The 57,042-nt window shown below is 66.1% G+C and carries 48 protein-coding genes, 3 tRNA genes, 3 rRNA genes and 3 pseudogenes (1 of these 57 running past the window's edge); 30 read left to right on the top strand and 27 right to left on the bottom strand.

Annotated elements, in window-relative coordinates:
- Window positions 1–134: 134 nt before the first annotated feature.
- Window positions 135–569, bottom strand: a complete 435-nt coding sequence (locus tag LT970_RS00570; protein WP_232687024.1) for a hypothetical protein — start codon at window positions 567–569, stop codon at window positions 135–137.
- Between the two features lie 118 nt (window positions 570–687).
- On the opposite strand from LT970_RS00570, the gene LT970_RS00565 reads away from it, so the two are divergent.
- Window positions 688–1,056: a universal stress protein gene (locus tag LT970_RS00565; protein ID WP_232687023.1), complete on the top strand. Its 369-nt coding sequence runs from the start codon at window positions 688–690 to the stop codon at window positions 1,054–1,056.
- Window position 1,057: 1 nt separating this feature from the next.
- Window positions 1,058–1,606 (top strand): GNAT family N-acetyltransferase, encoded by a 549-nt coding sequence (locus LT970_RS00560; RefSeq protein ID WP_232687022.1) that lies wholly within the window; start codon window positions 1,058–1,060, stop codon window positions 1,604–1,606.
- On the opposite strand, the gene LT970_RS00555 is transcribed toward LT970_RS00560, so the two are convergent.
- Complete coding sequence (locus LT970_RS00555) at window positions 1,603–2,046, bottom strand: universal stress protein (RefSeq protein WP_232687021.1); 444 nt, start codon at window positions 2,044–2,046, stop codon at window positions 1,603–1,605. The two genes, LT970_RS00560 and LT970_RS00555, sit on opposite strands and share 4 nt — an antisense overlap.
- A gap of 119 nt (window positions 2,047–2,165) precedes the next feature.
- Between LT970_RS00555 and LT970_RS00550 the strand changes: the two genes are divergently transcribed.
- Genes LT970_RS00550 through LT970_RS00540 form a run of 3 tightly spaced genes read left to right on the top strand, consistent with a single transcriptional unit; the run spans window position 2,166 to window position 4,788 of the window.
- The gene (locus LT970_RS00550; RefSeq protein WP_232687020.1) at window positions 2,166–2,597 is read left to right on the top strand and encodes a universal stress protein; all 432 of its coding nucleotides are present in this window, start codon (window positions 2,166–2,168) and stop codon (window positions 2,595–2,597) included.
- Between the two features lie 39 nt (window positions 2,598–2,636).
- Window positions 2,637–3,671: a hypothetical protein gene (locus LT970_RS00545; RefSeq protein ID WP_232687019.1), complete on the top strand. Its 1,035-nt coding sequence runs from the start codon at window positions 2,637–2,639 to the stop codon at window positions 3,669–3,671.
- A gap of 37 nt (window positions 3,672–3,708) precedes the next feature.
- Window positions 3,709–4,788: a DHH family phosphoesterase gene (locus tag LT970_RS00540; protein ID WP_232687018.1), complete on the top strand. Its 1,080-nt coding sequence runs from the start codon at window positions 3,709–3,711 to the stop codon at window positions 4,786–4,788.
- Between the two features lie 31 nt (window positions 4,789–4,819).
- On the opposite strand, the gene LT970_RS00535 is transcribed toward LT970_RS00540, so the two are convergent.
- The 3 genes and pseudogenes from LT970_RS00535 to LT970_RS00525 form a co-directional block, all read right to left on the bottom strand.
- The gene (locus LT970_RS00535) at window positions 4,820–5,260 is read right to left on the bottom strand and encodes a DUF5807 family protein (protein ID WP_232687017.1); all 441 of its coding nucleotides are present in this window, start codon (window positions 5,258–5,260) and stop codon (window positions 4,820–4,822) included.
- A 165-nt stretch (window positions 5,261–5,425) separates the two neighbouring features.
- Window positions 5,426–5,818, bottom strand: a pseudogene (locus LT970_RS00530) (30S ribosomal protein S6e); the annotation flags it as partial.
- 572 nt (window positions 5,819–6,390) lie between these two features.
- Window positions 6,391–7,860 (bottom strand): aldehyde dehydrogenase family protein, encoded by a 1,470-nt coding sequence (locus LT970_RS00525; protein ID WP_232687015.1) that lies wholly within the window; start codon window positions 7,858–7,860, stop codon window positions 6,391–6,393.
- 89 nt (window positions 7,861–7,949) lie between these two features.
- On the opposite strand from LT970_RS00525, the gene LT970_RS00520 reads away from it, so the two are divergent.
- Window positions 7,950–8,255 carry a WNWW family protein gene (locus LT970_RS00520; protein WP_489886101.1) on the top strand — a complete coding sequence of 102 codons (306 nt, stop codon included), beginning with the start codon at window positions 7,950–7,952 and terminating at the stop codon, window positions 8,253–8,255.
- A gap of 157 nt (window positions 8,256–8,412) precedes the next feature.
- Window positions 8,413–9,648 (top strand): MBL fold metallo-hydrolase, encoded by a 1,236-nt coding sequence (locus LT970_RS00515; RefSeq protein WP_232687013.1) that lies wholly within the window; start codon window positions 8,413–8,415, stop codon window positions 9,646–9,648.
- Window positions 9,649–9,713: 65 nt separating this feature from the next.
- Here LT970_RS00515 and LT970_RS00510 read toward each other — a convergent pair whose 3' ends face one another.
- From LT970_RS00510 to LT970_RS00500, 3 genes are read right to left on the bottom strand one after another with little or no spacing between them, the layout of a single operon-like run.
- The gene (locus LT970_RS00510) at window positions 9,714–9,968 is read right to left on the bottom strand and encodes a DUF6360 family protein (protein WP_232687012.1); all 255 of its coding nucleotides are present in this window, start codon (window positions 9,966–9,968) and stop codon (window positions 9,714–9,716) included.
- Window positions 9,968–11,698 carry a nitrite/sulfite reductase gene (locus LT970_RS00505; RefSeq protein WP_232687011.1) on the bottom strand — a complete coding sequence of 577 codons (1,731 nt, stop codon included), beginning with the start codon at window positions 11,696–11,698 and terminating at the stop codon, window positions 9,968–9,970. The genes LT970_RS00510 and LT970_RS00505 overlap by 1 nt, the downstream gene beginning before the upstream one ends.
- Before the next feature lie 43 nt (window positions 11,699–11,741).
- Window positions 11,742–12,071 (bottom strand): DUF8134 family protein, encoded by a 330-nt coding sequence (locus LT970_RS00500; RefSeq protein WP_232687010.1) that lies wholly within the window; start codon window positions 12,069–12,071, stop codon window positions 11,742–11,744.
- 241 nt (window positions 12,072–12,312) lie between these two features.
- Here LT970_RS00500 and LT970_RS00495 point away from each other — a divergent pair, with 241 nt between their 5' ends.
- Window positions 12,313–12,468, top strand: a complete 156-nt coding sequence (locus LT970_RS00495) for a DUF8595 family protein (protein ID WP_232688711.1) — start codon at window positions 12,313–12,315, stop codon at window positions 12,466–12,468.
- 31 nt (window positions 12,469–12,499) lie between these two features.
- On the top strand, window positions 12,500–13,162 hold the full coding sequence (locus LT970_RS00490) for a DUF7119 family protein (protein WP_232687009.1): 663 nt from the start codon (window positions 12,500–12,502) through the stop codon (window positions 13,160–13,162).
- Here LT970_RS00490 and LT970_RS00485 read toward each other — a convergent pair whose 3' ends face one another.
- Window positions 13,163–14,422, bottom strand: coding sequence for a M20/M25/M40 family metallo-hydrolase (locus LT970_RS00485; protein ID WP_232687008.1), 1,260 nt, complete (start codon window positions 14,420–14,422; stop codon window positions 13,163–13,165).
- A gap of 81 nt (window positions 14,423–14,503) precedes the next feature.
- Here LT970_RS00485 and LT970_RS00480 point away from each other — a divergent pair.
- Window positions 14,504–14,577: transfer RNA gene (locus tag LT970_RS00480), tRNA-Lys, on the top strand.
- Between the two features lie 208 nt (window positions 14,578–14,785).
- Here LT970_RS00480 and LT970_RS00475 read toward each other — a convergent pair.
- The gene (locus LT970_RS00475) at window positions 14,786–14,986 is read right to left on the bottom strand and encodes a DUF8123 family protein (protein WP_232687007.1); all 201 of its coding nucleotides are present in this window, start codon (window positions 14,984–14,986) and stop codon (window positions 14,786–14,788) included.
- 104 nt (window positions 14,987–15,090) lie between these two features.
- Window positions 15,091–15,897 (bottom strand): hypothetical protein, encoded by an 807-nt coding sequence (locus tag LT970_RS00470; protein WP_232687006.1) that lies wholly within the window; start codon window positions 15,895–15,897, stop codon window positions 15,091–15,093.
- A 288-nt stretch (window positions 15,898–16,185) separates the two neighbouring features.
- Here LT970_RS00470 and LT970_RS00465 point away from each other — a divergent pair.
- The 9 genes and pseudogenes from LT970_RS00465 to ilvD all read left to right on the top strand — a co-directional run.
- Window positions 16,186–17,364, top strand: a pseudogene (locus LT970_RS00465) (LeuA family protein); the annotation flags it as partial.
- Between the two features lie 268 nt (window positions 17,365–17,632).
- The gene (gene ilvB, locus LT970_RS00460; RefSeq protein ID WP_232687005.1) at window positions 17,633–19,582 is read left to right on the top strand and encodes a biosynthetic-type acetolactate synthase large subunit; all 1,950 of its coding nucleotides are present in this window, start codon (window positions 17,633–17,635) and stop codon (window positions 19,580–19,582) included.
- Window positions 19,579–20,226, top strand: coding sequence for an acetolactate synthase small subunit (gene ilvN / locus LT970_RS00455; protein ID WP_232687004.1), 648 nt, complete (start codon window positions 19,579–19,581; stop codon window positions 20,224–20,226). The genes ilvB and ilvN overlap by 4 nt, the downstream gene beginning before the upstream one ends.
- Complete coding sequence (gene ilvC, locus LT970_RS00450) at window positions 20,223–21,284, top strand: ketol-acid reductoisomerase (protein ID WP_232687003.1); 1,062 nt, start codon at window positions 20,223–20,225, stop codon at window positions 21,282–21,284. Before ilvN ends, ilvC begins: the two co-directional genes overlap by 4 nt.
- Complete coding sequence (locus LT970_RS00445; protein WP_232687002.1) at window positions 21,277–21,612, top strand: DUF7989 family protein; 336 nt, start codon at window positions 21,277–21,279, stop codon at window positions 21,610–21,612. Before ilvC ends, LT970_RS00445 begins: the two co-directional genes overlap by 8 nt.
- On the top strand, window positions 21,605–23,029 hold the full coding sequence (gene leuC, locus LT970_RS00440) for a 3-isopropylmalate dehydratase large subunit (protein ID WP_232687001.1): 1,425 nt from the start codon (window positions 21,605–21,607) through the stop codon (window positions 23,027–23,029). Before LT970_RS00445 ends, leuC begins: the two co-directional genes overlap by 8 nt.
- Window positions 23,026–23,655, top strand: coding sequence for a 3-isopropylmalate dehydratase small subunit (leuD, locus tag LT970_RS00435; protein ID WP_232687000.1), 630 nt, complete (start codon window positions 23,026–23,028; stop codon window positions 23,653–23,655). Before leuC ends, leuD begins: the two co-directional genes overlap by 4 nt.
- A complete protein-coding gene (locus LT970_RS00430) occupies window positions 23,648–24,613 on the top strand; it encodes an isocitrate/isopropylmalate dehydrogenase family protein (protein ID WP_232686999.1) in 966 nt (321 codons plus the stop codon). Before leuD ends, LT970_RS00430 begins: the two co-directional genes overlap by 8 nt.
- A gap of 71 nt (window positions 24,614–24,684) precedes the next feature.
- Window positions 24,685–26,397 carry a dihydroxy-acid dehydratase gene (ilvD, locus tag LT970_RS00425; RefSeq protein ID WP_232686998.1) on the top strand — a complete coding sequence of 571 codons (1,713 nt, stop codon included), beginning with the start codon at window positions 24,685–24,687 and terminating at the stop codon, window positions 26,395–26,397.
- Window positions 26,398–26,792: 395 nt separating this feature from the next.
- Here ilvD and LT970_RS00420 read toward each other — a convergent pair.
- The 6 genes from LT970_RS00420 to LT970_RS00395 form a co-directional block, all read right to left on the bottom strand.
- A tRNA-Cys gene (locus LT970_RS00420) sits at window positions 26,793–26,868 on the bottom strand.
- A 285-nt stretch (window positions 26,869–27,153) separates the two neighbouring features.
- Window positions 27,154–27,275, bottom strand: a 5S ribosomal RNA gene (gene rrf, locus LT970_RS00415).
- A gap of 125 nt (window positions 27,276–27,400) precedes the next feature.
- A 23S ribosomal RNA gene (locus tag LT970_RS00410) occupies window positions 27,401–30,316 on the bottom strand.
- 371 nt (window positions 30,317–30,687) lie between these two features.
- Window positions 30,688–30,759: transfer RNA gene (locus tag LT970_RS00405), tRNA-Ala, on the bottom strand.
- Window positions 30,760–30,865: 106 nt separating this feature from the next.
- Window positions 30,866–32,338: ribosomal RNA gene (locus tag LT970_RS00400) — 16S ribosomal RNA — on the bottom strand.
- The 16S, 23S and 5S rRNA genes sit together here with 2 tRNA genes alongside, the layout of an rRNA operon.
- Before the next feature lie 969 nt (window positions 32,339–33,307).
- Window positions 33,308–33,622, bottom strand: a complete 315-nt coding sequence (locus LT970_RS00395) for a non-histone chromosomal MC1 family protein (protein WP_232686997.1) — start codon at window positions 33,620–33,622, stop codon at window positions 33,308–33,310.
- Between the two features lie 216 nt (window positions 33,623–33,838).
- Here LT970_RS00395 and LT970_RS00390 point away from each other — a divergent pair, with 216 nt between their 5' ends.
- The 3 genes from LT970_RS00390 (at window position 33,839) to LT970_RS00380 (ending at window position 36,547) form a co-directional block, all read left to right on the top strand.
- Window positions 33,839–34,036, top strand: a complete 198-nt coding sequence (locus tag LT970_RS00390) for a hypothetical protein (protein WP_232686996.1) — start codon at window positions 33,839–33,841, stop codon at window positions 34,034–34,036.
- A 4-nt stretch (window positions 34,037–34,040) separates the two neighbouring features.
- Window positions 34,041–35,090, top strand: a complete 1,050-nt coding sequence (locus LT970_RS00385) for a quinone-dependent dihydroorotate dehydrogenase (protein ID WP_232686995.1) — start codon at window positions 34,041–34,043, stop codon at window positions 35,088–35,090.
- A gap of 212 nt (window positions 35,091–35,302) precedes the next feature.
- Window positions 35,303–36,547 (top strand): cation:proton antiporter, encoded by a 1,245-nt coding sequence (locus tag LT970_RS00380; protein ID WP_232686994.1) that lies wholly within the window; start codon window positions 35,303–35,305, stop codon window positions 36,545–36,547.
- 106 nt (window positions 36,548–36,653) lie between these two features.
- Here the strand turns inward: LT970_RS00380 and LT970_RS00375 are convergent.
- The 10 genes and pseudogenes from LT970_RS00375 to LT970_RS00330 all read right to left on the bottom strand — a co-directional run.
- Window positions 36,654–36,829 (bottom strand): annotated as a pseudogene (locus LT970_RS00375) (IS5/IS1182 family transposase); the annotation flags it as partial.
- A 55-nt stretch (window positions 36,830–36,884) separates the two neighbouring features.
- A complete protein-coding gene (pheT, locus tag LT970_RS00370) occupies window positions 36,885–38,681 on the bottom strand; it encodes a phenylalanine--tRNA ligase subunit beta (protein ID WP_232686993.1) in 1,797 nt (598 codons plus the stop codon).
- Complete coding sequence (pheS, locus tag LT970_RS00365) at window positions 38,681–40,195, bottom strand: phenylalanine--tRNA ligase subunit alpha (RefSeq protein WP_232686992.1); 1,515 nt, start codon at window positions 40,193–40,195, stop codon at window positions 38,681–38,683. Before pheS ends, pheT begins: the two co-directional genes overlap by 1 nt.
- Before the next feature lie 240 nt (window positions 40,196–40,435).
- Entirely contained in the window at window positions 40,436–41,983 is a 1,548-nt protein-coding gene (locus tag LT970_RS00360; RefSeq protein ID WP_232686991.1) for a tryptophan--tRNA ligase, read from the bottom strand.
- Window positions 41,984–41,985: 2 nt separating this feature from the next.
- Complete coding sequence (gene endA / locus LT970_RS00355; RefSeq protein ID WP_232686990.1) at window positions 41,986–43,020, bottom strand: tRNA-intron lyase; 1,035 nt, start codon at window positions 43,018–43,020, stop codon at window positions 41,986–41,988.
- Window positions 43,021–43,161: 141 nt separating this feature from the next.
- On the bottom strand, window positions 43,162–43,902 hold the full coding sequence (locus LT970_RS00350) for a PDDEXK family nuclease (protein WP_232686989.1): 741 nt from the start codon (window positions 43,900–43,902) through the stop codon (window positions 43,162–43,164).
- Window positions 43,903–43,948: 46 nt separating this feature from the next.
- The gene (locus LT970_RS00345; protein ID WP_232686988.1) at window positions 43,949–44,320 is read right to left on the bottom strand and encodes a DUF7344 domain-containing protein; all 372 of its coding nucleotides are present in this window, start codon (window positions 44,318–44,320) and stop codon (window positions 43,949–43,951) included.
- 76 nt (window positions 44,321–44,396) lie between these two features.
- Window positions 44,397–45,047 carry a helix-turn-helix domain-containing protein gene (locus LT970_RS00340; protein ID WP_232686987.1) on the bottom strand — a complete coding sequence of 217 codons (651 nt, stop codon included), beginning with the start codon at window positions 45,045–45,047 and terminating at the stop codon, window positions 44,397–44,399.
- 101 nt (window positions 45,048–45,148) lie between these two features.
- Window positions 45,149–47,557 (bottom strand): DEAD/DEAH box helicase, encoded by a 2,409-nt coding sequence (locus tag LT970_RS00335; protein WP_232686986.1) that lies wholly within the window; start codon window positions 47,555–47,557, stop codon window positions 45,149–45,151.
- Window positions 47,558–47,782: 225 nt separating this feature from the next.
- Window positions 47,783–49,183, bottom strand: coding sequence for an MATE family efflux transporter (locus LT970_RS00330; protein ID WP_232686985.1), 1,401 nt, complete (start codon window positions 49,181–49,183; stop codon window positions 47,783–47,785).
- Window positions 49,184–49,540: 357 nt separating this feature from the next.
- On the opposite strand from LT970_RS00330, the gene lipA reads away from it, so the two are divergent.
- The 8 genes from lipA to pheA form a co-directional block, all read left to right on the top strand.
- Window positions 49,541–50,476, top strand: a complete 936-nt coding sequence (lipA, locus tag LT970_RS00325; protein WP_232686984.1) for a lipoyl synthase — start codon at window positions 49,541–49,543, stop codon at window positions 50,474–50,476.
- 273 nt (window positions 50,477–50,749) lie between these two features.
- Window positions 50,750–51,832, top strand: a complete 1,083-nt coding sequence (pdhA, locus tag LT970_RS00320) for a pyruvate dehydrogenase (acetyl-transferring) E1 component subunit alpha (protein WP_232688709.1) — start codon at window positions 50,750–50,752, stop codon at window positions 51,830–51,832.
- A 1-nt stretch (window position 51,833) separates the two neighbouring features.
- Window positions 51,834–52,811, top strand: a complete 978-nt coding sequence (locus LT970_RS00315; RefSeq protein WP_232686983.1) for an alpha-ketoacid dehydrogenase subunit beta — start codon at window positions 51,834–51,836, stop codon at window positions 52,809–52,811.
- A gap of 1 nt (window position 52,812) precedes the next feature.
- Window positions 52,813–54,333, top strand: a complete 1,521-nt coding sequence (locus LT970_RS00310; protein WP_232686982.1) for a dihydrolipoamide acetyltransferase family protein — start codon at window positions 52,813–52,815, stop codon at window positions 54,331–54,333.
- The gene (lpdA, locus tag LT970_RS00305) at window positions 54,333–55,757 is read left to right on the top strand and encodes a dihydrolipoyl dehydrogenase (RefSeq protein WP_232686981.1); all 1,425 of its coding nucleotides are present in this window, start codon (window positions 54,333–54,335) and stop codon (window positions 55,755–55,757) included. The genes LT970_RS00310 and lpdA overlap by 1 nt, the downstream gene beginning before the upstream one ends.
- A gap of 72 nt (window positions 55,758–55,829) precedes the next feature.
- Window positions 55,830–55,982 (top strand): hypothetical protein, encoded by a 153-nt coding sequence (locus LT970_RS00300; RefSeq protein WP_232686980.1) that lies wholly within the window; start codon window positions 55,830–55,832, stop codon window positions 55,980–55,982.
- A 91-nt stretch (window positions 55,983–56,073) separates the two neighbouring features.
- Window positions 56,074–56,706: a DUF2391 family protein gene (locus tag LT970_RS00295; RefSeq protein WP_232686979.1), complete on the top strand. Its 633-nt coding sequence runs from the start codon at window positions 56,074–56,076 to the stop codon at window positions 56,704–56,706.
- Window positions 56,707–56,752: 46 nt separating this feature from the next.
- Window positions 56,753–57,042 carry the 5' end (the start) of a prephenate dehydratase gene (gene pheA / locus LT970_RS00290; protein ID WP_232686978.1) on the top strand. Its footprint extends 517 nt past the window's final position, so only the first 290 of its 807 coding nucleotides appear in the window; its start codon is at window positions 56,753–56,755; the stop codon falls past the right edge of the window.

Genomic DNA, 57,042 nt, shown 5'->3' with positions numbered 1-57,042 from the left:
CGAACAAGCGAGCGGGGAGGAACGACCCGCGAGCACCGCGAGGGTTCGAACGTAGTGAGAACCCTCGTTATGGCGAACGGCGACCGAAGGGAGCCCGTGAGCTGCGTGGTTCGGAGCGACCGCAGAGGAACCACTCAGTTGGCCAGCCACGACCCGAAGAGGAGCGGCGCGAACAGGAGCGTGAGCGGGACGGCTATCCAGACCTGTCCCGCCAGGACGTCGTACTGGCCGAGGGTCACCGAGACGGGCGTCCCCTCGGCGTAGCCGACGAGAAACTCGAATCTCACCGTCAGCACCGTCCAGAGGACGCCGACGAGCAGCAGTTCTATCCGCGTGTACTCGGTGGCGGTGGTGGCGAAGTAGAGGGCCGAGATGACCAGAATCGCGGTGACGAGGAGCGCGGTGCTGATGACGTGGCCGGCGTACTCGCCGAGGTTCGGAACGAGGAACGTCTCCCGGAACGCGCCGTTCAGAACCGCAACGACCGCCATCAGCACCCAGACGCCGAGCGGGTACAGGAAGACGTGAGCGCGGATCAACGGGGCGTCTGTCGTCGGTGGCGTCGCCATCGTGACACTGTATCGTGTAACGCGAGTGACGACAAAAAGCGTTGCTGGGCCGTTCCGCCGGCCGGCGTTCAGAACCAACAGCCGAACGCTTTTGCCGGGAGCAAGCCACAGTCCGCGCATGAAGGTACTGCTGGGCATCGGGGGCACCGAGGACTCCATCTCCGCCCTCGAGAAGACCGTCTCGCGGGCGGTCGAGGCTGGCGACGAGTTGACGGTGGCGGTCGTGGAGAACCCGGAGAGCGACCGCGACCCCGAGGACGTCGTCGCGGCGGCCCGCGAGGAACTCGAGAACGCCGGACTCCCGGTCGACGTCAGACGACTCTCGGGCGACCCCGGGAGTAGCATCGTCGAACTCGCGGAGAGCGAGGGGTTCGAGCAGATCGTGCTCGGCGGTGGCGAGCGCAGTCCGATGGGGAAGATCCGCCTGGGCCACATCGCCGAGTTCGTCATCGTGAACTCCCAGGTGACGGTGACACTGGCCCGTTGACATGAACGAGCGCATCTATCCGGACGAGCCGACGAGGCCCTTCGACCCGCCGCCGCGGTCGTTCGAGGACGGGGATGGCCGCGCCATCGAGATCCGGGACCTCGCAGACAGCGACTTCGACCCGGTCGTGGCGATGTACGACGACTTCGACCCGGCTGACCGCGCGCAGGGCGTGCCGCCGGTTGGCGAGGAGCGCGTGCGCGAGTGGCTGGAGAAACTCCTCGAAGGTGACGGATACAACGTGGTGGCGTGGCACGGCGACCGGACGGTCGGGCACGCGACGCTCGTACCGGACGGCGGAGCGGCGTACGAACTCGCCATCTTCGTCCACCAGGACTACCAGGGCGCGGGCATCGGCACGGAACTCATCGAGGCGCTGCTGGGCGCGGGGCAGACCGACGGCGTCGAACTGGTGTGGCTTACGGTCGAGCGGTGGAACCGGGCGGCGGTCGCGCTGTACGAGAAGATGGGGTTCGAGACGGTGGCCGCCGAGAGCTTCGAACTGGAGATGGCGGTGCGGCTGAACGAGTCCGCGAACGACGCCGATTAGACCGAGAGAACCGGCTGGCTGGCGTACAGGAGGACGTACTCGGCGGATTTCTCGAGGACGTCGGCGGCGTCCCCGCGCATTCCCTCGCGCGGGACGACGAGGAAGTCGGCGTCGACGTCCTCTGCGGCGTCCAGGATGACGCTGCCCGGGTGATGGAGTTTCCGGGAGGTCGAGAAGCCGTACGCGATAGAGGAGTCGATGGGGACGCTCGGGGGCGCGAGCGCCTCGATGTCCGCGACGAACGCGCTCGTCTCGTCGGCGACGTCGTCCTCTGCCACGTCGCCCGCGTCGATGCCTCGCGCGACCGTCTCTCCGAGAACGTACAGCGCGTGGACGGCGGCGTCGTAGCGCTCTGCGACGGCGACGGCGTACTCGGTGGCCGAGACGGACGCCTCCGTGCCGTCCACGGGCACGAGGACGGTGTCCACTTCGAGGGGCATACTCAGGGCTGCGCGTCCGGGCTACTAAAGCGCTCCGCGTAGCCGAGCGAAGCGAGGCCACGCACCCGTTCCGAACCACGCAGGCGGGGTTTAAGGTCGCGGCCGCGGAACCATCGACTATGATAGAGACGGTTGTCATCGCGACCGACGGCTCGGAGAGCGTCGGTCGAGCGGTGGACGTGGCCCTCGACCTCGCGGGTCGCTTCGACGCGAGCGTGCACGCGCTGTACGTTCTCGAGGAGAGCGAAGTGGAAGGGGCGCCAGACGAAGTCCGTGACGACATGCGGACGGCCCTGGAGGAGCGCGGCGAGGAAGCGGTCGCGGCAGTTCGGGACACCAGCAGTGGCGACGTAGAGACGGCGGTTCGAGAGGGGCGACCGGCGGCCGAAATCGCGCAGTACGCCCGCGACGTCGACGCGAATGTGGTCGCCACGGGCACGCGAGGCCGCCACGGCGAGAATCGCTTTCTCATCGGGAGTGTCGCCGAACGCGTCGTCCGGACGTGTCCGGTGCCGGTGCTGACGGTTCGGCAACTCGACGAGGCGGCGTAACACGAGATTTTTACCGAGTCGCAGCGTCGATTGGCGACGATGCCCTCCACGAATCGACGACGCTTCCTCGCGACTGTCGGCGCGGCAGGCACAACGGCGCTCGCCGGGTGTTCCGCGTTCGGTGGCGGTCGGCCGGACGTCAATCCTGCAAGCGGATTGAGCGAGGACACGAGCCACGCACTCGAAGACGAGGCGGTGTACCTCGCAGGGGAGACAGCGGACCTGCCGGACCCACCAACGACGACGGACACCGTCGAGGACGCGGACGCCGTGCTTGCGACCGCGAGCGCCGACCGCGTAGAACTCGTGCGAGCGTTCCGCGCCGGGAAGCCGGTGGCCTTCGCCCGTGAAGGCGCCCAGAACGCCCTCCGGGGACTGCTCGAGCGCGTTCGGCAGGAGTACACGTTCGGTGTCGAGACCGTTGTCGGACGACCCGTCGAGACAGTCGTGGCAGTTCCCGGTGGCAACGGAACCGTCGAAACGTACACGTTCGTCGCCGAAGGCGGGTGGCCCGACCCCGTGCTCGACCCGTTCGGATGGGCGCTCGTCGGGCGTGTTCCCGAGTGCGACACGTTCGTCCCGGAGTCGTCGGCGGACAGCGAGTACGACTACGCGGGGTCGGCGCACGTCGCCGGACGCCTCGACACCGGAGAGACGTACGTGTCGCGGACGACCGGGAGCGTCCGCCGGTACGAGAACGACCAGCGTCACGTCCGCCTCCGGACGGCGATGCACGTTGCCGCGAACGATGGGTACGCCGTCGAGCGAGCGCAACGCGTCGCCGACTTCGCTAACGACGAGGAGACCACGAACTGGTTCCCGAACCCCCACACGCAGAACGGCGTGGAGGTGTCGAACCACTCTGACCCGGTAGACGAGACGGTCGACGTGACGTTTACGCCCGTAAGCGGCCGGACGCGGAGCGCGCTCACCGGGTGCTGTGGAGTCTCTATCGAGGAATCCGTCGCCTACGACCACGAGACCGACTTCGAGTGGAAACACGACAGACTGCTCGGGTCGGATGTGCACCACGGCGGTGGCACGGGCCGCGGCGAGTGGCACCTCGACGGCTAACCGCGGGGTTCTTGGCGCCCGCTTCCTTCCATTCGGTATGAAAGACTGGGTCATCGACGACGAGGACCTCCCCCTGGAGCGGAAATCGCTGCTCCCCGGGAAGGGCTTCTTCATCCCCGACGACATCGCTGAGGAGCGAAAGGACCGCGAAGTCGAGGCACGCGCCGAGGGCGCGAGCGTGCTCGTCGTCGCGGACCCCGACGCGGACGGACTGGCGTGCGCGGCCATCGTCCGCGAGGTGTACGGCGAAGCGGCGCTCGTTCCTGCCGGCCCGCACGAACTCGAGGATGGCCTTCGTCGCGCCGCCGAGTACGGCGAGGACGGCGCGCGCGTGTTCGTCTGTGACCTCTGCCCGGACGAGTTTCGGTACGTCGAGGACGAACTCGCGTACCTCGTCGAAGCGGCGGGCGAGGTGCGGTGGTTCGACCACCACCAGTGGACCGAGGAGACCGCCGAGGCCGTCCGCGAGGCGGGCGTCGACCTCGTCGTCGGCGACTCCGAGGAAGAGTGCACGGCGGACGTGGCGGTTCGCTCCATCGAGGAGGACGTGCCGCGACATCTGGAGGAACTCGCGGCCGTCACGCGCGACCACGACCTCTGGCTGAAGGAAGACCCGCGCAGCGACGACCTCGCGGACTACTCCTACTGGTCGGACGCCGACGAGTACATGGACGTCGTCCAGGAGCACGGCGCTGACCTCCCGGAGGACGTGATGGAGTATCTCGCAGAGCGCCGCGTCGAGAAAGAGGAACTCATCGAGCGCGCAGTCGACCGCGCGGCGTTGAAGGAAGTAGACGAGTGGACCGTCGGCGTGACGTACGGGCGCTGCTCACAGAACGAGGTCGCCGAAGCGCTCCGCGAGCAGGGCGCGGACGCGGCAGTCATCGTGAAGCCCTCGGGGAGCGCGAGCATCCGCGGCACGGAGACGTTCGAGCGCGCGCACGAGGTCGCACGCCAGGTCAGCGGCGGCGGCCACCCGAAGGCCGCTGGCTGCAAGCCCCACATCTACGAGGACATGATGGACTACGCGAACCACTGGACGACCCAGGGCGCAGTAACGAAACAGGTCATTCTCGACGCGTTCCGGAATCTGCCTGACGAACCCGCCGAAGAGTAGTCGTCACCAGCGCGTCGATTCTAGCGTTTTCTCAGCGCTCGCCCGCGATCCACTTGTCCGAGTACGTCTCCCCGCACGCGCAGTACGCGTACGCGTGGATGACGTCGCCCTCCGCGTAGAGCCCGCCGACGTCCTGATTCTCGGCTTCCGCGAACGAGAAGACGAACTCGACGTGGTGGTTTTCGTTTGCGTCGTCGGTCGCTGCCGGGCAGTCACCGCCGTCCAGCGCGGCGTTCACGTGTCCAGGGTTGTCCATTGCAGCAGAACTGAAATCCATCGCGGCCATGCCCGTGATGGACTGGAAGACGTTGCGGCCGCGCTCGCCGTCGACGACGAGCACGACACCATCGTCTACGCGCTCGGCGTCCTCGCGGTTCGCGAGGTCCGACACGTCCGAGACGTACGACTCGGAGAGGTAGAGTGCGACGTGGTCGGGCCGGTCGCCAGCGAGGTAGGCGTCGTAGTCGCTCACAGTGGGTCGTTGGCGGTCACCGCGAAAAAGCGTGGCGTTCGATTACTCCTCGTCGTCGTCCGCGTCCTGGGCTTCGTCCGCGTTCTCAGATTCGGCTTCGGCTTCCTGCTCGTCCGCGTCCTCGGTGTCCGCGTCGGCTTCTTCGTCGGTGTCCTCCTCCGCTTCCTCCTCGGGCTCCTCGAGCCCGTAGAGAACCGGGATGGAGGTGTCGCCACGGTCCGCGACGGCGACGTTGAGCTGCTCGGTGGCGTCCGAGACTTCGCGCCCGCGAACGCTGACGCGCTTGCGCTCGCCGTCGCGCTGGGGGTTGAAGCCGGCGCCGCCGTCGAGGAGCACGTCCGTCAGCCCGGAGCCGGAGACGTCGCCTCGCATCGGTCGGCCGGCGGCGTCGCTGCCACCGGTGATCTCGACGGTGTAGCCGTCGAGGCCGACGGCGGAGCCGTCGACTTCCTCGCCGATGTCGAGGCCGAGGAAGCGATTCGCGTCCTGTCCGTCTATCTCTCGCTGGTAGGTCTGCCCCGACTCGGGGTCGGCGACGACGACCTGAAACGTAGCCATGCGTGCAACGAGTCGGGCGCTGTTCAAAAACCCGTCGAAGCCACCGCCATAGCCACGTTGACGGCGCTCCCGGTGTCTGCAGGCAGCACCGACTCTGCCTGTATCCGTCGCTCGGGACGGTCTTACCACTCGACGCAGATTGCTCACGGGCGACGACTGCGTTCCGCGAGGCGGTGTCGCACTCACGCTACGGACAGCTGTCCGTGCGTACCGAGGCGCGCTGCCTCGAACCGCATTCGCCTCGCGGCCCTATTCAGGTCACGGACAGGGTTGGTCCCGTTCTGGTACTTGAACCTACGCAGCCGGCAGGTATCGGCAGTCGCAACAGTTGGTCGCCACTAGCATTCGCGGGCCGAGCGGTTCGTAAGAACCCGAGACGTGCGATTCACCGTTGAGCTTCGCTCAACGAGCCTTCACTCACTACGTTCGTGAAGACACCGAGCGCGAGCAACGCGAACGCTCGGGCCGACGACTGAACGGAGCAAGCGAAGCGCGTGAAGTGAAGGAGGAGTGCTTTTGGCCGAGCTTTTGCCGAGGGCGCGCGAAGCGCGCCCGCAGAGCAAAAGGTCGCTTTAGAAGGGATAGTCCCGATCTTCTCTCTGAATACTGATCCACTTCTGTTCGGTGAACTCCTCCATGACGGATTCACCGTTGTAGCGGCCCATGCCGGAGTCGCCGACGCCGCCGAAGGGGACGTGGGGTTCGTCGTTGATGGGCTGGTCGTTGATGTGAATCATCCCGGTGTCGATGCGGTCGGCGATGTCGCGTGCGCGGCCGAGGTCGCCGGCGTGGACGCTGCCGGAGAGTCCGTACTCCGTCGAGTTCGCCATCTCGATGGCTTCCTCGTCGTCGCTGAACGGGATGACGGGGGCGATGGGGCCGAAGTGTTCGTTGCACGCCGCGGACATGTCGTTGGTGGCGTTCGAGAGCACCGTGGGTTCGACGACGAGGCCGTCGTGGCCGCCGCCCGTCTCCAGCGTCGCGCCGGCGTCGACGGTCTCCTCGACGAACTCGAGCATCTGGTCGCGCTGTGATTCGTCGATGATGGGGCCGACGATGGTGTTGCCGTCGTGTGCGCTGCCGGTGGGGAGTTCCGCGGCGCGGTCGGCGAGGCGCTCGACGTACTCGTCGTAGACGTCCTCGTGGACGAGGTGGCGGTTGATGGAGATACAAACCTGTCCCGAGTGGAGGAACGAACCGAACACGCCGGCGTCGACCGCTTGGTCGAGGTCGGCGTCGTCGGTGACGACGTGGACGTTGTTCCCGCCGAGTTCCATTGCGGGCGTGGCGAGGTGCTCGGCTGCGGTGGACGCGACCTGGCGGCCGACCGCGGTCGAACCGGTGAACGCGACGACGTCGCTCTCGGGGTGGCCGGCGATGCGGTCGCCGACCTCGGAGCCCTTCCCGGTGACGACGTTGAGCACGCCCTCGGGGAGGCCCGCGGCTTCGAACAGTTTGGCGAGGAGCAGGCCGCCCGTGACGGGTGTGTTCGAGGCGGGCTTGAGGACGACGCTGTTCCCGGTGGCGAGCGCGGGCGCGACGGCGCGAATCGAGAGGTTCAGCGGGAAGTTCCACGGCGAGATGACGCCGACGACGCCCTTCGGCTCGCGGACGACGAGGTTCTCCTTGCCCTCGACGGTGGAGTCGCGGTGGTCACCGGAGATGCGCGTGGGGAACGAGGCGGCTTCGCCGGTGATGCCGACGGACGTGTAGAACTCCGCGAACCCCTTCGTGCGCGTGGTTCCGGATTCGGCGGCGAGCAGGTCCAAAATGTCGTCTCGGTGCTCCTTCAGAAGGTCGCGGGCACCTCGAACGACGGACGCTCGCTGCTGTGGTGGCTTCGCTGCCCACTCCGACTGGGCGTCGGCGGCGGCCTCGTAGGCGGCATCGACGTCGTCCTCGGTGCCGGCGGGGACGGTGGCGAACGTGTCCCGGGTCGAAGGGTCCTCGACGTCGATGGTGTCGCGGTCACCCAGTGGCACCCACTCGCCGTCGATGTACTGTACGTTCCAGTCGGCGTCCGTCAATTCGAGGTCGGACATCGCGTGTGAGTTGGGCCGCCCCCGTGGTAACGGTTCCCCCCGCACGCGACCACTCACTTCGTCCCAGACTCGGACCTTCACCCCCAGACTTGAAGCAACACCCGTGCGTACGAGCGCCACGGATGGACCGGGAAGTGCTGATGCTTCACCTGCGGCAGGCGTTCGAGGGGACGCCAGCGGAGCGCCGTACCGTCGCGCGTGCGGCGGGCGACCTCGCGGACTCTGGAGCGTTCGAGCGCGATTTCGATGCCGAACTCACGGCCGACGTGCTCCTCGAACACCTCGCGGACGCGCCCGGCGGCGGTCCGGCCGAGCGCTGGAACTGGTGGATGGGCGCCCTCGAAGCGTCACACGGCGGCTACCGGGAGTTCCGGATCACCGCGTGGGCGGAGTGAGGGCGTGGTTCGGAACGAGCGAACGAAGTGAGCGAGTGAGAACCACGGAACCGCGAGCGGCGAACAAAGTGAGCCGTGAGCCGCGTGGGCGGAGTAAATCGTCTCCCCCGCCAGCACAACGACGCACACAAGCCCCTCGCTCCACTACGACGACGCCATGGACCTGCGGTTCCTCGGCGGCGCGCGCGAAATCGGCCGGAGCGCCCTCCTCGTCGACGACTCCCTCCTCATCGACTACGGAATGGAGGGCGGCAACCCGCCGCGGTACCCCGCCGACGTCGACCCGGACGCCGTGGTCGTGAGCCACGGCCACCTCGACCACGCGGGACTGCTTCCCGCGCTCCTCGCGGGCGACAGCCGGCCGCCGATACACTGGACGCCGCCAACACGGGACCTCGCGCGCCTGCTCGCGAAGGACACACTCAAACTGCAGGGCGGGCGCTACGACTGCCCGTTCACGCACGCGGAACTCGCACGCCTCGGGGAGGTGTCCGAGACCCACGGCTACCGTGAGTCCTTCGAGGCAGCCGGCTACGAGGTGACGTTCTACGATGCCGGGCACATCCCCGGCAGCGCGCACGTCCTGATCGACGATGGCGACACCCGACTCCTCTACACGGGCGATTTCAACACCGCCGACCAGCGACTGCTCTCCGGCACCACTGCCCGCCCCGACGCCGACGTGGTCGTCTGCGAAGCCACGTACTCGGACGTCACGCGACCAGAGCGCGCGACGATAGAAGAGCAGTTCGCGCGCTCCGTCGAGCAGACGCTCCACGAGGGCGGCACTGTCGTCGTCCCCGCGTTCGCGGTCGGCCGCACCCAGGAAGCGATGATGGTGTGTGAAGCCTACGGCATCGACTGCTACGTCGACGGCATGGGCGTCGCCGTCACCGACCGGTTCAAACACACACCTGGATTCCTGCGCGACCCCGAGGCGTTTCGCCGAGCCTGCGGCCACGCGCGCTTCCTCGACAAGTCGACGCGGGACGAACAGCGGAAGCGGATCGCCGACCAGCACGCCGCCATCGTGACGACGGCGGGGATGCTCGCGGGCGGCCCTGCGATGACCTACATCCCCGCTATCGCGGGCAACCCCCAGCACAAGGTCGCATTCACGGGCCACCAGGTCGAGGGGACCCCCGGACACGACCTGCTGAAGACCGGGAGTGCCGAAATCGACGGGCGACACATGCGCGTCGCGGCGCGGGTCGAAGGCCACGACTTCTCCGCGCACGCTGACCGAGACGGCCTGCTCGACTTCCTCGACTCGTACCGGGACGCCGACGTGCTCGTGAACCACGGTGACCGCTGTCCGGCGTTCGCGGCGGAGTTACGCGACGCGGGGTTCGACGCGAGCGCGCCAGAGAACGGCACCGGCATCGAACTCTGAGAACGAGAGACGGCAGGCGCGACAGTTCTCCAACGGTCGTTCCGCGTTCAGAACGCGTCCACCGGTCAGAGCTGCTCGGCCGCATCGTCGAGCGCAGCAGCGAGCGTGCGGGCGTCGTCCGCATCGAGGCGGAGACGATCCGCGTGCGCGTCGAGGGAGGTGTCAGCCCCGTCTGCCTCGAGTTCGAGGATGACCTGGCCGTCCTCGGTTGCGACGTCGACGACGGCGTGGGACTCGTCGAGCCAGCCGTGACCCTCCGCCTCGTACGCCGCCAGGTCGAGGGTCGTGTACGCATTGACGGGGAGAACGCGCTCGGGCATCAGTCGTCACTCGTGACGGGGCTCGCGTCCATGTCGTCCTCTTCCGCGTACGGGTACCACGTCAACTTCGTGTTGTGCATGTAGGGGTCGTCGTAGTCGGTCTCCTCGGGTTCCGCGAGCGCCGCGAGTTCCTCCTCGGAGTGGCGCGCGGCGAACTCACGGAAGGATTCGCCATCGTCACGTTCGTCGCTGAACGCGTCGATGAGGTTCACGAGGTACCCCGGCACCTCGTCGACGGGAACGCGGTGGGTCACCCAGCGCGCGAACTGCGGCTCCTCTCCGAGTCCGCCGCCTAGACCGACGTCCAGGGCCTCGACGGCTTCGCCGTCCTTCCGGGTCTTCATCCCGCGGAGACTCACGTCGGCGATCTGGGGCTGCGCGCAGGACGCCGTGCAGCCCGAGAGGTGGATGTGGAAGTTCTCCACGTCGGCCGGGAGGTCAGCGTTCTCCTTGAGCCAACGCGCGTACCGCACCTGGCGATTCTTCGTCTCGACGATGGACAGCGAGCAGAACTCCGTTCCCGTGCACGCAATGGACCCGCGCATGAACGGACTCGGGTCGGGTGAGTAGTCGCCCAGCAGCTCTTCGTCGAGGAACTCGTCGAGGCGGTCCTCGGGTACGTCCGTGACGATGACGTTCTGGCGCTGCGTGAGTCGGACCTCGCCCGAGCCGTAGTCGTCCGCGAGGGCCGCGAGTTCGAACACGTCGTCGACGCCCATGCGGCCCACGAGCACGTTCAGGCCGACGTAGTAGCGGCCGTCGGGTTGTTCGTGGACGCCGACGTGGTCGCTGTGGCTGCCACCCGAGTTGTACGTGTACTCGTCGCGGAGGTCCTCGCCCGCCGTCCGAAGCTCCCAGTCGACGTACTCCTCCTGGAGGACGCGGCGAACCTTCTCCGGTCCCCACTCGTCCACGAGGAACTTCACGCGGGCGTTGAAGCGGTCGTCCCGGTCGCCGTGGTCGCGAAACAGCGCGGAGACGCCGCCCGCAACGTCGCTCACTCGCTCCGGGGGAACCCAGACGTCTACGTTCCGCGCGAAGCGCGGTTCCTTTCGAGCGAGGCCACCGCCGACGCGAACGTTGAAACCGAGCTCGCCGTCCTTCTCGGCGGGTTCGAACGCGAGGTCGTTGATGTCACCCTGGCCACAGCCCTGCTCGCAGCCCGTGACCGACACCTTCCACTTGCGGGGGAGGTTCGAGTGGTCGTCGCTTCCCTTGAACGTCTCGTTGAGTTCCTCTACAACCGGCCACGCGTCCACGTGCTCGTGGGTGTCCTTCCCGGCGACCGGACAGCCGACGATGTTCCGCCAGGAGTCACCGCAGGCCTGCTGGGTGGAGAGCCCGTTCGACTCCAGTTTTTCGAAGATATCGGGGACGTCCTCCAGGCGAATCCAGTGGAGCTGGACGGACTGGCGGGTCGTCCAGTCGCAGTACGCCTCCCCGAACTCGGGGTTCTCCACCGGGCCGCGCGCGTACTCGTCGGCGACCTCCGCGATCGTCCGGAGTTGCCCCGGTTCCAGAACACCGTTCGGCGTTCCGATGCGCATCATGAAGTACGACTCCTGGCCCTGCCGCTGGTGGTACAACCCCCACCACTTGAAGCGCTCGAACCAGGCGTCCTGTTCGTCCTCGGGAATGCTCTTCCAGCCCTGCTCGGCGAACTCGAACAGGTGCTCCCGTATCTCGTTGCCGTAGACCTCGTCTTTCCACTGCTCTACATCGGTCGCCATAGAGTGCGTATCGCAGGGAACGGTTACCAAAGTGGGTTTCCCGTCAAACCTCCCCGCGGCCACCGAAGACCGGAGAACGTTGCCGGTATCCGCGGGCACCCACGACAGACCGAAAGCCATCGTCAGTCATCCGACCCACGGGGAGCCAGCCCGTTTCTCCGGATTCACCACAGACCACACAGTGGCCGTGCACGCGGGCGTCTACACGCCGCCCGGTCACGCCAGCTTCGACGAACGCCTCCACGCCGAGCCACGTCAAGGGACACGAGCAGAACGCTCCCGCTACTGGCCACACCTCGCTCACGCCCGCCACTCGCGTGTCGTTCACGCTCACCCACGCGGCGTCGTCGAGCAACCGCACTCGCGTCGTCATACTCCCGTTAGGCGGGCACGGAAGGAGACCTCGTCGACGCTGGCAGCAGTTACTGCGTGTCCTCGATACCGTCAGTACCCGCCGCTTCCGGGGAGCGGTGGCGGGCGTTGCGGGCGAACGCGCAGTTATCCACTCTGCGTGTCTTTGGTTGCCATATGTCCGAGCAATCCCGGGACGGAGGCCGGCGCCAGCACGCGCCCGCCGACGTCGCCCCGGAACTGTTCGACGCGGAGGGCGAAGCATGAACGAGCGACGGGACGACGAGCACGAACGGGTGGACGGAAACGAAGCCGAGAACGAACGAGACGCCGACCACCTCACGGACGTCGAGCCCGGAGCCGGCTGTGTGGAGATCTGGGAACACCTCACCGAGTACCGCAACCAGTCCGAGGAGTAGGTGTTTTACCCGCCACACCACTACTCCGTCTATGACCGACGGTTCATCGCCGCCCAGCGGTCGAGAGTCCCCCGTCGGAGACCCGGTCGTACGGGGCGACGAACGCGTCACCGGCGAGCGCGCTAGCGACGCCGTCTCGTTCGACCCGGACGACCCTGAGCGCGTCGCTGACGCGAAAGACACCGTGAGCGCGTTCGCGAGCGGCGACCTCGGAGCGAGCGAACTCGACGTGCTCCGCGGCGCCGCCGCGTGTGGCGCGCTCGTCCGCGCGACCGGTTCGTACAGCGTCGCCGCCAGCGAAGCCGGCGACCACGTCGACGTGACCTTCGTCCGGAAGTGGGCGCGCGTCCACGACCTGCCGCGGCCCATCCGACAGCACGTCGCTCGCGGCACCATCCCGCCGAGCGCCGCCAAACACATCGCTCGCGTGAGCGGTGACGCGCGCTACGAACTGGCGTGGGCTGTCATCGACCACGACCTCACCGTCAGAAACGTTCGGAGTGCCGCCAGCGCCGTCAACGACGGCCAGGACCCCGACGACGCGCTCGCGGACCACGGTGTGACACCAGGCGAGCTCGCGGTCACGCTCCCCGCCGACGTCCACCGCGACCTCCACCAGCACACGTCCACCATCGACCGCGACGCCGACGACGTCGTCGCGGACGCGTTGCGGGAGTACCTCGACACCGCGTGACTACTCCGAGCGACGTTCCGGGAGGAACTCCCGGACGGCGGCCGCGAGCACGTCCACCGCCGCCTCCACCTCGCGGAAGTCGATGGTCTCGTCCGGGAAGTGCGCCTGCTCGATGCTCCCCGGCCCGAAGATGACCGCCGGAATCCCCGCCCCGACGTAGTGACGGGCGTCCGCGCCGTACGTCACGCCCCTCGGCTCGGTGTCCGCGAGTCCGTGCCGTTCCATCCCGCGCTGGACCGCGCGCACGACCGGTTCGTCCGGGTCGATCTCGGCTGGCTCGAACTGCACGGAGAACCGCTCGAACTCGGGCGGGTGTTCGCGAAGCCACTCGCGTTCCGACGCGACCTCGCGCAGTCGCGCCTCGAACTCGGCTTCGACGTCAGCCACCGACTCCCCGGGCGCGACACCGATTCGCCACTCAGCCGTGAGCGACGCCGGCACCGTCGACGGCCAGTCGCCCGCCTCGACGGTCCCGCAGACCACCGGCCACTTCGTCGGGAACTCCTCGTAGAGGTCGTGTGTGACGCGTTCTTCGCGCTCCGCGGCGAGGTCCGCGAACGCGTCCTCGATCGCCTCGAACTGCGGGAGCACCGACTCGCCGCGCCACGGCGTCGCGGCGTGGGCCGACCGCCCCGCGAGACGGAGTCGCTTCATCACGCAGCCTTCCGAGGCAACCACGGGCGTGAGTTCCGTCGGCTCCGCGACGATGGCGGCGTCCCGCTCGAACGAATACGGGTTGTCGAGAGCCGCGGCCGCCGCACCGACGCCGCCGGACTCCTCCCCCACGACGCCCTCGACGACCACTCGCCCGTCGAGTTCGTGCGTCGTTTCACCGTGTTGCTGGTCCGCGAGCTGTCGCGCCGCGAACACGCACGCCGCCAGGTCGGATTTCATGTCCGCCGCGCCACGCGCCGTCAACTCGTCGCTGTTCCACGTCGGTTCGAACGGGTCCGTCGTCCACACGTCGCGCTCCGCCGGCACGACGTCGAGGTGGCCGTTCAGCACCACCGTCTTCCCCGCGTCGGGGTCCCCGAACTCGAGAACGCCACCCACACTCGGTCGCCCCGCGACGTCGATGTCGCCGGGGTCGTCGGGGAACGACGGATGCCCGGCTAACCGGTCGGCGTCCGCCTCCCACTCGTGCGTCTCGAAGCCGAACTCGTCGAGTCGGTCGGCGAACCACGCCGCCGCCTCGCCCTCCTCACCCTCCGTGGACTCGAAGGAGACGAACTCCGCCACGAACTCCCGCAGGTCGTCCATGTGGAACCCAACCACGGACGGCGAGGTAAGCGTTCCGAGGATGGTAAACGTTTAACGTCGCGGCGACCCAGAACCCCACGAGGGCCGATAGCTCAGTCCGGCAGAGCGTCTGGCTTTTAACCAGACGGTCAGGGGTTCAAATCCCCTTCGGCCCGTGCAACGAGTCGCGTAGCCACGAGTGAACCGGCCGAGGGATTTGAAGTAGACCAGTCGCGCGCAACGAAGTGAGCACGTCTGGGTGTGGTTCAAATCCCCTTCGGCCCGCTTCTGCGACGTCGTAGAATGCGTATCGGTCTTGCCGCGCGTAGATCGGACGACGCTACGGGGAACGAACGCGAGGCGAGCGCTGATCCAGTGGAATATCTACTGGTGCGTGAGCCACGCCAGACCGACGCCGAGCGCGACAGTCGCTAGCGCGCCGAGAATCTGGAGCACCATCGTGACCGCGCCACTCGTGTACTGCCACGGCATCCCCACGAGCGTGCCGAGACCGGCAAGCGCGACGAACACACCGACGAGCACACCGAGCGCGTCCAACTTGTCAGCGAACACCTGCTGTTGCATGCACGACGCCTCGCCTCGGAACACCGTAACGCTGACGGAACGAACGCGCACCGACCAGCGAACAACAGAAAGCGCGAAACCAGGTCAGGACCGCGACGTCGAGTTCAGTACCGGGACGGCAAGTACGCGAGCATCGCGAGCAACGCCGCCGCGATGCTGCTCAGGATGACGATCCCCCAGAGGCCGCTCATGCGCTCGTGGAAGAACGTCTGTGCTTCCGTGTCCTCGTGGTAATCGCGGTACTTCGTCGTCAGCTTCAGGAGCGACTTGTCCTCCGACGGACCCTCCGCCGGGTCGAAGTGCGCGAGATAGTTCACGTCGCCGATCGTCGTGTTCTCACCCTCACTGAACTCGACGGACATCTGCTCGGGCGCGAACCACTCTAGGGTCACGGACGTGTTCGCCACGGACGCGACCGTCGTCGAATTGCCCTGGTACGGGAACTCGTCGCCGACCTGGAACGTGTGGACCGTCTGCTCCGGGAGATACTCTTCGCGGGGCACCAGCACGCGGTCGCCGTCCTCCTCGACGATCACGTACGTCGTCCCGTTCTGCTCGACCGTCGGCCGGTCGACAGTCTGGACCTCGCGGAGCTCGAACTCCGAGACGTTCGACGCGTTCGGGATGAACACGGAGTAGTTGTCCCCTTCGTACGTGACGTTCTGGCCCGCGTCCAGCGTCGCCGTCTGTCGAGCGGACTCGTTCGTCCACGTCGCCGTCGCCGAGTCAGAGCCGACCTCGGTGAAGGTGTACGTCGTTCCGCTGATCGTCCGCGACTCGTTCGCCGCGACCGAATAATCCGGGTTCTCGACGGTCACCGACGGTTGCTGAGCCGCCCCGATGAGCGAATACGAACCGGCCGCCAGCAGAAGGAAGATGGCGATGGACACCGCCGCAGCGCGTCGTTGCATATCCGGAGCCAAGAGCGGGCGGCGTATAATCGTTACTTTCCAGAGCAGAGCGCGGGCGCTGCTCCACCCACCGCCGCGGTGACGCATACCGGACGATAGGAGCCGGTAGAACGTTCTCTTGTGCTGGTTCGTTCGCCGAACCAATTCGGCGAGCGCCTCGTCGAGGAGTGTCAGGAACGCGTCGCGTGGCAACGTCTGCCACCTGGGGAAGACGTAAGTACACCCGGGAACTGGTGGGTGGTACGATGTCTCACAACGAGACGCCCGGTGTAAGTCCGGGGGAACGGGTTCTTCCAGGGCACATTAGCCCAGCGTAACGAGTTCGAATCGGTCCGAGTTTTCGACACGACGCTCCGCGACGGCGAGCAGACGCCACGCACGTCGTTCAGCTACGACGACAAGCGCGCCATAGCGGCCGCACTGGACGACGCCGACGTCGACGTCGTCGAAGCCGGATTCCCGGCGAACGGTGAGGCGGAAGCCGAGGCCGTGGCGGATGTCGCCGACGCGACAACCGCGACGACGTGCGGGCTCGCTCGCGTCGTAGAGTCGGACGTCGAGGCGGCGCTTTCCGCCGGCGTGGACATGATTCACGTGTTCGCGTCGACCAGCGACGTCCAGATCGAGGACTCGATGCACAGTACGAGAGCGGAGGTCGTCGAGCGCTCCGTCGCAGCGGTCGAGCGCGCGGCCGACGCCGGCGTCGAGGTGATGTTCTCGCCGATGGACGCGACGCGAACCGACCCAGCGTACCTCGCCGACGTCGTCGAGGCTGTCGACGAGGCGGGCGCGGACTGGGTGAACGTCACGGACACGTGCGGGGTCGCGACGCCGCGGCGATTCGCCGACCTCGTCGAGTACGTCGGCGAACGCGTGGCCGCCCGCATCGACGTGCACACGCACGACGACTTCGGGCTCGCGGCCGCGAACGCGCTCGCGGGCGTCGAGGCTGGCGCCGACCAGGTGCAGGTGTCGGTCAACGGCATCGGCGAGCGCGCCGGCAACGCGGCGTTCGAGGAGGTCGTGATGGCCGCCGAGAGCGTCTACGGTGCGGACACCGGCGTCGACACGACCGCTATCGCGGACGTCGCCGAGACCGTCGCCGAGCGCTCGTCGGTTCCGATTCCGGTGAACAAGCCCGTGGTGGGCGCGAACGCGTTCGTCCACGAATCCGGCATCCACGCCGCCGGCGTCATCGAGAACAGTGAAACGTTCGAGCCCGGCGTGATGACCCCGGAGATGGTGGGTGCCGAGCGCGAGGTCGTGCTCGGAAAACACTCGGGCACGCACGCAATCCGCCGACACCTCGAGGAGGCCGGCTTCGAACCGACCGACGACGAGGTGCGGGAGATCACGCGGAAGGTGAAAGCCCACGCCGCCGACGGCGACGTCGTCACGGACGCCGTGCTGCGAGCGTTCGCCGGCGAGGCAGGCGTCGAACGCGAGCGAGGTGAGGTGACGGCGTGACGCCTCGCAAGCCTTGCGCCACCAGCCACAGCTATATGCGTCGGCACGGTAGCGGGTGCTACGATGCAGCCCCACACCGCACGTTCGGTCGCCCTCGCGGCCAGCGGTGTGACTGTCGGTATCGGTATTGTAGGGGCGTAAGCTCCCCTACACTCACTTCTCCCCAACCCGGCCGGCAACGTATCCGACAGACAGCCACCGCAGCAGCATCCGTAATGACGAACGCAGCGCCAGACCACCGAGACACCACACCGAGCGAGGGGTATCGATGACAGACCAGGGCGCGGTGCCGGAGTTCGACGGCACCGAACGACCGAGCGAAGCGACGCCGGACGCCAACGCACCGACTCCCCCGTCCGACGCAAGCGACGAGGAACACGAACAGGAGGTCGAGTCCCCCACCGAGGGAGCAGAGCGGGAGGTCGAGTCCCCCACCGAGGGAGCAGAGCGGGAGGTCGAGTCCCCCACCGAGGGAGCAAAGCGAGCCTCGACCGGCGCCGACGCCGTCGTCGCGGCGCTGGAGGCGGCGGGCGTCGAGACGGTGTTCGGCGTGCAGGGCGGCGCCATCATGCCAGTCTACGATGCGCTGTACGACGTTGATGGCGTTTCGCACGTGACGATGGCCCACGAGCAGGGCGCGGCCCACGCCGCCGATGCCTACGGCGCCGTCACCGGCAATCCGGGCGTCTGCATGGCGACGTCCGGCCCCGGCGCAACGAACCTCGTGACAGGCGTCGCGGACGCCGACATGGACTCCGAACCGGTCGTCGCGCTCACCGGCCAGGTTCCCTCGGATCTGGTCGGGAACGACGCCTTCCAGGAGACTGACACGGTCGGCGTGACGACGCCCGTGACGAAGTCCACCACGTTCGCGTCGCACGTGGACGAGGTCGGCGACGACGTCTCGACGGCGTTCGCGCTCGCGGCCAGCGGCCGTCAGGGCCCGACGCTCGTCGACCTGCCGAAGGACGTGACGACCGCGGAGACGGCAGTCGACCCGAGCGAACCGTCAGTTCCCGACACGGTCTCTGTGCAAGAGCGAGCGGACGAAAGAGCCGTCGACGCGGCGGCGACGGTCATCGCCGCTGCCGACCGGCCGCTGATTCTCGCGGGCGGTGGCGTCGTGAAGGGCGACGCCACCGACGAGGTGCGGGCGTTCGCGAAGAACCACGAGATTCCGGTCGCGACGACGATGCCGGGTATCGGCGCGTTCCCGGAGAACCACGACCTCGCCCTGGAGATGGCGGGGATGCACGGCACCGGGTACGCGAACATGGCGGTGACGATGACCGACTGCCTGCTCGCGGTCGGTACGCGCTTCGACGACCGGTTGACCGGCGGCGTGGACTCGTTCGCGCCGGACGCGACGGTCGTCCACGTCGACATCGATCCGGCCGAATTGTCCAAGAACGTCGAGGCCGACCACCCCCTGGTCGGGGACGCAGCGACGGTCGTCGACCAACTCGACGACGCGTTGGAACGGTCCCCGACCACCACCGACTGGGTCGCGCAGTGCGCCGACTGGAAGGCCGAGTATCCGATGGACTACGCCGTCCCGGCCGCAGACAGCGGCGACGGCGCGCCCGACGCGTCGGCATTCCCCGAGGACGAGCCGGTGAAACCCCAGTTCGTCGTCGAAACCGTGGACGCCGCGACTGCTGACGACACCGTCGTCACGACCGGTGTCGGCCAGCACCAGATGTGGGCGTGCCAGTACTGGACGTACACCGAACCCCGGACGTGGGTGTCGAGCCACGGCCTCGGCACGATGGGGTACGGGCTACCGTCGGCCATCGGCGCCCGACTCGCCGCCGACGACGACCAGTCCGTCGTCTGCTTCGACGGGGACGGGTCCTTCATGATGACCTGCCAGGAGCTGGTGGTCGCTGCGCGCGAGAACCTCGACATCACCGTGTTCGTGCTGAACAACGAGGCCATCGGGATGGTCCGGCAGTGGCAGGACGCGTTCTTCGACGGTCGACGGATGGCGTCGGAGTACTCCTGGGTGCCCGAGTTCGACCGAGTGGCGGAGGCATTCGGCGTGGACGGCTTCCGCATCGAGGCGTACGACGACGTTCCCGACGTCGTGGAGGACGCACTGGCCGTCGACGGGCCGAGCGTGGTGGACGTCTACATCGACCCGACCGAGGACGTCTACCCGATGGTGCCCTCGGGCGGCGACAACGGCCAGTTCGCGCTCACGGAGGACCACCTATGAGCGAGCGAGGGGCCGCACGCGACGACGAACCGCGGACGCAGAACCTGCCGGGGCCGGCGCCCGAAGAGCGCCAGCAACCGAACGGACGGCGGAACGCCCAGGGCATCCGAATCGACCCGGAGGCGGAGGCCGAACACTCGCCGCGACGCACCGTCATCTCGGCGCTCGTGGAGCACGAACCGGGCGTGCTGGCGCGCATCTCCGGGCTGTTCAGCCGACGCCAGTTCAACATCGAGTCGCTGACCGTCGCGAACAGCCAGAACGACGACTGGGCGCGTGTCACGGTCGTCGTCGAGGAGCCCGACCCCGGAATCGACCAGCTCGAGAAGCAACTGGAGAAGGTCGTGCCCGTGATCCACGTCCGGGAACTCGAAGCCGACGCCGTGACCCGGGAGCTCGTGGTGGTGAAAGTCGACGCCGACCGCCCCCACGAAGTCCACGCGATCACGGAGATGTACAGCGGGAAGACCCTCGACGCAGGGCCGCGGACGATCACGGTCGAGTTGACCGGTGACGAACAGAAGATCGACGACGCCATCGACGCCTACAGCCAGTTCCGCATCCGAGAAATCGCGCGAACCGGCCAGACGGCGCTGGCGCGCGGCGAGACCAAGACAGCAGTCGTTCCTGACTACCTCAAATGACAGACCCAGACAACCAGTTCACGCAGCCAGTGTACCACGAATCGGACGCAGACCGACGCCACCTCGAGGACAAGACCGTTGCCGTCCTCGGCTACGGCAGCCAGGGCCACGCCCACGCGCAGAACCTCGCGGACAGCGGTGTCGACGTCGTCGTCGGCCTGCGAGAGAACTCCTCGTCGCGCGACGCGGCGGAAGCCGACGGCCTTCGCGTCGAGACGCCCGTGGACGCAGCCAGCGACGCGGACGTCGTGTCCGTACTGGTGCCGGACACCGTCCAGCCGGAGGTGTTCGAGGCCATCGAGCCCGAACTCGAGGCGGGTGACACGCTCCAGCTCGCGCACGGGTTCAACGTCCACTACGGGCAGGTCGAGCCGCCCGAGCGCGTCGACGTGACGATGGTCGCGCCGAAGTCCCCCGGCCACCTCGTGCGCCGGAACTACGAGGCCGGTCAGGGGACGCCGGCACTCCTCGCGGTCTACCAGAACGCCACCGGGGAGGCGCGCCAGGAAGGGCTGGCGTACGCCGACGCCATCGGCTGCGCCCGCGCGGGCGTCGTGGAGACGACGTTCCGCGAGGAGACGGAGACCGACCTGTTCGGCGAGCAGGCCGTCCTGTGTGGTGGCGTCGCCGAACTCACGAAGGCAGGCTACGAAACGCTCGTGGACGCGGGCTACAGCCCGGAGATGGCGTACTTCGAGTGCCTGAACGAACTCAAACTCATCGTCGACCTCATGTACGAGGATGGGCTGACCGCGATGTGGGACTCCGTCTCCGACACCGCGGAGTACGGTGGCCTCACGCGCGGCGAGGCGGTCATCGACGAGTCCGTCCGTGAGAACATGGAGGCGGTCTTAGAGCAGGTGCAGAACGGCGAGTTCGCCCGCGAGTGGATCGCCGAGAACCAGGCGAACCGGCCGGCCTACCGCCAGCGCCGGAACGCCGAGCAGAACCACGAGGTCGAGGCGGTCGGCGAACGCCTCCGGCAGCTGTTCGCGTGGGCCGACGAGGAGACCGCACAGGAGACCCAGCACGAGCAGGAGGTGTCCGCCGATGACTGAGCGGACGATGCGGGACGTCAGCCAGCGCAACCCCGCCGCGCCCGAGCACGCCACGAACGCCCTCGGCCGGTTGTTCCAGCGCGGCCCGAGCGTCGCGGCCGACGGCGGCGAACGCGGCGGCGCGACGTCAGCAGCCACAGGCGGCGACGACGAACCGGAGGAGGCCACTGAACGCACGATGCGGGACGTGGACAAGACGCCGTCGGGCGAGGGAGCTGACGCTAACCGCGTCTGGGAGCGTGGCGGCGAAGCGAGCGCACGTAGCAACGAGGGTAGCGACCGTAGCAACGAGAGTAGCGACCGTAGCAACGAGGATAGCGATGAGTGACGGCACGCTGTACGACAAGGTCTGGGACGAGCACGCGGTGACGGAGCTGCCGACCGGGCAGACACAGCTGTTCGTGGGCCTGCACCTGATCCACGAGGTCACGAGCCCGCAGGCGTTCGGGATGCTCGAAGAGCGCGGCATCGACGTCGCGTACCCCGAGCGCACGCACGCCACCGTCGACCACATCGTGCCGACCGCCGACCAGTCGCGGCCGTACAGTGACGAGGCCGCCGAGGAGATGATGTCCCGACTAGAGCAGAACGTGCGCGACGCGGACATCGACTTCGACGACCCGACGACCGGCCGACAGGGCATCGTCCACGTCGTCGGCCCCGAGCAAGGACTCACGCAACCCGGCACGACCATCGTCTGCGGGGACTCCCACACCGCGACGCACGGTGCGTTCGGCGCGCTCGCGTTCGGCGTCGGCACCTCCCAGATTCGGGACGTGCTCGCCACGGGGTGTGTCGCGATGGAGAAACAACGCGTCCGACGCATCGAGGTCACGGGCGAACTGGGAGACGGCGTCACGCCGAAAGACGTCATCCTGGCTGTCATCCGGAAACTGGGCACCGACGGCGGCGTCGGGTACGTCTACGAGTACGGCGGCGAGGCCGTCGAGGCGATGGACATGGCCGGCCGGATGAGCGTCTGCAACATGAGCATCGAGGGCGGCGCTCGCGCGGGCTACGTCAACCCCGACGACACCACCTACGACTACCTGGCGGGTCGCGACGAAGTCCCCGAGGGCGACGAGTTCGATGAGCTGAAACAGTACTGGGACTCCATCAAGAGCGACCCGGACGCCGAGTACGACGACGTCGTCACCGTCGACGGCGACAGCCTCGAACCCACGGTCACCTGGGGAACGACGCCCGGACAGAGCGTCGGCATCACCGAAGCCGTCCCCGCTCCCGAGGATCTGCCCGCGGACGAACGAGCCACCGCGCGGGACGCGCAACGACACATGGCGGTCGAACCCGGCGACACCATGGCCGGCTACCAGGTCGACGTCGCATTCCTGGGTAGCTGTACGAACGCCCGCCTCCCCGACCTCCGGGAAGCAGCAGACGTTGTCAGGGGCCGCGAAGTCCACGACGACGTCCGCGCGATGGTCGTCCCTGGGAGCCAGCGAGTGAAGGCCGCCGCCGAAGCGGCGGGCCTCGATGACGTGTTCACGGACGCCGGCTTCGACTGGCGGAACGCCGGCTGCTCGATGTGCCTCGGAATGAACGAAGACCAACTCGTCGGCGACGAGCGGTGTGCGTCCTCCTCGAATCGGAACTTCGTCGGCCGTCAGGGCTCGAAGGACGGCCGCACGGTGCTGATGAGTCCGCAGATGGTCGCCGCCGCGGCGATCACCGGCGAGGTGACGGACGTCCGCGAACTCGAACACGTCGAGGAGGTGCGCGCATGAACGCGGACACGTCCGGCGACGGCGTGCCCGCGGACACCGTCGAGGAAGTCGCGGGCACGGGCGTACCCGTGCGCGGGAACGACGTCGACACCGACCAGATCATTCCCGCGCGCTTCCTGAAGGTCGTCACCTTCGACGGCCTGGGGCAGTTCGCGTTCTTCGACGAACGGTTCGACGCCGACGACGAACCGCTGGAACACCCATTCAACGAGAAACGGTTCCAGAGCGCGAGCGTCCTCGTCGTAAACGCGAATTTCGGCTGCGGCTCCAGCCGCGAACACGCCCCACAGGCGCTGATGCGGTGGGGAATCGACGCCATCGTCGGTGAATCGTTCGCCGAGATATTCGCGGGGAACTGCCTCGCGCTCGGTATTCCGACCGTCACGGCGTCCCGCGAGGACGTCGAAGCGCTGCAGGACGCCATCGACGACACCCCCGACGCCGACGTCCACGTGGACATCGTCGACGAGGAGGTCAGGTGCGGCGACACGGTCGTCGACGCCGACGTCGACGACGCCCAGCAACGCGCGCTCGTGGACGGCGTCTGGGACACGACCGCACTGATGCGGGCGAACGCCGACACGGTGACAGAGACCGCGGCGCGCCTCCCCTACACCGATGTCTGAGGAGGTCGCCGTCGTCCCCGGGGACGGCATCGGGAGTGAGGTGACGCCGGTCGCCGTCGACGTACTGGACGCCGTCCGCGACTTCGAGTTCGTGCACGTCGACGCCGGCGACGCCGTCGCCGAGGAACGCGGAACGCCGCTGCCGGACGAGACCCGGGACGCGGTCGAGACAGCCGACGCGACACTGTTCGGCGCAGCGGGCGAAACGGCGGCGGACGTCATCCTCCCGCTGCGGGCGGCCGTCGACTCGTTCGTGAACGTCCGCCCCGCGCGAACGTACCCGGGCGTCGACGCCGTCCAACCAGCGACCGACCTAGTCTTCCTTCGGGAGAACACCGAGGGCGTCTACGCCGGCCACGAGGCCGAGATCTCGGACGGCGTCACGACCTGCACGCGCGTCGTCACCGAAGCCGCCAGCCGGCGACTCGCCGAGTACGCCTGCGAGTACGCACCCGACGGCTTCACCGTCGCGCACAAAGCCAACGTGATGCGCGTGACTGACGGCCTCTTCCGGGAGACCGTCGAAGACGTCGCCGCAGACCGCGGCGTCGAGACGGACGCGGCGCTGATGGACGCGCTCGCGATGCACCTCGTCGAACACCCAGAACAGTACGACGTGGTCGTCACCCCGAACCTCGCGGGCGACGTGCTCTCCGACCTCGCAGCGGGACTCGTCGGCGGCCTCGGCCTGCTGCCGTCGGCGAACATCGGCCCCGAACGTGGCGTCTTCGAACCCGTCCACGGCACCGCCCCGGACATCGCCGGCGACGGCACCGCGAACCCGACGGCGGCCGTGCTGTCGGCCGCGATGTTGCTGGACTTCCTCGGACACACCGACGCCGGCGACCGCGTCCGCGGTGCAGTCGAGGACGTCCTGGAACACGGGCCGACGACGCCCGACCTCGGCGGCGACGCGACGACACGAGAAATCGGCGACGCGATTCTCGAGGCGATCTGAATGCCGGAACCGACGCTCACACCCCCACGCCCGTCGAGACAGTTTCCCAGTTACGAACACGAGACACCACCATGACACAGGAGAAAGACCACGACCTGCCCAGCGCCGACGTCACGGAAGGACCCGAACGCGCCCCACACCGCGCAATGTTCCGCGCGATGGGGTACGACGACGCCGACCTCTCCTCGCCGATGGTCGGCGTCGCGAACCCCGCCGCAGACATCACGCCTTGCAACGTCCACCTCGACGACGTCGCCGAATCCGCCATCGGTGGCATCGAAGACGGTGACGGAATGCCCATCGAGTTCGGCACCATCACCATCTCCGACGCCATCTCGATGGGGACCGAAGGAATGCGAGCCTCGCTGATCTCCCGCGAAGTCATCGCCGACTCCGTGGAGCTCGTCGCGTTCGGCGAACGCATGGACGCGCTGGTGACGGTCGCGGGCTGTGACAAGAACCTCCCTGGGATGATGCTGGCCGCCATCCGCACCGACCTCCCGTCCGTGTTCGTCTACGGTGGCTCCATCATGCCCGGTGAACACGACGGCCGCGAAATCACCGTCCAGAACGTCTTCGAGGGCGTCGGCGCCGTCGCATCTGGCGACATGACCGAAGCCGAACTCGAAGAGATGGAACGGAACGCCTGCCCGGGCGCAGGCTCCTGTGGCGGGATGTTCACCGCGAATACCATGGCCGCCATCTCGGAAACCCTCGGACTCGCACCGCTCGGGTCAGCGAGCCCGCCAGCCGAATCCGAACAGCGCTACCGCGTCGCCGAACGCGCCGGCCAACTCGCCACCGAGTGCGTGCGCGAAGACCGCCGTCCCTCGGACATCCTCGACCGAAACAGCTTCGAGAACGCCATCGCCGTACAAGTCGCGCTCGGCGGTTCCACGAACGCCGTCCTCCACCTGCTCGCGCTCGCCGCCGAAGCAGGCATCGACCTCGACATCGAGGACTTCAACACCATCAGCGACCGCACGCCGAAGATCGCGAACCTCCAACCCGGCGGTTCACGCGTCATGAACGACCTCCACGAGGTCGGTGGCGTTCCGGTCGTCCTCGCCCGCCTCCTGGACGCCGGCCTGATTCACGGCGACGCGCTCACGGTCACCGGCCGCACCATCGCAGCCGAACTCGACCACCTCGGCGTCGACGGCACCATCGAGGACGGCGTCGACTTCCTCCGGCCGGTCGACGACCCGTTCCACGAGACCGGCGCTATCACCGTCCTCACCGGGAACCTCGCGCCGGACGGCGCCGTCCTCAAAGTCACCGGCGAGGACGAAACCCAACACACCGGCCCAGCGCGCGTCTTCGAATCCGAAGAAGCCGCCATGGCGTACGTCCAGGAAGGGCACATCGAATCCGGCGACGTCATCGCCATCAAAAACGAGGGTCCCCGGGGCGGCCCCGGAATGCGTGAGATGCTCGGTGTCACCGCCGCCGTCGTCGGCCAAGGCCACGAGGACGACGTCGCACTCCTCACGGACGGCCGATTCTCGGGCGCTACCCGCGGCCCGATGGTCGGACACGTCGCACCCGAAGCAGCCAACGGCGGCCCCATCGCGCTACTCGAGGACGGCGACGAAGTCACCGTCGACGTCCCCCGCCGCGAACTCTCCGTCGACGTCCCGGACGACGAACTCACCGCGCGCCGCGAAGACTGGAACGAACCCGACCCGCGCTACGACGGCGGCGTCCTCCGGAAGTACGGCGACCAATTCGGCTCCGCCGCCCACGGCGCCACCACCAACCCCGCCGCGAAACGCAACGACTGACGGCCCACGTACAGTCCCTTCTTCCGCATCCGTGGCAGACCACCAGCTGTAGCTGAATACGCTTCACTCGACGCTTCCCGTACAACTAGACCACGCTAGCCCACGTCGAACCCCAGCGATGCCTCTCAGGAACTCACAGCCATCGTGTGACTCGTGGCTCGTCTCGCTCGCCGTCAGTATTCGTTGAGGGCTTGCTGTCGGCATGCCTCTTCGATCAAATCGTTCGAGAAAAGCCACGGATCGAATACTGAACCTCGGTCACTCCGCTTCGTTTCCTGGTTCAAATCGCGGCCTGATGGCTCCCACCCATCGTTTCACTCAGTCAGAAGACGCCTCACGGCTCGCTTCGCTCGCTGTTCGGTAGCGGTCGAGGCCTCAGTGCGTTCGACCTCGAAAGCCAAGGGCCGGATTTGAACCGGCGGTGGGCGGCTCTGCAGGCCGCTGCGTTAGGCCGGACTCTGCCACCTTGGCGCGATTCACCGTAACCGGTTCTCCCGCATAAGCATAGCGACTCGGAACCACCCGCGGACTTCGTGGCGTTCGCAGTGCAATCCAACGCTCGCGATCGACCTGGAGCAAAGCGCGCTAATCGTCGAATGTCTGTAGGGTATCTCGTCGTCGAATACGGTTAGCAGCACCCCGTTGTCCAACGTAACCAGAACCGCGCTACGAGGACTGGAGCGTTGCCACTCCGCGTTACAAATGCAAAAAGCCCCGAACAGCATGGATGCTGTTCGAGGCTAATGAAGTATGAATGGTAGGCGGCGAACCGAATTTCCCAGAGGCTCGCGCACTCCAGTACTGACCGGAACGCAGGCGGGCTTATCTTCCGTGTTCGGGATGGGTACGGGAGTAACCCCACCGCTATGGCCGCCTTAATACCGACCAACGGAATCGAACCGTTGACCCGGAAGACTATCCGGGTACCAGTATCGGCGGACGATCATGTGTAAGTGCAATCCAGTTAACGCCTGGACTCGACCACGTATGTGGTGAGTGCATGAGTGTGTGGCATCGATCTGTTAGTACTTGCGGGCTAAACGCCTCGTTGCCTCGGCGCGTACACCCCAAGCCTATCGAACTCGTCTTCTACGAGAGATCTCAGCGGTGCTTCTTTTCCAGGTGGGTTTCGAGCTTAGATGCGTTCAGCTCTTACCCCGTAGTGCGTAGCTGCTCGGCACTTGCCCTCTCGGACAACCGATACACCAGTGGCACCCGTTCATAGTTCCTCTCGTACTATATGAACGTTCCTGTCAAGCACCAAAACACCCCCAATAGATAGCAGCCGACCTGTCTCACGACGGTCTAAACCCAGCTCACGACCTCCTTTAATAGGCGAACAACCTCACCCTTGCCCGCTTCTGCACGGGCAGGATGGAGGGAACCGACATCGAGGTAGCAAGCCACTCGGTCGATATGTGCTCTTGCGAGTGACGACTCTGTTATCCCTAAGGTAGCTTTTCTGTCAGCAATGGCCCGCATCGCGCAGGCTCATTGGTTCGCTAGACCACGCTTTCGCGTCAGCGTCCCGCGTTGTGTAGGACACTGTCAGCCCATCTTATGCTCTTGCGCTCTTCTCCGAGTCTCCGACTCGGATGAGATGGACTTAGGGCGCGCTCGATATCTTTTCGAGCGCGTACCGCCCCAGTCAAACTGCCCGGCTACCGGTGTCCTCCTCCCGGAGTGAGGGTCGCAGTCACTGACGGGTAGTATTTCACTGATGCCTCGGTGGCCCGCTAACGCGGGTACCTGTGTAACGGCTCCTACCTATGCTGCACATCAGCGACCACGTCCCAGCGACAGCCTGCAGTAAAGCTCTATAGGGTCTTCGCTTCCCCTTGGGGGTCTCCAGACTCCGCACTGGAACGTACAGTTCACCGGGCCCAACGTTGGGACAGTGAGGCTCTCGTTGATCCATTCATGCAAGCCGCTACTAAAGCGGCAAGGTACTACGCTACCTTAAGAGGGTCATAGTTACCCCCGCCGTTAACGGGTCCTTCGTCCTATTGTACTAGGTGTTCAGATACCCGCACTGGGCAGGATTCAGTGACCGTACGCGTCCTTTCGGATTTGCGGTCACCTATGTTGTTATTAGACAGTCGGAGCCTCCGAGACACTGCGACCTGCCCAATTGCTGGGCAGGCATCCCTTATCGCGAACTTACGGGACTAACTTGCCGAATTCCCTAACGTCGGTTGTTCCCGACAGACCTAGGCTTTCTCCGCCAGAGCACCTGTGTCGGATCTCGGTACGAATGCTGTACTCGTCTTTTCACGGGCCCTAAGTTGGACTGAGTTTCCCTATCTCGACTTTCGTCCGCTTCGTGCCATTACGGCTTCCACGGATTTCGACGATTCGACCGGGCGATGGCCCGGCTCAGTCTACCTCAAGGCGTCGACTTTCACTGTACAGCAGCACTGGAATATTAACCAGTTTCCCTTTTGATCCGCTCGAATTACGACGGACCTTAGGATCGGCTAACCCTCGGCTGATAAGCATTGCCGAGGAACCCTTGCTCTTTCGGTCGTCGGGATTCTTACCCGACTAACGCTGCTACTATGGCCAGGATTTTCTTCCCTATTCGGTCCACGTCGAGTTCTCACCCGAGCTTCCGCCCGAACAGAGTGCCAACCTACTGGATCGTGCTTTGACACACGCCGCCAGGTCTCGGTGACGAACTTGAGCCCCGATCATTTTGGGCGCCTCGAACCTCGGCCGGTAAGCTGTTACGCTTTTCTTAGCGGGTAGCTGCTTCTAAGCTCACCTCCCGGCTGTCTAGGGCTCGAGACCACCTTCAATCGCACTTAGCTCGTACTTTGGGACCTTAACCTAGCTCTGGGTTGTCTCCCTTACGGTGCACAGGCTTACCCCGCACACCGGATTCCCTGCGTCCACGGCGTTCGTAGGTTCGGAGTTTGACAGGGGGGCCAACTCCTCTCGGAGTTGGACTCCCCAATCGGTCGCTCTACCCCACGAACTACCTCGGCAGAGGTCATGCTTCGACATGTTTCGGTTGGAACCAGCTGTTGCCAGATTCGATGGGCCTTTCACCCCTACACGTAGGTCACGGGAGGGTGTTGTAAGACACCAGCCCTAACAGGCCTCCACATGGCTTTCGCCATGCTTCACCTTGCCCACGCGTAGATCATCTGGTTTCGGGTCGTACCCGTTTGACTCCCCGCGCTTGAACACGGCGACCCTGGCAATGCTGCGGTCATATCGGTTTCCCTACGCCTCCCCGGATACTCCGGTTAGACTCGTCAAACAGGTACACTCCCTGGCTCGTTTTTCAAAACGTACGACGGAACATCGGCTCCTCACAGGTCCTACTGCGGGCTTGCACCCGGTTCGTTCCCAGTGAGGCCTTTCATGCCCCGTCGCTCCATCGCCACCTGATTTCAAGCTCTATTTCACCCCCCTTTGTGGGGTGCTTTTCAGCGTTCGTTCACACTACTTGTTCACTATCGGTCTCGGAGAGTACTTAGTCTTAGCAGTCGATGCCTGCCATCTTCACGAGGAATTTCCAACCCCCGCTACTCTGGAACTGACGCACGCTGTACTGATTCACGGTACGGGGCTGTCACCCTGTATCGCGCTCCGTTTCAGGAGACTTCACGTGAATTGTCCAGCGATGAAAGTCAGTCCGAACACCACATTGCCCAGAAGGCTTCGGTTTGGACTGTGCCGCGTTCATTCGCCATTACTAACGGCGTCTCATTCGATTTCTCTTCCTGGCCGTACTGAGATGTTTCAATTCCGGCCGTTCCCTATTGCGCAAAGCAATTGTTGAAGGGATTCCCATTAGGAGATCCTGAGTTCTTAGCCTCCGTGCGGCTCCCTCAGGCTTATCGCAGCTTGGCACGTCCTTCGTCGGCATCCGAGCCGAGCTATCCACCAGGTGGCACAGTAGCCACGTTGGTGTTGACTGCAGAGCAGTCAACGAATATGGTACTCAACCACACGAAGTGGTCGAGATGTTGGCTGCAGAGCAGCCAACGACGATGAATGTTGGCTGTAGAACAGCCAACGATGCTCAACACATAATGGTTGAGCGCTGTTGAGTCACGGATGTGACCAACAGTCGGTACTCGACCACGGTGGTCGAGTCCAGTGAGCGCCTGGATTGCACTTACACACGGTCGTCATCGCACGTCCCCGTGGTGACCGGGGAGCGTACATCGACCCTTCCCACCCTCGCTCTCGCGGGGCGGTGCATCAGTCTTGCTTGGGAATCACCGTATCCCCGCGTCCCACTTAAGGGACACGGTTCGCGGTGACTCCCGAGCGGGATGGACCCACTGGGATTCGAACCCAGGGCATCCTCCTTGCAAAGGAGGCACTCTACCACTGAGCTATGGGCCCACCTCCCAACTGGGAGGTACGTCAGCCTTGATGGTTTGTAAGTGCCCAACTGGGCACGACGGTGTCGAGGTGTGTGGGCTGGGGCGACGCCCCAGTCCCGTACGTTAGGAGGTGATCCAGCCGCAGATTCCCCTACGGCTACCTTGTTACGACTTAATCCCCCTTGCGAAGCCCAGATTTGACCACCGGACGGTGGCCTCATCCGAACCTCACTCGGGTGATTTGACGGGCGGTGTGTGCAAGGAGCAGGGACGTATTCACCGCGCGCTTCTGACACGCGATTACTACCGAATCCAGCTTCATGAGGGCGAGTTTCAGCCCTCAATCCGAACTACGATCGAGTTTAGGAGATTAGCGCCTCCTCTCGGAGTGGCTTCCCATTGTCTCGACCATTGTAGCCCGCGTGTTGCCCGGCTCATTCGGGGCATACTGACCTACCGTTGCCCGTTCCTTCCTCCGCTTTGGCAGCGGCAGTCCCCCTAATGTACCCAGCTACCCAAAGGGTACTGCTGGCAATTAGGGGTGCGGGTCTCGCTCGTTGCCTGACTTAACAGGACGCCTCACGGTACGAGCTGACGGCGGCCATGCACCTCCTCTCAGTAGCGTCGGGTAAGGTCATCAACCTGACCGTCATTACTACTGTCGGAGCCGGTGAGATGTCCGGCGTTGAGTCCAATTAAACCGCAGGCTCCTCCGGTTGTAGTGCTCCCCCGCCAATTCCTTTAAGTTTCATCCTTGCAGACGTACTTCCCAGGCGGCTCGCTTCTCGGCTTCCCTACGGCACAGCGCAGGCTCGTAGCCTGCGCCACACCTAGCGAGCATCGTTTACAGCTAGGACTACCCGGGTATCTAATCCGGTTCGAGACCCTAGCTTTCGTCCCTCACTGTCGGATCCGTCTTCCTGAGGCGCTTTCGCCACCGGTGGTCCGTCCAGGATTACAGGATTTCACTCCTACCCCGGACGTACCCCTCAGGTCCTCCGGTCCCAAGCCAAGCAGTTTCCGCTGGACGCCTGCTCGTTAAGCGAGCAGATTTCCCAACGGACTTGCCTGGCCAGCTACGGACGCTTTAGGCCCAATAAGATCGGCCATCACTCGAGCTGCCGGTATTACCGCGGCGGCTGGCACCGGTCTTGCCCAGCTCTTATTCGTACACCACCTTACGGTGTACAAAAGCGAGGGCTCTATGCCCTCGCACTCGGAGTCCCCCTATCGCACTTTCGTACAGTGTAAAGGTTTCGCGCCTGCTGCGCCCCGTAGGGCCCGGAATCTTGTCTCAGATTCCGTCTCCGGGCTCTTGCTCTCACAACCCGTACCGATTATAGGCACGGTGGGCCGTTACCCCACCGTCTACCTAATCGACCGCAGCCGCATCCTGTGGCGCCGAAGCGTTTCCGACTCCAATCATTCCAGACATGGAGTGTTGTTGGGTATTAGCCTCAGTTTCCCGAGATTATTCCCATCCACAGGGTAGCTTGACCACGTGTTACTGAGCTTTCCGCTGCGAGTCTAAACTCGCGCAACTAGCATGGCTAAATCGGACTCCGATAGCAATGGCCTCCGGCAGGATCAACCGGAATTTGCTGGGCTGATGCCCAGCGACCAGAACTATAAGTCCTGGTTTGGCGGGAACACAAGGTGTGTTCCTCGAAAGCCACGACAACGCGTCGTGGCCAGTTGGATTTCACCAAACCATCAAGGCTAACATCAGATTCCATCTGTACGGCGGACCGCAGGTGTGGAATCCTCATTCCTTCGGACCTGAGTATAGTTAGCGACGGGTCATAAACCCATCGAACCAGACTCGGTCCGAGACGACGTTCGCATTCCTTCCGACGACCCGTTATTACTTAAGGGCATCGAACCAGACTCGTGAAAGCCTGGTTGCAGCCCAGAAACGGACCCGGAAGCATGCATCAATCGCCCGAGGAAACTCGGACGACCTCATTGTCGTTCGCATTAATCCGGAATGCCCGTTATTACTTAAGGGCATCGAACCAGACTCGTGAAAGCCTGGTTGCAGCCCAGAAACGGACCCGGATGCATGCATCAATCGCCCGGAGAGACCCGGGCGACCTCATTGTCGTTCGCATTAATCCGGAATGCCCGTTATTACTTAAGGGCATCGAACCGAGGTCGTCGAAGACGACCTGGACGACACCCCAATGGGGTCGAGGGAAGCGTCAATCAGTGGCGTCGGGAAGACCGAGCCACCTCACGTCGTTCGCATTCCATCCGAGTGCCGGGTTGCGTAAAAGCCCGTCGAACCGGTGGTGCCATCGGCACGGCACGGCATACCACCGGACGGAAGGGCGAACCATCAGCTGGCCACTGACTCTCGATGGATGGAAACCGATGAACGTAATCGGTCGGGGAGCAGCGGCAGATGAATGGTGTCGCGTGGGCGGAGGTCGACTCGTCGTCCCGCGCTGAGTGCGTGCGGTCGGGTCGAGTGGTACCCACGCGTCAGGCAGTAGACGAAGCGCTCTCAAATCAGTTGCGCGACGCTGTCGGCGGGCGACGAAAATAGTAGCTGCTGCGGCTCGCACTCAGACGTCGTCGATGTGGTCGATGCCCTGCTTGGAGACGTTCGCTTTCGTGATTCCCCCGGGCATCCAGTCTGGTTTGTCGCTCGGTGCGTCCTCGTGCCAGGCCCACGCGTCGTAGATGTGTACCTTGTCGGTCCCTTTCTCTCGGAGACGGATCTCCTCGTGGTCGGCGTTACTCTCGCTGTCGGCGACGTCGTCGAGTCGCCGTGCTGCCTTGAGTGCCGCCTGCCGTGGCGTGTTTCCACTGAAGACGCTTGATTCTGTGCCGTTGCCACTTCGGAGCGCGAAGTTGCGCTTACCGTCCTCACGTACCATGGTTTTCCACCATGCGAGTCAAACACAAGGCCCTGTTATAAATATACCGCCCGTTTCGACAACTTCTTTATAAGTACCCTGCAGTGAGCAGCGAGAGACCGGCCAGATAGCCGAGAATGCGCGCAGGTCGCCGGCCACGGGACACGGGGGGATTTCCGGTCGTGGTCGGAAGAACTTAAGTATGCCCTGTGGCGAAGGTTTGCCTAAGAAACCGCGATGGTTCGCAAGAAGAAGCTCAGCCCGAGTGGCGCGAGAGGCGAGGACGGGGAGTACCACAACGCGCACGTGAACCTCCACGAGGACGAACTCGCCGTCGCCGGCCTCGAGATCGGAGACGACGTGTTCGTTCGCGTCCGAGAGGACAAGATCATCATCCAGAAGGCGGACGCGGAGGACGTAGAACACGACTTCTGACGGGATGTACCGTCTTCTCAAGCCGCTACTGTTCCGTCTCCCACCGGAGACTGCACACGACGGCGTTCGGAGGCTCCTGCGAGCAGCACAGCAGTCGGGCCTCCACCGCGCGTACGCGAGAAACTACCTCGTCGAGGACGACCGCCTCACCACGGAGGCGTTCGGCCAGTCCTTCTCGAACCCCGTGGGAGTGGCGGCGGGCTTCGACAAGAACGCCGCCGTTCCGCGTGCACTCGCCGCCCTCGGCTTCGGACACGTCGAGGTGGGCGCGGTCACGGCAGAGTCCCAGCCTGGAAATCCGAAGCCGCGGTTGTTCCGTCTTCGGGAGGACGAGGCGCTCGTCAACCGGATGGGGTTCAACAACGCCGGCGCGGACGTCGTCGGCAGCCGTCTCGACGACGAACCACTGCCGGACGCCCCGGTGGGCGTGAACGTCGGGAAGTCGAAGGTCACGGCCCTCGAGGACGCGCCCGAGGACTACCGGTACACGTACGACCGCGTGGCCGACGCTGCCGACTACGTCGTGGTGAACGTCTCCAGTCCGAACACGCCGGGGCTCCGCGAGTTGCAGGGCCGCGAGCGCCTCGCAGCCATCCTCGAGGAGTTGCGGGACGCCGGCGAGACGCCGCTGTTAGTGAAACTCTCGCCGGACCTCCATCGGGACGCGGTGGCGGACGCCGTCGACCTGGCCGAGGAGGTGGGCCTGGACGGCGTCATCGCGACGAACACCACGACCGACCGTCCGGACGACCTCCGGAGTCCGGACGCCCCTCAGAAGGGCGGCCTCTCGGGCGCGCCCATTCGGGACCGCGCGACCGAGCAGGTCCGGTTCGTGGCGGAGCGGACCGACCTCCCCGTGGTGGGCGTCGGCGGCGTCGCCACCGCGGCGGACGCCTACGAGAAGATTCGCGCGGGCGCGTCCGTGGTGCAACTGTACACGAGCCTCGTCTACCGCGGTCCCGCCGTCGCACGCGACATCAACGAGGGACTGCTCGAGTTGCTGGAGCGGGACGGCTTCGACTCCGTGGCGGACGCCGTCGGCGCGGACCTCTGAATCGGCAGAGAATCGGCACTGACCACTGAGAGCAGAGAAAACGGTGTGGACTGTCGCAGGTTTGTTCTACTGGCTCTGTTGAAACCCCCTTCTTGAGACAGCAATTCCAGTAGAACAGCTGGCCAGTACAGGTGCGTCCCTACCATTCCTTTTTGGCCATGCCATTCAAGCGAATAGAGATTCTAGTGGTACAGTAGCGCTCAAAACAGTTCATGGTCGAGACAACCGCTGTCGTCTTAGGGGTGCTCGTCTCCTTCTCCATTGCTATCGGCGTTCGGTTTCTGGCGAACCGAACCTTGCTCCCATACACCGTTTTACTCGTCACAGTCGGGTTCGTATTGACGGTCTTTCCTCTTCAGACGTACCTCGGGTTCAGCCTCAACCCCCTCTTTACGCACGACGCGATTCTCTTCATATTTCTGCCAGCGATCGTGTTCCTTGGCGCTGCGGAGATTGATCACGATAGATTTCGACGAAACTTACCGATTGTTGTAATAACCGTTCTCGTTGGGCTGCCTGTCGCTGTTTTAGCAATCGGCTGGGTCGGCGCGAAGCTCTTCGAAATGCCGCTGTTGATCATGCTCCTGTTCGGAGCGATGGCCTATCCAATCGATCCCGTTGCCGTCCTCTCACTGTTTGAGGATGCGGGAGCTCCACCACGACTAGCAGTTCTTGTCGAGGGAGAGAGCCTGCTCGATGATGGTCTTGCGATCGTTGTGTTCTCGGCGTTGTTAGTACTCGTACGAGATGCTAGCCCCACGGAACTTACCGGAACGGGACTCTTCTCGTTAGCCCGGTTGGGGACGTTCGTGATCGAGTTCCTCGTTGTAAGTCTCGGCGGAACTCTCGTCGGAATCGGTATTGGATACGCCACGTACCGAGTGCAACGGGTAACGAAGGATCAAGCGAATCTTTTCATGACATCGTTCATGGCAGTCTACGGGGGTTTTTACGTCGCGGAACACGTGCTCCACGTAAGTGGGATTCTCGCCACGGTAGTTACAGGCCTCGTCTTGGGGACGTGGTCCAGAAACTACGCACTGAGCGAGGAGAACCTCGAGTTTCTGGTGGGGATTTGGGAGAGCATCGTCTTCCTGCTCGAAACGATGTTGTTCGTCGCCATCGGCATCCAGGTATCGTCGAGACAAGTGCTCAGCACGCTTCCCATCGTGCTAACTACGTTTATCCTCCTGATCGGTGTCCGTGCTGGCGTGATCTACGGAATCATGAATCTCCTGAACCAAGTGATCGAGGACCCCGTTCCCGTAAGCTACCAGCACGTTATCATCTGGGGTGGAATGCACGGCGTGATACCGATCGCTCTCGCACTCAGTCTCGGACCGGACGTCCCCTTCGAAGGCCAGCTCAGAACGGCGGTGTTTGGTGTTGTCGTCGCAAGCATGATCCTCCAGGGACTGTCGATGACAAGCGTGCTCGAAGCGACCGGTGTAACCTAATCCGGCTCTGTTGACATCCGCTTTGCGTCAGACGACAGATTTCTTAGCAGCCTCCGGGCAGACGAAATCCGCACACCAGTTCCATACGTCTGTCCCGAGTGACGTGGAGGAGTGTTCGATAAGTCGTGTCCTTCCGAACGTTGAGACACAGGACAACGGTGTGCTGACGGAGCGTGTAACGTTGTTTCGAGAACTTCGAGGAGCGGGAGCTACAGCACGTTGTGCTAACTGTAATGCTTCCTCGACAAATCTGAGTAACCGTGACTTCGGGAGAGTCTGCATTCGGTTACACTACTGACCAAACGGGTAACTCCTCGAGGAGTTCGACAGAGCCGTTCTACTGGAGCGCGTCGAGGTCGAACTCGAAGGCGGCGACCGGCACTTCGACGTCGTGGTCGACGATGACCTCGGGGTGAACTTCGCCGAGGACGCCGACCTGTTCGCCGTCCACGACGACGCTCGCGGCGCGCCCCTCGATGAACGACGGGTGTTCGGTTCGCGGCGTCTCCAGGTCGACGTGGAACTCGTCACAGAGCGCCTGCAGGCGCGCCTTCGCGTCCTCGTAGGAGGCGTCGTGGCTCGCGAGCACGCCGGCGACGGTGCGGCGCTCCGCGACCCCCGTCTCCGTCGAGTCGTCGACGTGCGCGGCGAACCCGATCTCCGCGAGATTCTGGGGGTACGAGCGGTGCGTGTTGTTCTCGAGGACGGTCAGAAGCGACGGGAGCGCCCACGTGCGGAGGATGGTGAAGTCCTCGCTGTACGGTTCTTCGATGGTCGCGGGGTCGGCTGCTCCCACTGCGGTGTCGCCAGTACCGTCTGGCGACTGACCGTCACCGGAATCGCCGGACGACCGACCGTCGTCGGTCGAGAGACGCATGCGCTCGAAGTTCTCGGCCTCGCTGGTCATGTTGAAGTTCAGCAGGTCCTCGAAGCCGGCGCCGACGAGCGCGGTGCGCGCGGCGGATTCGAGCCGCGAGGTCTCGGTGCGCCCACCGACGGTGCTGACGTCGGGGTACCGCGGCACGAGTTCGTTGAACCCGTACGCGCGCCCGATGTCGTCGACGACGTCGACCGGGTGGAGGACGTCCACGCGGTACGGCGGCACGTCGACGGCGTAGCTGAGTTCGTCGTCGCCCGTCTCCTCGAGTTCCGCGTCGAGCCCGGAGCGTTCCGCGAGGTCGACGACGTCGTCCACGTCGAGGTCGATGCCGAGCAGCGTCTCCACGCGCTCGTGGGCGACGTGCTTGGTGTCCACCTCGAAGTCCGGCCGCGGGAGTTCCCTGTCGGGGTACTCCACGGTGACCTCCTCTATGGTGCCGCCGCGCGCGTCGAGCGCGTAGCAGATGATGGCACACATCTTGTCGATGGTCCACTGGTCGGTCCCAGTGAGTTCGACGAACAGGTCCCGGGAGTCCGTGGTGACCTCGGTTCGCTTCCCGTTGATGACCGGCGGGAAACTGAACAACCCGATGTCGTCGTAGATGGCGGGGTAGCGCTCGTACCCGGAGAGCAGGTCGGCGAACTTCTCGCCGGTCGGGTGGTCGGTGAGCACCTCGGCGGGGGTCATGTCGGTGTCCGCGTCCAGCGGGACGAAGCGGTCGCCGTCCGGGTCGATGCCGCGGTACTCGATGGACGGCGCGGGTTCGCCGTCGCTGCCGGCTTCGTCACCCGGCCCGCCGAGCCCCCCACCTTTCAGCATCGTCAGGTCGTGGATGCCGATGGCGCCCTTCGCGCGCTTCCGTCCCATCGTCGCGTGGAGTTTCTCCTGGAGTTGAATGAGCGAGTCCAGGGCGTCCTCGTCCAGGTCCACGCCGCGGACGACCGCGCCGGTGACGTAGGGTCGTTCGTCGGGCACGCTCTCGTCGACCTCGATGGTCCAGTCGGCGGCATTCGTATCGGGGACGTAGACGCCGCGCGAGTCGCCGTACTGGTAGCGCAGACTGCGCGCGATGCCTTCGACGGAGAGGCGGTCGAGGCGGTCGGCCTCGAACTCGAGTTTGAACTCGCCGTCCTCGGTCTCCCCCTCGTACTCGACGCCGAGGTCGAAGAGGTCGTCCCTGAGTTCGTCGTCCGATTTCTCGCTGTGGCCCGTGAGCGTTCGGAGTTCGTCGGGGTCGATGTCGACGACCGGCATCAGTACACCACCTCCGCGTCGCGGAGGAACTCCAGGTCACCCATCGTCCCGTGTACGTCACGGATGTCCTCGAAGCCCGTGATGAGCATGAGCAGGCGCTCGAGCGCGAGGCCCCACGCCATCACGTCGGCCTCGATGCCGAGGGGTTCGAGCATCTCCGGGCGGAAGATACCGGAGTTCCCGATCTCGATGAGTTCGTCCGTCTCCGGGTGACGACCGAACAGCTCGAACGAGGGTTCGGTGTACGGGTTGTACGTCGGCTTGAACCGGATGTCGGTGATGCCGAACTCACCGTAGAACTCCCGGAACGTCCCCATGAGGTCCCGAACCGAGAGGTCGTCGGCCATCACCCACCCCTCGATCTGGAAGAACTCCAGGAGGTGCGTGGCGTCCAGGGTGTCGTTCCGGTAGGCCTTCTCGACGCTGAAGTACCGCTGCGGGGGTTCGACGTCCTCGCCTGCAACCCCGGAGAGGTAGCGGGCGGTGAGACTCGTCGTGTGCCCGCGGAGCGCGAGCGCACGCGCGAAGTCCTCGTCCCACGGCGAGTGATAGCCGTCGCCGTCCGACCCGACGCCCTCGCGGTGGGCGCGCTCGACGCGCTCCACGAGGTCCGCTGGCAGGCCGTCTATCTTCTCGGGGTTCGAGAGCGCGAACCGGTCCCAGTGGTTGCGCGCGGGGTGGTCCTGGGGCATGAACAGGCAGTCGTTGATGTAGAAGTCCGCGTCGACGTGCGGGCCCTCCATCTCCTGGAAGCCCATCCCGACGAGCACTTCCTTCACGCGCTCGGCGGCCTGCCGGAGCACGTGGACCTTCCCGGGCGTGTACTCACCGGCGTCGGCTTCGACGTTGTAGTCCGCGAACTCCGCGTCCCGCCACTCGCCCGACGCGAGCATCTCGGGGGTTAGCTGGCCGACCGCCTCGCTCGCCTCGACGCCCGCCATCAGTTCGTCGACGCCCGCGTCGGTCAACTGCACCGAGCGCACGGTGCGCTCTCGAACCTCGACGAGGTCGCGGCGATCCAGTTGGTCGAGCACGCCGTCCTCGGTCGTCTCGGCCTGGTCTCCAGACGCGAGCGCTGTGAGCGCCGCGGCCTCCGCGTCGCTTTCGGGGTCGGCGTCCGGGTCCGCAGTCAGTTCCCCGGAGTCGATGCTGCCATAGCCCTTCCGCGCGTAGTTCGAGAGCGCGATGTCGACCTGCGGGCCCTCGAGACCTGACGCGCCGATGACCTGCCCCATCGACACTGCATCGCCGTCCGCGCCCGCGTCGAGTGCGGCCTCGTAGAGGCGTACTTCCGGCAGCCCCGTCTCGGCGTACTCACGTCCCTCCTCGGTCAGTTCGACCTCCTCGGTTGTCTCCTCGAGAACCGTCACGAGGCCGGCGTCCTGGAGTTCGAACGCCGCGCCCGCGACCGTCTCCGGTGGCTCCTCGAGGTCCACCGCGAGGTCGTCGATCCGTCGTGGCTCGTCGGCGCTCGAGGACTCGAGCACCGCGAGTTGCTGTGCTGGCAGTTTCATTGCGTGAATTCCAGTGTGGCAGTCAGTTATCCGTTCCGAACCCGAACGAGCAGTTTCGGCGGCGTCGCGGCCTTCGCCGCGGCGTCGCGTCCACCGACTCACTCAGGCGAAGAAGAAACCGAACCCCGGGCCTGCGGCTGTCTCGCGGGTCGTGCGACCGGCGTGGGGTTCGGACGCCATGTGCGAAAGATTAGCGCGGGCCGGCAAAAGCGTTCCGTCACTGACGTGCCCGCGTGAGACTCAGCGCGCCCGCGCCGAGTCCAGTTCGACGTCCAGGTCGTCCAGCACCTCGCGGGCTTCCTCGCGTTTCTCCTGGTGGTCCGCGAGGAACTCCTCCATCAGTTCGGCTGCCTGCTCCTTACACCCGCCACAGAGTCGCTCCCCGCCGACGCACTCGGAGTACACTTCCTCGGCGAGGCCGTCGTCGTCCCCGGCGAGCAGGTAGGCGTACAGTTCGTACACCGGACAGTCGTCGGCTTCCCCACCGAGTTCGCGCTGCTTCTCGGCGGTTTCGCGGCCGCCAGTGGTCGCGGCCTTGACCTTGTCGTAGCCCTCCCCGGGGTCGTCGAGCAGGCTGATGTGGCTCGCGGGAATCGAGGAGGACATCTTCCCGCCCGTGAGGCCGGTCATGAAGCGGTGGTATATCGAGGACGGCGGCACGAAGCCGTAGCCGCCGTGGTCGACCTCGACGGCGACCGCGAGATCCTCGGCGGTCTCGCGGTCCATCTCGAAGACGTCGACGTGGCCCTCGAAGACGCGCTTCTCGCCGTCGATGGCGTCGACGAGCGCGTCGAACGCCTCGTCGGTCGCCCGGCGGTCGAAAAAGCGGAGTCGGGGGCGGAGCGGTTCCATCCCGCCGTTTTCGAGTTTCTCGATGGCGGATTCGACCGTCGAGTCGTCGTACGCGTCGAGCACGTCTGCGTCCGCGCTGCGGAGCCACTCGGCGGCCTCCTCGCAGCGCGGCGTGTCGGGGTCCTCGGCGTACTCGCCCCGGGCGTCGTGGGCGCGCGCCACCAGCGGGCGCTCGTCGTCGCCCAGTTCGAACGAGGCGAACGCTTCGGTCATCTTGAAGAAGCGCGTGCGTTCGGCGAGGTCGCGCGCGAGTCGCATGTGGGGGTCCTGGTCCGGACCGACCGGGATGACGGTGGGCTTGGGCTCCTCGAGTTGCGGGTAGAGGATGTCCGCCATCTGGGTGACGACGCTCTGCACGTGCGATACGTCGGTCTCGCCGTCGAAGCCGTAGATGGCCTCGAACTCGGAGAGGTTCGCGTCCGCGCCGAGTTCGAACGCGAGGTCCTGGAGCTCGCGGTTCGTGGACTGCCGGTAGAGCGTGCCCTCGTCGGCGTCGAAGCCGAGCGCCAGCAGGCTGAGCAGGTAGTCCTCGGCGTGCTCGTCGATCTCGTCCCAGGAGAGGCCGCGCGCGGCGTGGGCTTCGAGGTCCGCGATGAGGCCGTAGGCGTCCGCGCCCTGCTGCTGGTGCCAGATGATCTCGTCGAACACCATCTTGTGGCCGATGTGGGGGTCGCCCGTCGGCATGAACCCGGAGAGGGCGGCGAACGGTTCGTCCTCGCGCATCGCGTCGAGCACGCGGCGGTAGTCGCGGTGGCCGAAGATGATGGCCCGCCGCATCAGGTAGTGGGGCGCCGGCACCGACTCGAGGACGTCCTCGAAGGCCTCGATGCCGAACTCCTCGAAGAGGCTGCGGTAGTCCGAGATGGTCGAGGAGCCCCACGGGTCGAGGGCAACGCTGTCTGCACCCGGCGTCTCGTCGTGAGAGTCGTCGTTCATAGTCAAGGGGTGAGGCGGCTGACAGAGCGCCAGCGAATCGTATCGTCAGTGGTGTCGTCCAGCGCAAAAACCATTCGCTTGCGCACGCCGTGTGCGAGGCGCACGTCCAGCGAGAGGTCCCGCGGCGCGAACGTGTGGTCGGCGGGGAGCACGCGCACCAACAGCGAGGAGTGGCCGAGGTCGTCGACGGAGTCGACGTCGGCGTACACGCGGAAGTCCGCGCCGAACTTGAACCCCGTCTTGGGCACCATTCCGGCGTCCCTGAGCGCGCGGTACACCCGGAGCCGGCGGTCGAATCGCTCGCCCTCGACGGCGCGCCCGCGTTCCACGACGACCTCGATGCCGCCGCCCCCGACGAGCGCGAGGTCTCCCGAGGCGGCGAGGTACGCGGCCTCCACCAGTGACAGTTGGAGCGCGTCGTGTTCGGCCGCCCGGCCGCCCAGCGGTTGGCCGTAGAACGCCTGCTGGTGGAGGGAAGCGGGCGGGTTCCAGAGCAGCACGCGGTCGTCGAGCAACACGCCTTCGGCGGCGTCCACTGTCACCGAGTCGGTGCTCCCGTCGGGTTCGAGCGGTTCGACGTCGAGATACGTTATTTCGCTCTCCTCGTCGACCACCGCGAGCACGGCGTCGCCGAGTTCCGAGGCGGGAACGTCGGTGCGCTCGCCGACCACGCGGATCCGGTACTCGACCACGCCGTCGCCCGGCCCTTTCCCGCGCGGGAACACCACGAAGTCGGCGGGACTCGGGTTCTCGCGCCACGGTTCGCGGTCGGGCGCGAGGTAGAATCCGCGGTCCCGAAGGTCCGTGTAGACCAGAAAGCGCCCGCTGAACCCGGCGTCCCGGGTCGCGAGGAACTCCCGGAATCCCATCCCGTCGACGGCCTCGAGGTCGCCCCGGAACAGCAGGTGGGCGGCCTCGACGAGCGACAGCGAGATGGTGTCGCCCTCGAGGGGGTGGCCGTACCCGCGGGCGTCGTGGAAGCGCTGGCGCGCGTCCCCACCGACGCGCACCTCGTCGCCGCGAAGTTCGCCGTCCATACGGGGACGTGGCGGACCGACATTCAAAGCGACTGCGGTGCACGCGCGCCGCAGTCTCGACACCGCGGGCCGGATCCGCCGGCACCGCGAACGCCATCTCTCGTTTGCGTCGGGCCACCCGGGCGAGCGCGAGAGCGGTGTTCAGGTCGTGGTCTGCAGTTCGTGCTTGCAGCCGTCGTCGAGACAGCGCCGGTCGCCGTCGCCGGTGTCGAACGCGGGAAGCCCGCAATCGCAGTCGCCGTCGACGACGCCGCGCGGGAGTCGGTGGTCGGCCCCGCAGTGCGAACAGACCGCGCGCAGGCCGCGACTGGACTGGATCTCCAGGGGTTCGCCACAGCGACACGTCCAGACGCCCTCGACGTGGTTCCGGACCACGTCGGCGATCGAACAGCATTCGCGGTCGAGACACGCGGTCACCTCGACGCCGCGTTGCACGCGCAACTCCGGGAGTCCGCAGTCGGAGCACGCGTCGTCGGTGACGGCGGCGTCCCGGGGAATCGCGTACTGCGCGCGACAGTCCACGCAGACGACGCGCCCGCCGTCCCGGACGAGCGTCCCACTGCACTCACAGGTACCGACGGGCGGCCCCGCCGGCGAGGCGGGGTAGTGGGCGTCACCGTGCTCGGTCGCGCTCTCCACCACGAGGCGCTCGTCGCCGTCCGCCGCGTCGAGGCGGAACCCGCGTGCGTCTCGCGTGTAGCGCACGACGCCCGGGCGCGTGAGCCACGCCGCTGGCTGGTAGCCGTCGGCGTCGTGGACGAGCACGGTGTCGTCGGGTTTCACCACGACGACGACGTCGCCGCGGAGGTCGCGTTCTATCGTTCCGGCGGACTCGTAGCGCACGGCGCACTCGCCGGCGAGCACGCGGATTGCGTCCTGCATACCCCGGGTTGGTCCCGCTCTCGCACTTCAAGTTCCGGACTGGAACTCACAGCCTGGTCCGCAGCGCCTCCGCGGCGGCGAACCGGTCGCTCGGGCTGACCACGTCTGCGTCACGGTTCACCTCGACAACGTCGGCGTGTTGTAACTTCGGGATGTCGACGTGGATCAGCGAGACGAGCGCGTCCGTCTGAGCGTCCCGGCCGTCCCGGTCTGGTTCGGTCGCGGCGCTCGCGACGTGGTCGGCGAGGTCGTCGAGAGCGACCGGTTCCGAGCGCTCGGCGAGGCACTCGAGCACTGCGCGCCGACGCGCGTCCGCCAGACACGAGAACAGCGCGTCTGCCTCCCCCGACGAGATGTTCGTCGCGCCGTCCCCGGGGGTCGACTGTCCGACGTCCGCCGAAATATCGTCGAGTGACATCGTTCAATACGAACTACGGCGCTGTGACAGTTCAGGGCTGTTTTTGGCTATACAACCCGTTTTTACGTGGGTGGCGTCACGCCTCCAGCGCCGAGAGCGTGTCGCTGACGATTCGGCGGGTGGCGCGGCGCAGTCGGGACGCGACCGCCTGCTGGGAGATGCCGAGTTCGTCGCCGAGTTCCGCCATCGTGACGTCGCGCGGAGAGTTGAAGTACCCCCGCTCGTACGCCAGCGCCAGCACCTCCCGCTGTGCGTCAGTCATCTCGTTTTTCTCGTTGTTCTCGATTCGCGCGAGTGCACGAACTTCGGACAGTTGAATCGGGATGTCCAGTTCCTCGCAACGGGTACTGAACCGCGCGAGGTGGTCCCGGCTGTCGCCGCGTATCTGGAACGACCACTGCTCGTCCGTCCCGATGACCTCGATGATGGCTAGCTCCGCCTCCGCCAGCACGTCGAGGACTCCCTCGTGGTTCGGCACCCACTCGGCGCGCAGCAGGTGTTCGTTCGCCACCGAATCGACCAGTTGGATGTTCCGCACGCCCGGGTGTTCGGCGAACGCCTCGACGATGTCTCCCGTCTCGACGCCCCGAACCCAGAAGTACGGAACCACAGTGCTCGTGCTCGGAACGACGCGCTCCAGTTCGACTGTCACGTCCGGTAGTTCGTCGAAGATGGTGCCCAGCGGGAACTCCGACGCGGGCACCGTGAACGTCGCTTCCGTGGCCATCGGCCGGTACCTCGGCCCCCAGCCGAAAAGGTCTACCTCCGCTCTCGTCGTGGGACGCGGAATCGTCGCCAGGCACGGGCGGGTCCACGGGAGCGGTCGCCTCACTCGACGCGAACCGTCCGCGCGTCCGTCACTGGGAGAAGAGGAATGTCGGGGAACGTCACGGCCACCTCGAACTCGAGGCTGTCTGCGTTCGCGCCGAACACGCCGACCGGCACCGAGAGCGCGTCGTCGAGGTAGCCCGACGTGGTCGTCATCTCCACGTCGTTGACCGTCACGCGCACGCCCGCGCTCGCGTTACCGCCGTCGTTCTCCACGGTCACCTCGCACATCTCGTTCGTCCCCGCGGCGATGGCGTCCGGGAACTCCCCCCAGTCGACTCGGACGTCGGGCACTGTTTCGGCCTGCTCGCGGACGCTGTTCGCGACGCCTTCGGAGAGCCCCGCGTCGACGAGACCATCGGTTCCCGCCTCGCGCACGTCCGCCGGTGTCTCGATGCCCTCATCGTGGAGTTTGTGCGCGCGGCCCGCGGCAACGCCGTCGAGCGCGGTGAGGCCGACCGCGTCCTCGGGAACGCCGGTGTCGATGCGGGCCTCGAGGCGGCGCGCGGCGTTTGCGCCCGCGGGGGCGTCGTACCGGTCGAAGAACGCAGTGAGCGCAGCGAGCAGGCGGAGCGCGTTCTGCCGAATGACCCACGCGTCCGAGCGCAGTTCCGGCGGCAGCGACCCGTCCATGCTCGCGCGCAGGATGGCGAGCACCTTCCGGGGGCCGGAGTCCATCTCGCTTCCCTCGTTCCCCAGAACGGAGGTGATGGCGTCCTGCTCGGACTGGCGCGCGTTCACGCTGTCGAACTCCCCGGCCGCCGCGACCGCCCGGAGGATGTCGTCGCGGTCCGTGTCCGCGCCAGCGTCCTCGCCCTCCCCGTCGCCCGCGGCGATGCCGTGGAACTCGTGGGCGGTGTCGAGGCGCAGGTAGTACGTCGAGGCGAGCACGCCGAGGCCGGTCGCGTAGAGGCCGAGGTCGTCGTCAGTCTCCACGAAGCCGTCGTCGACGAGCGCGTCGAGGGTCTCGCGAACGCGCTCCCGGAGGTTCGGGAAGTCGTAGGCCTCGGGTTCTGACTGGGCGCGCTGGTAGTAGAACGTCGTCTCCAGCCACTCCATCACGTCGCCGAGGCCGCGGATCGTTCCCATCGCTATCTCCGCGTTCAGGTGCTCCGCGAGATTGCTCGCGATGGCGTGCTGGCCGTCGTCTCTCGCGCCGTCGGACGCACCCGCGAGTCGCGACTCGATCTCCTTGCCCTCGCTGAGCAGGCGGCGGTACTTGTCGGCGTCCGAGTCGTCACATACCACCCAGCCGTAGCCGACGTCGTCGTAGCCGGGGCGGCCCGCGCGCCCGAGCATCTGGAGGACGTCGAGGGGGCTCATGTCCACCTCGCCCTCGAGCGGGTCGTGGTACTTCGTGTCGCGGATGACGACACAGCGCGCGGGGAGGTTGACGCCCCACGCGAGCGTCGACGTGGAGAACAGGACGCGGATCTTCCCCTCGCGGAACCACTGCTCGACGTGGTTCTTGTCGTGCGTGGAGAGACCGGCGTGGTGGAACGCCACGCCGTCGAGCACGGACTTCCGGAGCGTGGAGTTGTCGAGGTCCTCGGCGTCCGTGTGGAACTCGTAGTCGCCCCGCGAGCCCACGGGGATGTCGCGCTCGGCGATCTCGTCTCTGGTCTTCTTGGCGGCCTGCACGGTGTCCTGGCGGGAGGAGACGAACACGAGCGACTGGCCGTCCTCCCGGAGGTGGGGTTCCGCGAGGTCGAGCGCGGTGAACAGCCGGCGGTACTTGTCCGCGAACGCGTTCTCGCCGTGGCGGTACGTCCGCACGTCAGCGTGCAGGTCGACGGGCCGGTACTCGTCGCCGAACTCGAACGTGGTTTCGGGCGTGGCGTCGAGCCACGCCGCGACGTCGTCGATGTTCGACATCGTCGCCGAGAGCGCGATGACTCGAGGGTCACACAGCCGCCGGAACCGCGACACGACGACCTCCAGGACGCTCCCGCGCTTCTCGGAGTCCAGCAGGTGAACCTCGTCGATGACGACGCAGTCGACGTCCGTGACGAACGAGTACCGCGGCGAGTCGTGTTTCCGGGTGGCGGAGTCGGCCTTCTCGGGCGTCATCACGAGCACGTCCGCGCGCTCGGCGCGCCGCGGATTCAGGTCGCGTTCGCCCGTAACGACGTAGACAGAGTACCCCAACTCCTCGAAGCGCTCCCACTCGGATTCCTTCTCGTTGGTGAGCGCGCGCAGCGGCGCGACGAACAGCGCGGTGCCGCCCTGTTCGAGCGTCTGGCAGATTGCGAGTTCCGCGAGCGCGGTCTTCCCGCTGCCCGTCGGCGCGGACGCGACGACGTTCGCGTCCGATTCGAGCATCGCGGGCACCGCCTCGCGTTGCATCTCGTTGAACTCGTCGAACGGGAACGCGTCGGCGAACTGCGGGACGATCTCCGCGACTTCCATCTGAGCGTGGGGAGACGGGCCGGTCGGATAGGCGTTTCCTTAGGAGCGTGGCTCGGAACGACCGCAGGGAGTGAGAGCCACGTTATGGCGAACGGTGAGCGTGCGGCCGAACGAAGGGAGGCCGCAAACTGGCGAGCGGTGACCGAAGGGAACCGTGAGCGAAGCGAACCGTGAGCGGCGTGGTTCGGAATGAACGAGCGAAGCGAGTGAGTGAGAACCACGCTCTCAGTCCGCTGCGTCAGCCGAGGCAGATTCTGCCGCGCGTTCGAGCATCCCGTCGTCCGTGGAGTGATAGAAGTAGATGGCGAGACCGACCGCTGCGGCGATGTTCGAGAGGGTGACACCCCAGAACGCCGCGAGCACGCCGTAGTCGAGGACGAACACACCGAGCGCGGCGATGGGGAGGCGCACGCCCCAGTACTGGACGAGCGTCGCGTACATGCTGACGTCCGTTTTGCTCGCGCCGTTGAACCCGGATTCGAGCGTGTAGATGGCGCCGAGCGCCCAGTAGCCGAGCGCGAGAATCTGGAGGTAGTCGACGGTGAACGCGAGCGCGTCGCCCTCGAAGGTGGGCGCAAACACCGACACGATGGCGGTAGGGAGCGCCCACTGCACCGCGCCGAGTGCGAGCAGGAAGACGACGGCGATGGCGACGCTGAGCCAGGTCGCGCGGCGCGCTCGGTCGGGGCGCTCCGCTCCGAGGTTCTGGCCGACGACGGTGGTCGAGGCGCTACCGAGTCCGGCCGCGGGAACGAACGCAAGTGTCGCTAACTGCGCGCCGACGTTGTACGCGGCGAGCGCAGCGGTCGACCCGGCGATGGAGATGATAGCGACCATGCCGAGGCGCGCGGCCTGCCGACCGACGTTCTGGAGTCCAATGGGGCCGCCGACCTCGATGACGTCACGGAAGAGCGACCGGCGGACGTCGAGGGCGTCCCACGAGAGCGAGAACTTCCGGCGACCGCTGACGGCGATGGCGGCGGCGAGCAACGCGCTGACCGTGATGGCGACGACGCTCGCCATCGCCGCGCCGAACACGCCCCACTCCGGGAACGGGCCGTAGCCGAAGATGAGGAACGGGTCGAGGACGGCGTTCACGAGGATGTTCGTGGCGTTGAGCGCGAACGCGGTGCCGGAGTCCCCCCAGCCGACGAATCCGCCCTCGAGACTGTCGCTGATGGCCATCCCGACGAACGTGAACGCGTACGTCGAGAGGTAGGTGACGGCGTACGGGTAGACGTCGCCGGTGGCGCCGAGAAGGGAGACGACGGTCGGCGCTAGGAGGATGGTGAGCGCGATGAGAGGAATCGCGAACGCGAGGCCGAGCAGCACCGCGTGGACCGGCGCGCGGGTGGCCCGGTCGTGGTCCTCCGCGCCGACGCTCTGGGACGCGATGATCTGACCACCGATGTGCGCGGCGATGACGGGAATCGCGATGAGCGCGTACACCGGGGTGACGAGGCCGACGGCGGCGACGGCGGCCTCGTTGAGGCGGCCAAGCCAGAAGATGTCGACGACGGCGCCGAGCGCGACGACAATCTGCTGTGCGACGAGCGGTGTGGCGAGCACGAGCAACGCCCGGGATAGCCGTCCGTCCGTGATCTCCTCTGATGAAACGTCAAACATTCTTATCCACTCAGTTGGATTTAACTCCCGCCCGCCCCCTCTTTAACCTACGGGAATTGCTGTCACTGCTATCGGTGGTCGGTCTCACCCCGCAGGCGGAGAGACGTCAGCGATCGTCGCGGGCGTCGGTGGCTGTCGGTGAACCCAGTTGTCGTCGCGCGCGTCGGTGGCTGTCGGTGAACCCAGTTGTCGTCGCGGCCGTCGGTGGCTGTCGGTGTACGCGGTGGTCATCGTGGATTCAGTGACGCTCGGCCGACTCGGTGGTCGCTGTGGGTCTCGGTAGTCGTCAGTGCCGATGCGTCTGACCAGGCGGTCGCAATCCGCACCGTTTTTGCGGTGGCCGCCGAAGGCGGGAATATGAGCGGTCGACGCAAGCCGGACTGGCTGAAGATGCGGCCGCCGTCCGGCGAGCGATTCGCGGACATCAAGAACACGCTCCGAGACCACGACCTCCACACGGTCTGCGAGGAGGCGTCCTGCCCCAACATGGGGGAGTGCTGGAGCGGGGAGAACGGCCCGGGCACGGCGACGTTCATGTTGATGGGCGACCGGTGCTCCCGTGGCTGTAACTTCTGTGACGTGGAGACCGGCGGGATGGACGCCCTCGACCCCGAGGAACCCGCGAACGTCGCGGACGCCGTCGCAGAGATCGGCCTGGACTACGTCGTGCTCACGTCCGTGGACCGCGACGACCTGCCGGACCAGGGCGCAGCGCACTTCGCGCAGACCATCCGGGAGATAAAGGACCGACATCCCGGCATCCTCGTGGAGGTGCTGATTCCGGACTTCCAGGGCGAGGAGGAACTCGTCCAGGAGATCATCGACGCGGACCCGGACGTCATCGCACACAACATCGAAACCGTCGAGCGCCGCCAGTTCCCGGTGCGGGACCGGCGCGCGGGCTACGAGCAGTCCCTCTCCGTGCTGGATTACGTGGACCGCGAGTCGGACGTGTACACGAAGACGAGCCTGATGTTGGGCGTCGGCGAGTACGACCACGAGGTGTACCAGACGCTCTCGGACCTCCGCGAGGTGGGGACGGACGTCGTCACGCTCGGCCAGTACCTCCAGCCGTCGCGCTCGCATCTCGACGTCGAGTCGTACGTCCACCCCCAGAAGTTCGAGACGTGGCGACGCGTGGCCGAGGAGGAGTTCGACTTCCTCTACTGCGCGTCGGGCGCGATGGTGCGGTCGTCGTACCGCGCTGGGGAACTGTTCGTCGACGCCGTGCTTCGCGACGAGAAGAGCGTGGAAGAGGCGCGCGAGGACGCCCGGAGAGCGGCCTCGGACTGACGATGAACACGTCCGAGGTGGCCATCCGGTGACCGTCCGTCCAGACGGTACTGTCTCTCCCGGCTATTATTTTACGCCCGGTTAGTTTTCGCTGTTTTTCTCGGTGTTCCATCGTCCCGTGTCTGAAACAGTGGACAGAAGCAATAGAAATCGGCGGCGCGGTAACTCTCCACAAAGACCGTTACGAAAACCATATGGTTGCAGGGCTTGACGTTTCGAACATGTCAGACGGGGGTACCCGTGACTGAAACCGTGCATCGAGACCCGGACAACATGGTCCGAGTCATCGACGAAGACGGCGAGCTCGTCGACGGAGCCGAGGTGCCGGACCTCACCGACGAGGAGTTCGTCGAGATGTACCGGCACATGAAACTCGCGCGGCACTTCGACGAGCGGGCCGTGAGCCTCCAGCGGCAGGGCCGCGTCGGGACGTACCCGCCGCTGTCCGGCCAAGAAGGCGCCCAGATCGGCTCTGCGATGGCGCTGGGCGACGACGACTGGATGGTGCCGAGTTACCGCGAGCACGGCGCCGCGCTGGTGCGTGGCCTCCCGCTCAAGCAGACCCTGCTGTACTGGATGGGCCACGAGGACGGGAACCTGATTCCCGAGGACGTGAACCTGTTCACCGTCGCGGTACCGATCGCGAGCCAGATCCCGCACGCGACCGGCCTCGCGTGGGCGTCGAAGCTCAAGCAGGAAGAAGACAAAGCGTTCCTCTGTTACTTCGGGGACGGTGCGACCTCCGAGGGCGACTTCCACGAAGGGATGAACTTCGCGGGCGTCTTCGACACGCCGAACGTCTTCTTCTGTAACAACAACCAGTGGGCGATATCGGTCCCGCGGGAGCGACAGACCGCGAGCGAGACCATCGCCCAGAAGGCCACCGCGTACGGCTTCGAGGGCGTGCAGGTCGACGGGATGGACCCGCTCGCCGTGTACAAGGTGACGAAGGAAGCCGTCGAGAAGGCCAAGGACGACGAGAGCGACGACCTGCGACCGACGCTCATCGAGGCGGTGCAGTACCGCTTCGGCGCGCACACCACCGCGGACGACCCCTCCGTCTATCGGGACGACGAGGAGGTCGAGAAGTGGCGAGCGAAGGACCCGCTCCCGCGCATGGAGAAGTTCCTGAAGAACACGGGTCGCGCGGACGAGGACGACATCGCGGATATCGAATCGGAGGTCGAGGAGATGGTCTCCGACGCCATCGAGGCGGCCGAGGAGATGCCGGAACCCGACCCCGAGGAGATGTTCCTGAACGTGTACGCGGAGATGCCAAAACGCCTCGAACAGCAACTCGAGTACTTCCGGTCCATCCGCGAAGAGTTCGGCGACGACGCGCTACTGGAGGACTAACATGAGCGAAAATCTCACTCTGGTGCAGGCGGTACGGGACGGCCTCCACGACGAGATGGCCGAAGACGACGACGTGCTCGTGATGGGGCAGGACGTCGGGAAGAACGGCGGCGTGTTCCGCGCCACCGAGGGACTGTACGACGAGTACGGTGCCGACCGCGTCATCGACACGCCGCTGGCCGAGTCCGGCATCATCGGCACCGCGGTCGGGATGGCCGCGTACGGACTGAAGCCGGTGTCGGAGATCCAGTTCTCCGGGTTCATGTACCCCGGCTTCGACCAGATCGTGAGCCACATGTCGCGGCTCCGCACCCGGAGTCGCGGCCGGTACACGTGCCCGATGGTGCTTCGCGCGCCGATGGGCGGCGGTATCCGCGCGCCCGAACACCACTCGGAGTCCAAGGAAGCGTTCTACGTGCACGAGGCCGGCCTGAAGGTCGCGATGCCGAGCACGCCCTACGACGCGAAGGGGATGCTCATTTCGGCCATCCGCGACCCGGACCCGGTAATTTTTCTGGAGCCGAAGAAGATCTACCGCGCGTTCCGCGAGGAGGTGCCCGACGACCCCTACGAGGTGGAACTCGGCGAGGCGGCAGTGCGCCGCGAGGGCACCGACGTCTCCGTGTTCACGTGGGGTGCGATGACGCGCCCGACCATCGAGGCGGCGGAGAACCTGGAGGGCGACGTCGACGTGGAGGTCGTCGACCTGCGCTCGCTCAGTCCGCTCGACTTCGACACCGTCGTCGAGTCGTTCAAGAAGACGGGCCGCGCGGCGATCGTCCACGAGGCCCCGAAGACGGGCGGCATCGGCGCGGAAATCGCGGCCACCATCCAGGAGGAGGCGCTGCTCTACCAGGAGGCGCCCGTCGAGCGCATCACGGGCTTCGACACGCCGTTCCCGCTGGCCGGACTGGAGGACTACTACCTGCCGGAGCCCGAGCGCATCGGGGCCGGCATCCGAGACGCGTTCGAGTTCTGAGATGCCACGCGAATTCAAACTTCCAGACGTCGGCGAGGGTGTCGCAGAGGGCGAACTCGTGCGCTGGCTGGTCGAGGAAGGAGACGCGGTCTCCGAGGACCAGCCGGTCGCCGAGGTCGAGACTGACAAGGCCCAGGTCGAGGTTCCGTCCCCCGTAAACGGCTCCGTGCAGACGCTCCACTGGAGCGAGGGCGACGTCGTCCCCGTCGGGGACGTGTTCGTCACGTTCGCGGTGGAGGGCGAGGCCGACGAGGGCGGCGACAGTGCCGAAGCAGACGATGCCGCCGCGGCTGACGAGGAGGAAGCGACGGCAGCCGACGACGGCGCCGAGTCCGCCACCGAAGAGAGCGGCGGGCGGACGTTCGCGCCGCCGAGCGTGCGGCGACTCGCGCGCGAACTCGACGTCGACCTCGATTCGGTCGAAGGGACGGGGCCATCGGGTCGCGTCACCGAGGGCGACGTGCGCGCCGCCGCAGAGGGCGGTTCGGACGCGGACGCCGCCGAGTCGACGACCACCGAACCCGAGTCGACCGTCGAACCAGCCGATTCGGGCGGTTCCGAAGCCGGCAGCGCGGCGCCGACCGGTGGATCGCAGCAGAGCGGCGCTGGCGCCCAGCAACCCGCTGGCCGCGACCGGACGCTCGCGGCGCCCGCGACGCGCGGAGTCGCGAAGAAACTCGACATCGACATCGACGACGTCCCCGAGGTCGAGCAACGCGACGGTGAGGCGTTCGTCACCGCGGAAGCCGTCCAGCAGTACGCCGAGGGCGGGCAGGCCGCGCAGGCCGCGGGCGAGCAGGCCCCCGGTCGGCAGTACGCCGAAGGCGGCGAGACCACCGAGCCGTACCGCGGTATCCGGCGCACCATCGGCGAGCAGATGGCCGAGTCGAAGTACACCGCACCCCACGTCACGCACCACGACACGACGACCATCGACTCGCTCGTGGAGACGCGCGCGAAACTCAAGGAGCGCGCCGCCGAGCAGGACGTGAAACTCACGTACATGCCGTTCGTGATGAAGGCCATCGTCGCCGCGCTCAGGGACTTCCCGATCCTGAACTCCGAACTCCGCGAGGAGGAAGAAGAGGTTGCCGTCAAGCACGACTACAACATCGGCATCGCGGTGGCGACCGACGCCGGCCTGATGGTGCCGGTCGTGAAACACGTCGACCAGAAGTCCATCCTCCAGATCGCCTCCGAGGTGAACGAACTCGCGGCGAAGGCCCGCGACCGCTCGATCTCCCGCGAGGAGATGCAGGGCGGCACGTTCACGGTGACGAACTTCGGCGCCATCGGCGGCGAGTACGCCACCCCGATCATCAACTACCCGGAGACCGCGATTCTGGGACTCGGCGCCATCGACGAGCGGCCGGTCGCCGAGGACGGCGAGGTGCGGGCGGCCCAGACGCTGCCGCTGTCGCTGTCCATCGACCACCGCGTCATCGACGGTGCTGAGGCCGCGCAGTTCACGAACCGCGTCATGGAGTATCTCAGCGACCCCGAACTACTGCTACTCGAATAATGGTTGTCGGAGACGTATCCACTGGAACGGAAGTTGCGGTCGTCGGGGCCGGTCCCGGCGGCTACGTCGCGGCCATCCGCGCCGGTCAACTCGGCCTGGACGTGACGCTCGTCGAGAAGGACGCCTACGGTGGCACCTGCTTGAACTACGGCTGCATCCCCTCGAAGGCGCTCATCTCGGCGACGGACGTCGCCCACGAGGCGGGCAACGCCGAGGAGATGGGCGTGTACGCCGACCCCGAGGTCGACGTGCCGGAGATGCTCGACTGGAAGGACGGCGTCGTCGACCAACTGACGGGCGGCGTCGAGAAGCTCTGCAAGGCCAACGGCGTGAATCTCGTCGAGGGCCGAGCGGAGTTCGCGGGCAGCGACAAACTCCGCGTCGTCCACGACGGCGACGGCCAGGGCTCGGAGACCATCGAGTACGAGCACTGCATCGTCGCCACCGGCTCCCGGGCCATCGAGGTGCCGGGCTTCGAGTACGACGGCGAGCACGTCCTGAACTCCCGGCAGTTGCTCGAACTCGAAGACCTTCCGGAGTCGATGGTTGTCGTCGGCGCGGGCTACATCGGGATGGAGCTCTCGACCGTGCTCGCGAAACTCGGCGTCGACGTGACGATCATCGAGATGCTCGACGAGGTGCTCGCGGGCTACCAGGACGACCTCGCGCGCCCCGTCAAACAGCACGCCGAGGAACTCGGCATCGACTTCCACTTCGGCCTCGCGGCTGACTCCTGGGAGGAGGACGGCGACGGCGTCGTCGTCACCGCCGAGGACGAGGACGGCGAGACCACGGAGTTCGAGACGGAGACGGTGTTCGTCGCGGTCGGCCGTCAACCCGTGCTCGACACGCTGAACCTCGAGGCCATCGGTCTCGAACCGAACGATAATGGTCGCCTCGACACGGACGACCAGGCGCGCACGGACGTCGACAACGTCTACGCCATCGGTGACGTCGCGCCCGGCCCGATGCTCGCGCACAAGGCCAGCAAGGAGGGGGAGGTCGCCGCGGAAGTTATCGCGGGCGAACCCGCCGCGCTCGACTACATGGCGGTGCCCGCAGCGGTGTTCACCGACCCCGAGATCGCGACCGTCGGCCTCACCGAGAGCGAGGCCGAAGACCAGGGCTTCGACCCCGCAGTCGGGAAGTTCCCGTTCAACGCCAGCGGCCGCGCGCTCACCACCGGCCACTCTGACGGGTTCGTGCGCGTCGTCGCGGACGACGACAGCGGCTTCCTGCTCGGCGCGCAGATCGTCGGCCCGGAAGCGAGCGAACTCATCGCGGAGTTCGCGCTCGCCATCGAGATGGGAGCCACGCTGGAGGACGTCGCCGCCACCATCCACACGCACCCGACGCTCGCGGAAGCCTCGATGGAAGCCGCCGAGCACGCGCTCGGCCACGCCATCCACACCGTCAACCGGTAGCGAGCCGACGCTCCCCCCGGTTTCTCGACTGGCAGCGAACCGCTTTTCTCCGCACCCTGTGACGCTCCGGGCATGACCGACTACGAGGGCGCGAAGACGATGCTCGTCGGCGTCCAACTCACACTGCTCGCGCTGTTCCTCCCGAGATGGATTCCGAGCGCGTTCGCGTTCGTGATGGTAGTGCTCGGCACAGCACTCGTCCTCGGCGGGTACGCGTTCGACTAACCTCGAACTAGGCGCCCGATCCGTCGGCTCGTCGACCCGCCGGCGAACCATCACCCCCGTCGTTTTCACAGTCCCCTCGGTACGTCCGACGATGAACGACGCACCGGACGCGAGCGAGGACCGCGGCGCGGACGTCGACGACCTCCTCGACCAACTTCAGGAGCTCCAGGAAACGGTTGACAGCCCGGACGAACAACGAGAGGTCGCGGAGGCGATGCACCTCGCCGCCGGTCTCTCGAGCGCCGGCGTCCTCGGGGAGCACATCCAGAAGTACACCACCCGGGACGTCGCGGAGGCGTTCGTCGGCGCGGTCATCTTCGCCGTGCCCCTACTCGTAGAGGACGGCGTCAACCAGATCGCGGCGCACTTCGTGAACACGCAGGTCGCTGGCGTCCCGCTGTTCTTCCTCGTGAACGCGGCGTTCGTCGCGACGATGACGTACGGCCTGGTGTACTGGGCTGACATCCAGAACGTCGAGAAGCGAAAGCCGTTGTTCGGCGTGCTGCCGCGGCGGCTCGTCGGCATCCTCACCGTCGCGTTCGGCACCGCGGCGCTGATGATGGTGCTGTGGGGGCGCATCGACGTCCAGGCCGACCCGTTCGTCTCGGTGGCGCGCGTGAGCGTCGTCTGGGCACTCGCAGCGTTCGGGGCAGCGCTCGGCGACATCCTCCCCGGGGAGAGCGAGGGCGAGAACATCGCCGACGTCGTGGACGAGTACACGTAACACGCGCCCGACGCGCTTTTCCCACGCCCCGGCCCTACGGGGAGGTATGCAGATGGTCACGCTCGGACCCTCGGGCACGTACTCCCACCGCGCGGCGCGTGCCGTCACGGACGGCGACATCGCGTTCACGGAATCCGTGCGCGGCATCGTCGACGCCGTCGCCGACGGGCGCGCCGACCGCGGCGTCGTCCCCATCGAGAACAGCATCGAGGGGTCGGTAACAGAGACCCTCGACGCGCTCGCGGAGACCGACCTCGCCGTCCTGAAGGAAGTCGTCACCCCCATCCAGCACGCGCTGCTCGCCCAGCAGTCCGGGTTCGACGCCGTGGCGAGCCA

The organism is Halobacterium zhouii (assembly GCF_021249405.1).
In the GTDB taxonomy this organism is placed as follows: domain Archaea; phylum Halobacteriota; class Halobacteria; order Halobacteriales; family Halobacteriaceae; genus Halobacterium; species Halobacterium zhouii.
This window is presented reverse-complemented; position numbering and strand designations above follow the sequence as displayed.

Excerpts from the sequence above, each read along its gene's own strand:
- LT970_RS00570 (WP_232687024.1), bottom strand. The coding sequence starts at position 569 with ATGGCGACGCCACCGACGACAGACGCCCCGTTGATCCGCGCTCACGTC.
- LT970_RS00565 (WP_232687023.1), top strand. The coding sequence starts at position 688 with ATGAAGGTACTGCTGGGCATCGGGGGCACCGAGGACTCCATCTCCGCC.
- LT970_RS00560 (WP_232687022.1), top strand. The coding sequence starts at position 1,058 with ATGAACGAGCGCATCTATCCGGACGAGCCGACGAGGCCCTTCGACCCG.
- LT970_RS00555 (WP_232687021.1), bottom strand. The coding sequence starts at position 2,046 with ATGCCCCTCGAAGTGGACACCGTCCTCGTGCCCGTGGACGGCACGGAG.
- LT970_RS00550 (WP_232687020.1), top strand. The coding sequence starts at position 2,166 with ATGATAGAGACGGTTGTCATCGCGACCGACGGCTCGGAGAGCGTCGGT.
- LT970_RS00545 (WP_232687019.1), top strand. The coding sequence starts at position 2,637 with ATGCCCTCCACGAATCGACGACGCTTCCTCGCGACTGTCGGCGCGGCA.
- LT970_RS00540 (WP_232687018.1), top strand. The coding sequence starts at position 3,709 with ATGAAAGACTGGGTCATCGACGACGAGGACCTCCCCCTGGAGCGGAAA.
- LT970_RS00525 (WP_232687015.1), bottom strand. The coding sequence starts at position 7,860 with ATGTCCGACCTCGAATTGACGGACGCCGACTGGAACGTACAGTACATC.
- LT970_RS00515 (WP_232687013.1), top strand. The coding sequence starts at position 8,413 with ATGGACCTGCGGTTCCTCGGCGGCGCGCGCGAAATCGGCCGGAGCGCC.
- LT970_RS00510 (WP_232687012.1), bottom strand. The coding sequence starts at position 9,968 with ATGCCCGAGCGCGTTCTCCCCGTCAATGCGTACACGACCCTCGACCTG.
- LT970_RS00505 (WP_232687011.1), bottom strand. The coding sequence starts at position 11,698 with ATGGCGACCGATGTAGAGCAGTGGAAAGACGAGGTCTACGGCAACGAG.
- LT970_RS00500 (WP_232687010.1), bottom strand. The coding sequence starts at position 12,071 with ATGACGACGCGAGTGCGGTTGCTCGACGACGCCGCGTGGGTGAGCGTG.
- LT970_RS00495 (WP_232688711.1), top strand. The coding sequence starts at position 12,313 with ATGAACGAGCGACGGGACGACGAGCACGAACGGGTGGACGGAAACGAA.
- LT970_RS00490 (WP_232687009.1), top strand. The coding sequence starts at position 12,500 with ATGACCGACGGTTCATCGCCGCCCAGCGGTCGAGAGTCCCCCGTCGGA.
- LT970_RS00485 (WP_232687008.1), bottom strand. The coding sequence starts at position 14,422 with ATGGACGACCTGCGGGAGTTCGTGGCGGAGTTCGTCTCCTTCGAGTCC.
- LT970_RS00475 (WP_232687007.1), bottom strand. The coding sequence starts at position 14,986 with ATGCAACAGCAGGTGTTCGCTGACAAGTTGGACGCGCTCGGTGTGCTC.
- LT970_RS00470 (WP_232687006.1), bottom strand. The coding sequence starts at position 15,897 with ATGCAACGACGCGCTGCGGCGGTGTCCATCGCCATCTTCCTTCTGCTG.
- ilvB (WP_232687005.1), top strand. The coding sequence starts at position 17,633 with ATGACAGACCAGGGCGCGGTGCCGGAGTTCGACGGCACCGAACGACCG.
- ilvN (WP_232687004.1), top strand. The coding sequence starts at position 19,579 with ATGAGCGAGCGAGGGGCCGCACGCGACGACGAACCGCGGACGCAGAAC.
- ilvC (WP_232687003.1), top strand. The coding sequence starts at position 20,223 with ATGACAGACCCAGACAACCAGTTCACGCAGCCAGTGTACCACGAATCG.
- LT970_RS00445 (WP_232687002.1), top strand. The coding sequence starts at position 21,277 with ATGACTGAGCGGACGATGCGGGACGTCAGCCAGCGCAACCCCGCCGCG.
- leuC (WP_232687001.1), top strand. The coding sequence starts at position 21,605 with ATGAGTGACGGCACGCTGTACGACAAGGTCTGGGACGAGCACGCGGTG.
- leuD (WP_232687000.1), top strand. The coding sequence starts at position 23,026 with ATGAACGCGGACACGTCCGGCGACGGCGTGCCCGCGGACACCGTCGAG.
- LT970_RS00430 (WP_232686999.1), top strand. The coding sequence starts at position 23,648 with ATGTCTGAGGAGGTCGCCGTCGTCCCCGGGGACGGCATCGGGAGTGAG.
- ilvD (WP_232686998.1), top strand. The coding sequence starts at position 24,685 with ATGACACAGGAGAAAGACCACGACCTGCCCAGCGCCGACGTCACGGAA.
- LT970_RS00395 (WP_232686997.1), bottom strand. The coding sequence starts at position 33,622 with ATGGTACGTGAGGACGGTAAGCGCAACTTCGCGCTCCGAAGTGGCAAC.
- LT970_RS00390 (WP_232686996.1), top strand. The coding sequence starts at position 33,839 with ATGGTTCGCAAGAAGAAGCTCAGCCCGAGTGGCGCGAGAGGCGAGGAC.
- LT970_RS00385 (WP_232686995.1), top strand. The coding sequence starts at position 34,041 with ATGTACCGTCTTCTCAAGCCGCTACTGTTCCGTCTCCCACCGGAGACT.
- LT970_RS00380 (WP_232686994.1), top strand. The coding sequence starts at position 35,303 with ATGGTCGAGACAACCGCTGTCGTCTTAGGGGTGCTCGTCTCCTTCTCC.
- pheT (WP_232686993.1), bottom strand. The coding sequence starts at position 38,681 with ATGCCGGTCGTCGACATCGACCCCGACGAACTCCGAACGCTCACGGGC.
- pheS (WP_232686992.1), bottom strand. The coding sequence starts at position 40,195 with ATGAAACTGCCAGCACAGCAACTCGCGGTGCTCGAGTCCTCGAGCGCC.
- LT970_RS00360 (WP_232686991.1), bottom strand. The coding sequence starts at position 41,983 with ATGAACGACGACTCTCACGACGAGACGCCGGGTGCAGACAGCGTTGCC.
- endA (WP_232686990.1), bottom strand. The coding sequence starts at position 43,020 with ATGGACGGCGAACTTCGCGGCGACGAGGTGCGCGTCGGTGGGGACGCG.
- LT970_RS00350 (WP_232686989.1), bottom strand. The coding sequence starts at position 43,902 with ATGCAGGACGCAATCCGCGTGCTCGCCGGCGAGTGCGCCGTGCGCTAC.
- LT970_RS00345 (WP_232686988.1), bottom strand. The coding sequence starts at position 44,320 with ATGTCACTCGACGATATTTCGGCGGACGTCGGACAGTCGACCCCCGGG.
- LT970_RS00340 (WP_232686987.1), bottom strand. The coding sequence starts at position 45,047 with ATGGCCACGGAAGCGACGTTCACGGTGCCCGCGTCGGAGTTCCCGCTG.
- LT970_RS00335 (WP_232686986.1), bottom strand. The coding sequence starts at position 47,557 with ATGGAAGTCGCGGAGATCGTCCCGCAGTTCGCCGACGCGTTCCCGTTC.
- LT970_RS00330 (WP_232686985.1), bottom strand. The coding sequence starts at position 49,183 with ATGTTTGACGTTTCATCAGAGGAGATCACGGACGGACGGCTATCCCGG.
- lipA (WP_232686984.1), top strand. The coding sequence starts at position 49,541 with ATGAGCGGTCGACGCAAGCCGGACTGGCTGAAGATGCGGCCGCCGTCC.
- pdhA (WP_232688709.1), top strand. The coding sequence starts at position 50,750 with ATGGTCCGAGTCATCGACGAAGACGGCGAGCTCGTCGACGGAGCCGAG.
- LT970_RS00315 (WP_232686983.1), top strand. The coding sequence starts at position 51,834 with ATGAGCGAAAATCTCACTCTGGTGCAGGCGGTACGGGACGGCCTCCAC.
- LT970_RS00310 (WP_232686982.1), top strand. The coding sequence starts at position 52,813 with ATGCCACGCGAATTCAAACTTCCAGACGTCGGCGAGGGTGTCGCAGAG.
- lpdA (WP_232686981.1), top strand. The coding sequence starts at position 54,333 with ATGGTTGTCGGAGACGTATCCACTGGAACGGAAGTTGCGGTCGTCGGG.
- LT970_RS00300 (WP_232686980.1), top strand. The coding sequence starts at position 55,830 with ATGACCGACTACGAGGGCGCGAAGACGATGCTCGTCGGCGTCCAACTC.
- LT970_RS00295 (WP_232686979.1), top strand. The coding sequence starts at position 56,074 with ATGAACGACGCACCGGACGCGAGCGAGGACCGCGGCGCGGACGTCGAC.